Source organism: Corynebacterium sp. MSK044 (assembly GCF_030232825.1).
Classification (GTDB): domain Bacteria; phylum Actinomycetota; class Actinomycetes; order Mycobacteriales; family Mycobacteriaceae; genus Corynebacterium.
In genome coordinates this window covers 56502-114172 of the sequence record NZ_JASPJJ010000006.1, presented here as the reverse complement: position 1 = coordinate 114172, position 57671 = coordinate 56502, and the positions used below count along the sequence as shown (strand labels likewise).

Below are 57671 nucleotides of genomic sequence, written 5' to 3'. Positions count from 1 at the left end.
CGTCCCTGGGCCGAGAACTTCAACGCGATGCCCGGCTTCAGTAAAAACGCGGGCAAGATCCAAGATGTGTGCTTGGACGCCGCCGGGATAATCAAAGGAATACGGGCACACCATGCCAATACGCATCGCGGAATCACCTGCCCCGCCGCTGATGCGGCCACACTGGTTGGAGCGCATGCCAATCCGCCGGGTGTGCTGCGATGTTAGCGGCAAAGAGATCTGCCACCCGTTGCGTTGTCTGCTCGAGGTCCGAGACTTCGAGCGGCCCGGAGCAGCTCAATCCCCACCCCGGCGCGCGGGTGGTTCCGGTGAACCAGGAGTGGGCGACGTGGAGGCTTGCGCCTGTTTCCATGGCCAGCTTCGCCGGCCCTGCGGGAAAGGTTGTGGGTTCCCCGAAGAAGGTGACGGGTACCCCGCGTGGTGTCATGTCGCGTTCTCCCATGAGGCATACGACACCCCCTGCTTGCACGACTTCTTTGAGGCGCTGGAACGGCGGTGTCTCCTCACCCGTTGTTGCGAGAACTTCAAAGCCAAGGGATTCGCGGTAGTCCACGAAGGCATTGAAAAGCACCTCCGGCTTGAGGCGTTCCGCGACAGTGGCGAATCCGCCATACCTGCCCACAAGCCACATTCCCGCCATGTCCCAGTTACCCGAGTGCGGCAGGGTGATCACCATGCCTTTGCCACTGTTCACCGCGGCATCCACGTGTTCGCGTCCGATGAGAGCATCATCCAACGTGGCCATGAGTTCTGGCTTGCCAGCGATAGCTGGCAGCCGGAAAGCCTCCAACCAGTAACGGGCATAGGAGCGCATGGAGGCACGCACTAACTCCTGAGTGACATTCTCCGCCCCCACGACGTGGGTGAGATTCCGCCGAAGCATGTCCGCACCGCGCCCACGGTCGGAGGCGATATCAGCCCCCGTATTGAACAGGGCTGCTGCCATGCCATAAGGCATGTGACGCACGAGTTTCCACCCCGCCATGTAACCGGCGGCGACTAGGGATTCCTTCACGGCTTTACTCGCCTGCATTTGCGGGATCCGGCGCGCCCTTAGGTGGCGCAATCCGCGTGGATGCCTTCGGGTCGCGGGAGGCAAGGACGAGACGCTGCACCACAGTCACGGCAGACCCCACTGCCAGTACCCACAGCGCAACAACTACCGCATTGGGCACACCCACCCCCTGCAGGAACAAACCCACCAAGGCGATAATGATCCGTTCGGCGCGCTCGATGAGCCCACCATTAACCGTCAGCCCACCTGCCTCCGCACGTGCCTTGATGTAACTGATCACCTGCGACAGCACCAGGACAATGAGACACACAACCACCGCTGAAGGATGTGCCTGCTCGGTGTAGATCAACCACACGGCAATTGCCCCGAACAGCGCGCCATCGGTCAACCGATCACAGCTGGCATCCAAGGTCGCACCAAAAGCAGTACCACCCCCGCGCATCCGCGCCATCGTCCCATCGATGAGGTCCATGGCAGCGAACAGCGCGGTAAGTGCCGTCGCCCAGATCAAGTGGCCACTAGGAATAAGCAGAACCAGGGCCGTCATCGTGGCCACTGTGCCGGCCACCGTCACCATATTCGGTGTCAGACCAATCCGGAGCAGTGCTCTCGCCACCGGATCCACCACCACCGCGATGGGGCGGCGAGCCCGCGCGCTAAACATTCGCCTCCTCCTCGACGATCTCCGCCCATGCCTGTGCCAACAATGCGCGCGTGTCCTTCAGCAACTGTGGCAGTACCTTCGTTCCCCCAATCACGGTCATGAAATTGGAATCTCCCGCCCACCGCGGAACCACATGCAGATGCAGGTGGTCCCCAACAGACCCGCCCGAAGCCTTTCCCAGATTCAAACCAACGTTGATGGCCTCCGGCCGGGACACGCGCTTTAAAGTGCGCACGGCGAGTTTGGCAAAGGCCATGAGTTCTGCCGTCTCTTCGTCGTCAAGCAATTCAAGCTCTGCGACCTTGCGGTAGGGCACGACCATGAGATGGCCAGCGTTGTAGGGGTACAAATTGAGCAGCGCGTAGACCGTTTTGCCGCGGGAGATAATCAGCCCATCCTCGTCCGAGAGCTGTGGTGCGGCGAGGAATGGATCCTTGTTGGCCCGCTCCTCCGGTGTCGCCGAAATGTAGTTCGACCGGTACGGCGCCCACAAGCGCACAAGACGATCGGGCTCGCCCACGCCTTGATCAACGTAGTCCTGCCCGTTCGTGCCCTGGGAGGCGTTATCCGCGCCGGGCTGCAATGGCTTCCTCGCTCGGCTGTTCATTGATCTGCTCCTCCACCCAGGCGGTAATCAGATTGATCGCCTCATCCACAGGCACACCATTGACCTGGGTGCCATCGAGGAAGCGGAAGCTCACCGCATTGGCCTCAACATCTCGCGCACCGGCCAGGAGCATGAAGGGCACCTTGCCGGTGGTGTGGGTGCGAATCTTCTTCTGCATGCGGTCATCAGAGTGATCCACTTCCGCGCGCACACCACGCGCCCGCAGCTGGGCAACAACCTCATCCAGGTGGCCAGCAAACTCATCGGCGACAGGAATACCCACGACCTGATGCGGCGCCAACCACGCCGGGAATGCACCGGCATAGTGCTCCAGCAGAACACCGAAGAAACGCTCAATGGAACCAAACAGCGCACGGTGAATCATCACCGGACGCTTCTTCGAACCATCCGGGGCGGTGTACTCCAAGTCGAAGCGCTCCGGCAGGTTGAAATCAAGCTGCACCGTGGACATCTGCCAGGTACGGCCAATCGCATCGCGCGCCTGCACAGAAATCTTCGGACCATAGAACGCAGCACCTGCCGGGTCCGGAACCAGCTCCAGGCCGGACTTGGTAGCCACGGATTCGAGGATGTTGGTGGAACGCTCCCAGATCGCATCATCACCGATGTACTTCTCCGGGTCCTTGGTGGAAAGCTCCAGGTAGAAGTCATCCAGGCCATAGTCCTGCAGGAGGGAGATGATGAACTCCAGCACGTCCGTCAGCTCCTGCTCAAGCTGCTCCTCGGTGCAGTAAATGTGCGCGTCATCCTGCGTGAAACCGCGTGCACGGGTCAGGCCGTGAACCACGCCGGACTTCTCGTAGCGGTACACGGTGCCGAACTCGAACAGGCGCAGCGGCAGTTCACGGTAGGAACGGCCACGGGAATCGAAGATCAGGTTGTGCATCGGGCAGTTCATCGGCTTGGCGTAGTAATCGACCGGCTGCTTCGTGCAATTGCCTTCTTCATCCCACTCACCGTCGAGCTGCATGGGCGGGAACATGCCGTCGGCGTACCAATCCAGGTGGCCAGACTGCTGGAACAGGTCCCCCTTGGTCACGTGCGGGGTGTTCACAAAGGAGTAGCCCGCCTCCAAGTGGCGCTTGCGGGAATGGTTCTCCATTTCCATGCGCACGATGCCACCGTCCGGGTGGAAGACAGGTAGGCCGGAACCAACCTGGTCCGGGAAGGAGAACAGGTCCATCTCCGTGCCCAGGCGGCGGTGGTCTCGCTTCTCCGCCTCCGCCAGCATGTGCTGGTACTCGTCCAGTTTCTCCTTTGATTCCCATGCGGTGCCATAGATGCGCTGCAAGCCAGCGTTGGACTGGTCGCCGCGCCAGTACGCGGCAGACGAACGCGTCAGGGCGAAAGCCGGAATGTACTTGGTGGTAGGCACGTGCGGGCCACGGCACAGGTCGTGCCACACAACCTCATTGGTGCGCGGGTTGACGTTGTCATAGTGTGTCAGATCGCCGGCGCCCACCTCCGTCGCCTCATCCGAGTTGGGGTCCACGGAGCCCTTGTCCTGGATCAGCTCAAGCTTGTACGGCTCATCCTTTAGATCCTCAGCCGCCTCTTCCGCCGAGCTATACACACCGCGGACGAACTTCTGGCCCTGTTTGATGATCTTCTTCATCCGCCGCTCCAGCGACTTCAGATCCTCAGGGGTGAACGGCTCCTTCACGTCGAAGTCGTAGTAGAACCCATCATTGATGGCCGGACCGATGCCCAACTTCGCATCCGGGAACTCTTCCTGCACTGCCTGCGCCAACACGTGCGCGCAGGAGTGGCGGATGACGCTGCGCCCCAGCTCCGTGTTCGCTGCCACCGGAGTGAAGCTGGCGGTTGACTCCGGCACGTGCGAGAGGTCCTTCAAATTACCTTCAGCATCCTGGACGCAAACGATGGCCTCATCGCCCTTGTTAGGCAACTCCAGCTCCCTCATCGCCGCGCCAACAGGCGTGCCTGCCGGGACCTCAAACGGGTCGTGGATCAGTGCAGTTGGGGCAATCCCGGTGGACATAAGCTATTCAGCGCTCCTTTTGCGCTCACGCGTGGGCGGCATACCTGGCCGCGCCCGCTGGTGTGTTCTGGGTGTTGCTCCGCGCGCGCCACATGAGCCCGGCGCGGACACTGCGGGTGATCTTACTCCGGTTATCCCCTTAGTTGTCAGTCACGGTTGGTCTTGCCCTGACCATTGCGCTGACGTTGCCCCAGCAGCGCAATGACGGCTCCGCCGACAAGCACGACACCGAAGAGAATCCACACCCAGATGTAGCCGCCAATGATGTCTTGGGTCTCGTCGGCATTCTGCTGCGCCTTATCCGGCTTCCCTCCGCCCTCATCACTGGCTTCAGCTTCCACAGTCGTCCCGGGGGGCTGGTAAGTAAATTGCGTCATGCCCTTGGTTGCGTGTCCATCAGACGACGTGATTTGAAAGCCGATGCGGTACTGGCCGGGCTCCGGGTCGAGCCCTTCCGGCACGTCAATGCTCACGTTTTGCCGGTCCACTGTGGGTTCCCCACTGAACAGCACTTCATTCGTGTCCATGCGGGACAGGGCGATGGTGTTGAAGCCGTCTCGCGGGATGCCGGAGAAAACCAGCACGAGTTCGGTGGGAAACTCCGTCACTATTGCGTCAACTCCCGGATCAGCATCGATCACGGAGTCATGCGCCAGTGCAGCCGGCGCGCCAGCCACGGAAAGGATCGCTGCCGCCATCGCTGCGGCGAGTTTCTTCTTCACTGTGGTCCAGCTCTCTTTCGCTTATCGACGTCTCACTTGCCACCACGCTAGCCTCCCCGCCACCGCGATTGCACCTCTTGGTGTGACAAATGTCTGCTCAAAAGGGTAGGTTGACCGCGTGAATTCCCCTAAAAATCCGTCAAGCAACACCCCCGCCAGCGCAAACCGCTGGCCCTTTTTCGCCGTTGTATCACTGGGCCTGCTTATGGTCGCCCTGGATAACTCGATCCTGTACACGGCTCTACCCGCGCTTGATGAGCAGTTGGGGGCCTCCGCTACCGAATCCCTGTGGATCATCAACGCTTACCCGCTGGTGATCACCGGCCTACTCCTGGGCACCGGCACCCTGGGCGACCGGATTGGCCACCGGCTGATGTTCATGATCGGCCTGGTCATCTTCGGCTTTGCTTCCCTTGCCGCGGCGTTCTCCCCCACCCCGCTGGCCCTCATCATTGCCCGTGCCTTCTTGGGCGCCGGCGCCGCCACAATGCTGCCCGCCACCCTCGCCCTAGTGAACCAAATCTTTCCTGAAGAACGGGAACGCAACGTGGCTATGAGTATCTGGGTTTCCGCCGCAGTTCTGGGCGCCGCACTTGGCCCCGTGGTCGGTGGTCTTCTTCTGGAGTTCTTCTGGTGGGGTTCCGTCTTCCTCATCAACGTCCCCGTTGTCATCCTCACCTTCCTCCTCACCATCCTCATCGGACCGAAAAACAAGCCGAATCCGGCGAAGAAATGGGACGTTTTCTCCTCCATCTACGCCCTGTTCGCACTGTCCGGCCTCACCATGGTGATCAAGGAAACAGCACGCCTGGACACCAACGTGACCATCCTGGCCATCGCTGTCGCCGTCATGCTGTTCGGCGCCTTCATGTTCGCTCGCCGACAGAAGAAGCTGCCGGAACCGCTTCTCACCTTCGACATCTTTAAAAACCCCATCTTCGCTGGTGGCGCCATCACAGCAGTTGGTGCCATGTTCGTGGTCATCGGCCTAGAGATGACCACCACTCAGCGCCTTCAGCTTGTGGACGGCTTCACCCCCTTCCACGCCGGCCTCACCATCGGCGTCGTCGGTGTGGTTGCCCTGCCCCTCTCCATCGCCGGTGGTGCTATCTTGCACCGCGTTGGCTTCCGCACCATCGTCTGCAGCGGCTTCGCCGCCTGCGTCGTCGGCGCACTCGTGTCCTGGTGGGGCTCGAACCTGGACAGCTTTCCTATCTTCCTCGCTGGTTTCATGATCCTTGGCGCCGGCGCCAACTTCGCCATGTCTGTCTCCTCCATCGCCATCATCGGCGCTGCCCCCGCCGAACGCTCCGGCATGGCGGCCAGCGTGGAAGAAGTGTCCTACGAATTCGGCACCCTCATCACCGTTGCCGTCTCCGGCACAATGCTGACCTCACTCCTCCTCGCCTTCCTCCCCCAGGACATCGCCCACCTAGGCATGGACGCCATGTTCAACCCCGCCACCCGCGACGCCGCCGCCCCTGCCTACGCGCATGCCCACGAAGCCGTCATCGCCTTCCAAGCCCTTGCCGCTGCCGTCCTCTGCGGCATTACCGCGTGGTGCTTCCGCGGAAACCCGAAATCCGCGTTGAACTCTTAGCCCCTTGCAGCCGGAAGGCGCCTTCCCGCGGTGCAAAATATTACATTTCAGCTACAACTACCAGCGGATAGAAACCTTCTGCCAGGGTCTTTACCTGAGGCGATTTTTCGCCATGTAATTTTTCACACCCGCCCATTGAAGGTAGGCGACCAAAGACACTCCAGACGGCCAAACCCGGGGTGGATCAACACGAAAAGTCCGCCGAACATACGGCGGACTTTGATTTGTGGTCCTAGCTGGGATCGAACCAGCGACCTTTCCGGTGTGAACGGAACGCTCTTCCACTGAGCCATAGGACCATTGCGTTTTAAACGCGAGGGATACATTAACACCAGGTTGCCAAAAGGCCATAATCGGGGTGCGGCGAATAACCATGGCCACCAAAGAACAGCTCGCTTTTCTTCTAGTGACCACGAAGAATGTGAGTTACAAGGGGGCGATTTGTCCTTGGGGCGACGGACAGATTAAAGTCTTGAACCGCACAACTTCACAAAGAGCAACACTTTTGAAGTGAGTGTGTGCGGATGTAGCGCAGTTGGTAGCGCATCACCTTGCCAAGGTGAGGGTCGCGAGTTCGAGTCTCGTCATCCGCTCCACGTCCCCCCCCCTAGTGGGGACTTCTGCGCGATTAGCTCAGCGGTAGAGCACTACCTCGACACGGTAGGGGTCACTGGTTCGATCCCAGTATCGCGCACAAGGATCCGTGATGGATCCGCGGAAGGATCACTCCGGTGGTCACTCCATTCGAGCACTAGATGCTCGAATGCGGATGTAGCGCAGTTGGTAGCGCATCACCTTGCCAAGGTGAGGGTCGCGAGTTCGAGTCTCGTCATCCGCTCCAAGTACCTCATTGGTACTGTCAAAGAGGCGGCAATCGCCCGCGGTGGAATGGCCGAGTGGTGAGGCAAAGGTCTGCAAAACCTTGTACACGGGTTCGATTCCCGTTTCCACCTCCATATTCTTAACTGAATAATCCGCGCGATTAGCTCAGCGGTAGAGCACTACCTCGACACGGTAGGGGTCACTGGTTCGATCCCAGTATCGCGCACAAGGATCCGTCACGGATCCACGGATTGATCACCACAGTGATCTCTCCGGATGAGTGTTCAACACTCACACGCGGATGTAGCGCAGTTGGTAGCGCATCACCTTGCCAAGGTGAGGGTCGCGAGTTCGAGTCTCGTCATCCGCTCCACTTCTCCCCCGGGATTGTCTGCCACCAAGACAGCCCGGGGGATTTTCCTATCAGCTGTCGCGACCCAGATCGGTGACAGAATGTCCGCACCGCGTTTTAGGTAATTCCTGTAGCCTTTCCGGATCTAGATAGCACGAAGCTCTCCAAGGAGGTCCAATGAACCACGTGGACACGGTCAACACGATCATCGGTCCAACATCCGCCCAAGAGGAGATCCGGGCGGTTGCGATTACGACGTTGTTCGGCTCCTTCACCACCGGTGGCACGTCAGGCGAGTTGGGCAACGAGACGGATTCGGCGGTGCTCCAGGGGTTACGCGAATGGGCCGATGTGATCCTCGTGGGTTCCGGCACCGTCAAGGCGGAGGATTATGGCCCAGCAGATACACCAATGGCGGTGGTGTCGCGCTCCCTCAACTTCGACACCACCACGAAGTTGTTCAGTGGCACTCCCCCGATCATCGTGACGCCACAGGAGTCGCTGGTTGATCCGGCGCTCGCATCACGCCGGAAAGCACTAGAAACTGCTGGATGTGAGTTGGTGGTAGGCGGTGAGGTGCCGGAAGTCGTCGATAAGCTTCGGGCGAGGGGGTTTGACCGCATCGTGTGCGAAGGCGGACCGTCGTTGTACGCGGAGATATTCAAGCATTCGCTTATCGACGTCCTCCATCTCACCCTCGACCCCCACGCCAACGGAGAGCCCGCTGGGCTGGCAGGCGACATTGATGAACGCTTCGCCTTGGAAGATGCCGTGGCGGATGGGGACTATCTTTTCACGCGTTACCGGCGGGTTCGGAAGACCTCGTAGGCGGCGTTTAGTACGTTAATGGGGTGAGTACCCGCGTTGATGCCCTGAGAACTGTATGGACCGCACCGGCCCTTAACCGGGGCCCGAGGTGGGAAGTGGTGGCTAATGCCGCCTTGTGGCCCGTAGCCATGTTCCTGTTCATCCACCGCATCGTGGCTTTAGCGCTTCCCGGCACCATCACCGACGACTTCACCACTGTGTGGGCCGCAGCCCGCCGGTTCGTGGAGCGCGTGCCGGTCTACTCCGAGAACTACGCCACCGTTGACCCGCACTACCTGTACAACCCTGGCGCGACCTTGTTGTTGTCGCCATTGGGATTGTTCAGTTCGACGGAGACTATCCGCCCGCTGTTCATTCTGGCGAATGCGCTGGCGATCCTCGTGGCTCTTGCGTGGCTCACCCGCTTGTCCGGTTTCACATTGAAGCACCCGATTTTCCCCGGCGCCATTGCACTTGGCTTTGCCACGGAAGCTGTAACCAACACTCTCACCTTCTCCAACATCAATGGCATCTTGCTTTTGGGCCTCGTGGCTTTCCTGGCTTTCCTCTTGCGTGGTCCATCGCTGGCTGCTGGCGTGGTGCTGGGCTTGTGCATCCTGATCAAGCCGATGTTCGCGCCACTGATCCTCCTGCCACTTCTGCGCATGAACTGGGGTGCGGTGATCACGGCGGGTGTGGTGCCGGTGCTCTTCAACGCCATTGCTTGGCCATTGACCCCCGGCGCCCGCGACTACATCGATGTGGTGATCCCCTACCTGGGCATCACGAGGGACTACGCCAACTCGTCGCTGGCCGGTGCGGCTGTGTACTTTGGCATGCCGGCATGGCTCCACGGCGCACTGTTCTTGTTCTTTGCCGCGGCTGTGCTCGTGGCCGTTATCGGTTTGGCGCGCTGGCGCTGGAGCGACGAATGGATGTGGGCAGCCACAACCTCAGCTGTGCTGCTGGCAGGAGTCTGCCTTCTATCCTCCCTGGGACAGGCGTATTACTCCATGATGTTGTTCCCTGCTGTGTTCACGGTGGCGCGTGCTGCCAGTGTCTTCCACACCCCCACCGCCTGGGTGGGAATCATTTTGTGTCTCTCCCCGTTGAGTTGGGTGGTATACGACAATCCTGTTGCCGGTCGCTGGACAAATACGTTCCTACCTACGGCCGGGTGGGCGATCTTCATCATCGCCACTGCAGTGTGGGCAGCTACTTTGGCGCTGCACCGAGTAACGGGTGGTTCGGACAACACGGATGATAAAGAAGACGGAAGGACACCACTCCATGACGCAGCACAACTACAGCGACTGGACTGAACAGCAGTGGCGTGAGCGGCTCACCCCGGAGGAATTCCATGTGCTGCGCCAAGCAGGCACCGAACCTCCAGGGGTGGGCGAATACACCGACACCACCACCGAGGGCGTATACCACTGCCGTGCATGCGGTGAGGAGCTGTTCCGCTCCACTGAGAAATTCCCATCACACTGTGGCTGGCCGTCCTTCTTCTCGCCTGCGGACAGTGACAAGGTCATCGAACGCGAAGACACCTCCCACGGCATGGTGCGCACTGAGGTGTTGTGTGCCACGTGTGGTTCCCACTTGGGCCATGTCTTTGCCGGCGAGGGCTACAACACCCCAACGGATCTGCGCTACTGCATCAACTCGATTGCCATGACGCTGGAAGAAAAGCCGGTGCAGTAGACCTTCGGCTTGACATTTAAGGCAAGACCTCGATGACCTCCGCAATGTCTGCCACTCGTCGGCCGGAGAAGAACGGCAGCTCCTCGCGCACGTGCAGACGCGCTTCGGTGTAGCGCATCTTGTGCATGAGATCGGAAATACGTTCCAGCGTGGGTGCTTCAAAGGCGAGCATCCACTCATAATCACCAAGCGCGAAAGCAGACATCGTGTTCGCCCGAACATCTTCAAAACCAGCCGCGGCACGGCCGTGCTCAATGAGCAGCTGGCGGCGCTTGTCTGGATCCATGATGTACCAGTCGTAGGAACGGGTGAACGGGTAGACCGTGATCCAATCCTGCGGCTTCTCACCCATAATGAAGGCTGGCAAGTGACCACGGTTGAACTCCGCGGGGCGGTGCAAGCCAACACCAACCCAGAACACCTCCAAGCACTCACCGAACGCCGTGGTGCGGCGGAACTCGTTGTAGGCCTTCTGCAAGTCCGTGAACTCCTCGGCGTGCCACCAGATCATCACATCTGCTTCGGCGCGCATCCCGGAGATGTCATAGATACCGCGAACAACGACTTTGCCTTCGGCCTCAAGATCAGCGAAGAAGGCCTTTGCCTCCGCGATAGCCTCTGCACGATCAGCGCCTAGAGCCCCCGGTATCACGCGGAAAGTCGCCCATTGGGCATACCGCTGGGTGCTGTTGAGTTTTTCAAGGTCTGGCTGTGTCATGGGGTGCATCCTTCCTTACCTCACGGGATTATCCATCGAAAGTTCTATCCCTCTCATGTCTAGCACGATACGAGGACTAACGGCGCGCCTCCACAGATTTTTGGCAGTCACTGGATAGCTTGGAACCCGTGACACATTCGGACCAACCCACGCTCGCCGCGGCTCCTGAGCCACAAACCTCCCAAGAATCCGCAAAAATTCCTGCGGAGTTTACCGAGGCAGTCGAATCCATGCATCGCGCACAACTGCGACCGGAAATTAGCCTGGGAACAATCCGCCCGCCCCAGCGCCCAGCACCGTACAGCCATGCCATTGGCCTTGAGGTAGCTGGCATGGATGAGAGTGGCCCCATCCCCACCGATTCACAGGGGGATGCCTTCGGCCGTCTGATCCTGCTGTACTCCCCCTCCAGCGAGGAGACCTGGGAAGGCTCCATGCGTTTGGTCGCCTACATCCAGGCCGACATGGACGATGACGTTGCCTCCGATCCCCTCCTGCCGGACGTGGCATGGCAGTGGCTGGGTGAATCTCTGGAAGAAACCAACGCGGAGTACACCGACCTCGGTGGCACAGTGACGTCCACGGCTTCCGTTCGTTTCGGGGACATTGGTGGCCCACCACGCGCGTACCAGATTGAGATGCGTGCCTCCTGGACTGCCGCCACCACTGACCTATCCCACCACGTTGAGGCCTTTTCTAAGGTTTTGGCTCACGTGGCAGGTCTCCCGCCGGAAGGCGTTGCTGGCCTCGACCGCCGCTAGGTCAACAACGCGCTGCAGTCAGGGGTAACTATCCTGTTGGGTATGTGTGCCCGCTACGAACTCGTCGATACGCCAAACGGCTTTGAACGCGCGGCGAGTGCCCTCTTGGCGGGGCGTGGCCCTTTTGCTATCGATACGGAGCGTGCCTCTGCGTATCGCTATGACGACCGTGCGTTTTTGGTTCAAATCCATCGTCGTGGTGCTGGCACTTATTTGTTCGCTCCGGAAGGACACCGCCCCGAACTCACGCGCGCACTCGCCCCCGTGGTTAATGGTGCTGAGTGGATCGTGCATGCTGCACCCGAAGATCTGCCCAGCCTGGCTGAATTGGGCCTCCACCCCGGACGACTTTTTGATACGGCGCTGGCCGGACGTATTGCTGGCTACAGCAAGCCAAACCTCGGCGCCATGGTCCTGGAATTTTGCGGTGTCGAGCTTGAGAAGGGCCATGGTCGCGAGAATTGGTCTGCTGTCCCGCTGCCTGAAGATTGGCTCGATTATGCCGCCGATGACGTGATCTACCTTGGGGATCTGGCAGATGCACAAGCAGAACTGTTGGGGCTCCAAGGCAAGATAGATGCCGCGGAGCAGGAGTTTTCCCACATCGTTGATGAGTTTGCGCACTGGTCAGCGGAGGAGCGGACGTGGACCATGCTCAAAGGCACATCAGCACTGCGCAGCCCACGTTCACGCGCGGTGGCGCAAGCAGTGTGGACTGCACGCGATGAAGAAGCGTCCCGCCGCGATGTCTCCCCCACGATGATCCTGCCTAACAAAGTCATCATTGCGATTGCGAAGGAGCAGCCCTCACATCCAAGTGAGTTAGGGCGTATCGACGGCTTTCCGCGTCGCCGTCGCGGCGCCACCCGTAAATGGTTCACCGTGGTGGAGGAAGCCTACGCATCCGACCCTGCCACCTGGCCCCAGAAGCAACGTGCGACGGGTGGCTCCCCCGGAAAATCAACGTGGCAGCGCCATCATCCCGAGTCCTGGGAAGCGTTGCAGACGATGCGTGCGGCAATCGCAGAAACCGCCGCTGAAATGAGCATCGCCCCGGAGGTCCTCCTCACCCCGGCCATCCTGCGGGAAGCCGTGTGGGCCCTCACTGAAGGTGACGTGGTGAACCAGACTCATTCAGTGGCTACGCTCCTGGCTGATCTGGGTGCGCGTCCGTGGCAGATTGAGCACACGGCTGCTTTGTTCAATGCGAACGTGGACCTCGACAGCACAGTAAACGCCACAACGGATTAGTCCCGGTCGGCGAGCCCCTGAACCCAGCTACGGATGGATTCACGGGCGGAGGCAGCGTCCAAACCGACATCCTCAAGCAGCTCATCACGTGTCGCGTGTCCCGGGAATACATCCGGGAACGCGAGGTGACGCAACGGGGTGTCCACCTCAGCAGTGGACAGCACCTCACCCAGCGCCGAGCCGACGCCGCCACGGATGATGCCGTCTTCATAGACCACTACCAAGTCTGCTTCCGCAGCCATGTCCACCAGCTCTGGGTTCACGGGGATGATCCATCGAGGGTCCACGACGGTGATGTTGTAGCCGTCCGCGTTAAGGGCTTCTGCTGCCTCCACGGCACGGCCGGCGAATTCACCAATAGCAACCAGCAGGATATCCACGGAAGCATCCTCACCAGTGGCATCAGTCTCAGCGTCGGCCGTCGGCTCAACGAGGATATCCATGCCTCCTGCCGTGCGACGCACCGCTTCAATGCCCGGGCCGACATCGCCCTTCGGGAAACGCACAACCGTTGGGCCGGTGTCCACAGCAATGGCTTCGCGGAATTCCTCACGCAACTGATCAGCGTCACGCGGCGCAGCGACCTGGATTCCCGGAACAATGGAGGTCAACGCCATGTCCCACACGCCGTTGTGGCTCGCACCATCACTGCCAGTGACACCCGCGCGGTCCAACACGAGGGTGACAGGCTGGTTGATCAGCGCAACATCCATGAGCAGCTGATCAAAGGCCCGGTTCAAGAAAGTGGAGTACACAGCCACCACCGGGTGCAGTCCTCCGAGGGCCATACCAGCCGCGGAGGTCACCGCATGCTGCTCTGCGATACCCACATCGAAGAAGCGGGAAGGGAACTTCTCCGCAAACGGGGCAAGACCCGTCGGGCCGGCCATCGCCGCGGTCAAGGCAACAATGTCTGCGCGCTCATGGGCAGCACGAAGAAGCTCTTCGGAAAACACACCGGTCCAACCGGGACGTGACTTACCCAGCGCTTCGCCTGTCACCGGGTCAATCACACCGGTGGAGTGCATCTGATCCGCAATGTCATTAACTGCCGGGGCAAAACCATGTCCCTTCTCCGTAGCCACGTGAAGCAGCAGCGGACCGTCATGTTGCTGGGCATAACGGAAAGCACCAAGCAGCGCACCAATATCGTGCCCATTAATCGGGCCAACATACTTTAGGCCCAAGTCCTGGAACATCTGTGTTGGTACAACCTGGTGCTTGATACCGTCCTTGACGGCCTTGAAAGCACCAAAAGCACGCTCCCCAACCCAGCCCATGGACTTCAAGGTGCGCTTGCCCTGTTCCATCACTTCGTCATAACCGGGCTGAATGCGGATGGAGGCAATCTGGGAGCGGATATTGTCCAGGTTACGGGCAAAACCACCGATGGTCTTGGAGTAGGAACGGCCGTTGTCATTGACCACGATGACAACATTGCGTTCACTTTCAGCAATGTTGTTCAGGGCTTCCCAGCACATGCCACCGGTCAAGGCGCCATCGCCGACAACGGCGACGACGCGGCTATCAGCCTCACCGTGCAGCACCTTCGCTTTGGACAAGCCATCCGCATAAGACAGTGCTGCGGACGCGTGGGAGGATTCCGTCCAATCATGTTCTGATTCCGCCCGGCTGGTGTAGCCCGAGAGGCCGTCTTTCTTACGCAGGGTGTCAAACTGATCTGCGCGTCCAGTGAGGATCTTGTGTACATACGACTGATGCGATGTATCGAAGATGATCGGATCTTTCGGCGAATCAAACACCGCATGCAGAGCAAGCGTCAGCTCAACCACTCCGAGGTTCGGCCCAAGGTGTCCGCCGGTGGCTGAGACTTTCTGGATGAGGAACTCGCGGATGTCATCAGCCAGAAGCTCGAGCTCCTCCACTGACATGTCTTTCACGTCAGCGGGAAGCGATAGATCTTCAAGCTTTTTCACGTATCCTCGCTGCTCCTTCACATCGCTTGGTTTCTGCTTTAGCGGCAGGCTGTTACGGCCACCGCTTGTTCTGCACAACTTTACACGCCACCGAGTTTGCCTCGGCGGAACCCTTGGAAGTTTTTGCAGCCAAACCTATGCGGGCACCAGGCTGCACACAACTTCAAAATGATGGGTCATCGGGAAAGCATCCACCAGTGCCATCCGCTCAACCACATACCCATTGTTTCCCCAGCTAGCAAGGTCTCGCGCAAAGGTAGCTGGATCGCATCCAATATGAATTACGCGCTGCGGGTTGTACTGCGCAATATCTTCAACAACGTGCGCACCTGCACCCGTTCTGGGAGGGTCGAGGACGACAAGGCCTGGATCCGCGAAACCAATAAGTCCTGTTTCAACTGGGTGGCTATGCACCGTAACATCAAAGCCTGACAGGCACTGTTGCTTTTCTTGGGTTGCGGCAACCGAGTAATCAACACTGTCAATATGTGGGTGGCCACCCATCGCTTTGCTTATCGACGGCACAAACACCCCCACCCCGCCATACAAATCCCACCCAATTGGCCGCTCATAATCATCGGCTGCCCAATCGGTGATGTAACGGGAGTACGTTGCCGGCGCGGCACTGTGTGCCTGCCAGAATGCGGTTGGCGGGAAGACAAATTCAAAGTCTTCTACCTGTCCCCCGGCTTCCACGGGCACTACTTCTGTGACGGCCATATCACCTTCAATAACCGTTTCCATCCACTCAATGCGTCGCCCGCGCTGAGCCTTGGCGGTTTCAACAACATGGCGCTGACCGTGGGAATCCATCACCACGACAAGTTCTGCCCCCGGCGTGAAGGTGCGCGCGCCTGGCCCGACGATTCCATCCAAAGCTCCCGGGACCACCTGCGTGCAGGCGACATCCGCAACGATGTCATTGCTACGGGCTTTGCGTACCCCGGCGCGACCATCCTGGCCTACCCCCAAGCGAGTGCGCGTGCGCCAACCGAGTGTTGGTTCAAGCGTTTCTTCCTCAAGATCAATGGCAAGATCAAAGCCCCGAAGCACCAGGCTGGACTCGGTATGGTGAACCAGCTGCCCGATGAGAACCTCACGTTTGAAGCGCTGTTGTGCCGCCGGCGCGATGTGCGAGTAATCGCAGCAGCCCGCGCCCGCAGCGGCAGCTGGGCAGGCATGCTCCACACGGTCTGGGGAAGGTTCAAGAACCTCCACTACATCAGCCCGCGCCCAACGCTTTTTCACCCGATCAAGCGTGACGCTCACAGTGTCACCCGGAATGGCCCCACCAATAAAGACGACGCGACTATCAGGTGCGTACGCAACCGCCTCGCCGCCATGAGCCATCGCATGGGGTCGCAACGTCAGCGTGGCACCACGAGTGAGGTCCCCTGAAGGGTCAGACATTAGTTCTCATTCTCCGGGTGTTGTGCCTGCTGGGCCTGCTGCGCCATTGCCTGCTGCAACTGCGCTGCCAACGGGGCGGGGATTTCCACCGGCAGAGAATTTCCCGCCAGAACCGGGGTGGTGCCACGGTAAATGAACGAGCGGGCGATAACACCGCGCGCCAACTCTGCCAGATCGTCTTCCTTGCCGTGCGGGGCAGCCAGCGTCATGCGGTAGAGCCAACGCGGGCCTTCCACACCGATGATGCGGATAACGCCGTTGTCCCCACTGCCAACAACCTCACGGCCCCACGGACCGGTTTCAAATTCGGCGGGCATGCCTTCACCGCGCATCCCCTCGGCAATCTCGTCGGAGGACTCCTCCCACATCCCGCCAGAGTTCGGTGCGGCGAACGCCACTGGAGTCATCCGGCCAAACTCCGTCACCACATGCAACATGCGTGGGCCGTTCTCCCCCATTTCCACCTGCACCTGGGAGTTCTTTGGCAACGGCAGCGCAATGGAGCCCAAGTTCAACACACCATCAGAGACATCGCTGAAATCGAAGTCATTGATATCCACGTTGTCCCCATCAAATGGGCCGGACTCCCCGCCAATCGCGTCGTGTGGGATGGACACCGGATCCGTACTCGAATCAGCAACACCAACAGAAGGTTCAGTGTCAGTGGTGTCTAGGGCGTCGGTGGACTCCTGTGCGACGTCGATAAGCTCCTTGGCTTCTGCCTGATCCTCATTGGATACTTCTGCTTGCTTCTTCTTGCCAAATGGCCACAGTGCCATGATCTTCCTCGCTTTAGTCGTTGTTGAAAGGGTGTAGGGATGGGGATGTCTTAGGAAAAAGAGTGAACACCAGTGGAGCCGTAGCCGCCCGCACCGCGTTCCGTCTCATCCAAGTCCTCCACCTCGACGAAGTCCGGCAATTCCACGCGCTGAACAACCAGCTGGGCGATGCGCATGCCACGCGTTACCTCAAAAGGCGTGTCCCTGTCCGTGTTCAGTAGGCAGACCTTGATTTCCCCACGGTAATCCGCATCAATCGTGCCCGGGGTGTTCACAATGGTCACGCCATGCTTTGCAGCCAAACCGGAACGCGGATGAACCAAACCGACAGTGCCCAGCGGCAAAGCCAATGCAATACCCGTACCCACGAGCTTGCGCTCTCCCGGGGCAAGGGTCAGGTCTTCCGTTGCATGAAGATCAACCCCCGCATCACCACGATGCGCGCGCTGTGGCAACGGCAAATCAGGGTCAAGCCGCTTCAGCGGAATCGGGCCGATACTGCTAAGTCCAGAAATATTCGTCGTATCTGTCACGCGCCCCACACTACGTCACCCGCTACCTTCTGCGCGCGAGTGCGCCGGGGATCACATGGGCAACGCGGGTACAGAATGTTCAAGCATGAGAAGGATGCCTAACATAGGAGCCGTGAGTGAGAACAACGAGTCAGCCAACGCAACCACTGCACCGACTGTGAACCCGGCCACGAGCACCGTGCTCTATTCCGAACGCCAATGGGTGCCCGTGTGGTGGTGGGTATTGGCCGCTGCTTTTGCTGGACTCATGGGAGCGCAGGTCGGACACAACCGCTCATTGGTGTACTTGATCGCCACATTCCTCATCGTGGGCGCACTCTTGGCGTGGTACCTCACCTACTTGTCCTCAACCGTGGTGAAGGTGGAGCAAGACTCCGATGGAACACGATGGCTCGTGGTCGGCGATGCGAATTTGCCCAACACGGTTGTCTCCCGCTCCCTCGCCGTGCCCAAAACTGCGAAGCAAAATGCGCTCGGCCGGCAGCTCGACCCCGCCGCTTACTTAGTCCACCATGCATGGGTGAAGGAGCTGGCACTACTCGTCCTAGATGACCCAGAGGACCCCACGCCGTACTGGCTCATCTCCACAAAGAACCCCGAAGCACTCCTGCGCGCATTCGTGCCTGACCAAGCCGATGCGGCGGTGGAGCCGCTCAGCCGGTAACCCCCTACTGCCTCCCCTCCGGGGAATTACTCGCAGTCGAGGCAGATCTTGGCGCCGTTGTCGTCCGTGTGGCCGAGGCGGTTGTTCTTCTGCACAAGGAAGCAAGAGGCACAGGTGAACTCATTGTCCTGCTTCGGCACAACGGACACGTTGAGTTCCTCGCCGGTGAGATCCACCGTTGGCGGATCAAATGCGTCCACGACTTCCCCGTCATCATCCATGCTGCTGCCAGCAGCTTCGGCCGCCTTCAGGCCTTCGAGCGAGTCCGTCTCAATCTCGTCATCGAGGCGCCGGCGGGGAGCATCATAATCAGTGGCCACTAAGGGGTCTCCTTCTGATACTTTCTGTGCCCTGCATGACCGTGTTCCGCTGCGCGGAAGCAGTCGATGCAATGACCTTTATTGCGTACTTTCGACGCGATACTAAATCACGATTGCCTAGATGTCATGTTTCCCCCGCGGAGGGTAGTTTCGGCGTGTCGCCACACGGGAGTGAATGTGGCATTCCAGATAGCTCTTCACGCGCTTCCGTGCTGGTCAAAAGACTCCCCTCACTAGAGATCTTGCGCGCCATAATGCTAGTGTTGGTGACACGTCACATAAAGGGAGGGATTGAGGATGCGCATTGGAATCCTGGGCGCGGGCAAACTTGGCACCGTCCTAGGCAGACTCGCCGTCGCAGCAGGGCATGACACAACGTTGGCCAGCTCCGGTGATCCAGCAGCAATCGAGCTCATCGTCAGCGCCCTCGTGCCCGGCGCGCGTACCGCTACGGTCCGAGAGGTCGCGGATACTGCCGATGTTGTGATCCTCGCGCTTCCCCTCCGCAACTTCCGCCAGTTACCCGCACATGCACTAGCCGGAAAGCTCGTAATTGATGCCATGAATTACTGGTGGGAAACGGACGGCCATGACCCCGAACTGGCCGAGGCACATTCTTCACGGCTGGTGCAAGAACATCTGAAGGATTCCCGCGTGGTCAAGGCTTTCAACCACATGGGTTACCACGACCTCGATGAGGGCCCTGGCACTGGCAAAGCCATCGCTGTCGCGGGTGACAGCGCAGAGGACGTCGCCCTCGTGGGCACGCTCGTTCGCGACTTCGGTTTTGAGCCATTGTCGCTAGATTCCCTCGACGCTGGCATCGCTTTACAGCCCGGCTATCCAGCGTTCGGCGCGAATGTGGACGCACTAACACTGCGCACACTGTTGATTGACCATGAGAAGGAGATGCCATGACCACGTTAGATCCCACAGCTATTGAGTTCGGCCTAGATACGTTCGGCGACCTACCGCGTGAGGCGGATGGCTCCCTGTTCACGCACGCGAAGGCTATCCGCGCAACGTTGGAGGAAGCCGTCCTTGCGGATTCCATTGGGGTGGACACCTTCACCGTTGGTGAGCACCACCGGCCGGATTACGCCATCTCTTCCCCACCAACGATGTTGGCTGGAATTGCTACTGCCACGAAGCGCATGAAATTGGCTTCAGGCGTGACTGTGCTCTCCTCCGATGATCCGGTACGCGTGTTTGAGCAGTTTGCCACCCTTGACGCATTGTCCAATGGTCGCGCGGAGGTCATTCTTGGGCGTGGCTCCTTCACGGAATCGTTTCCTCTGTTCGGCTACAAGCTGGAGGACTACAACCGCCTGTTTGAGGAAAAGCTCAATCTGTGGGCGGAGATTGTTAAGGAGGAGCCAGTTACCTGGTCCGGGCACACGCGTCCCGCACTGGAGAACGCGGACTTGTACCCGAAGACGGAACGTGGCCTGACCACGTGGATTGGTGTTGGTGGTTCACCGGAATCTGTGGTGCGCACTGCACGTTATGGTTTCCGCCTCATGCTAGCGATCATCGGCGGGGCACCTGTGCGTTTCAAACCCTACGTAGACCTGTACAAGCAGGCCACCGAGCAACTTGGTACCGCCGCTCATCCCGTGGGCGTGCACTCCCCCGGCTTTGTTGCGGATACTGATGAGGAAGCCAAGGAGATCATCTTCGAGGAGTACGCCGCCGCCCAGCACCGCATCGGTGTCACTCGTGGGTGGCCGCCACTAACCCGTGACCGGTTTGAGGCGGAAATCAACCATGGCGCACTCACCGTGGGATCCCCCGAGACCGTGGCAAAGAAGATCGCCAACACCGTTCGCACCCTCGATCTTGGGCGCTACGACATGGTCTACTCCACCGTTGGACACATTCCGCATTCCGCCCGAATGCGCTCCGTGGAGCTTTACGGCACCAAGGTCATTCCACTCGTGCGCGACATGCTCGCCGAAAGCTAATGCTGGACCCGCGCCGTGGGCCCCGGGTTCCGGCGCGGTTTCAACGTGGCATTGGGGAGCTTCGGCGCCGGCAACCAACTCATTCCGTCACCATTTTTACCGGGGCCACCGAGGCCTACATACCCCTCAACTTCACCGAATCGCTCTGACCTGTCCTGCCACTGGGCGCGTGCTGTTTTGATCTCTTCATAGTCACGGCCGATGAAGTTCCACCACATCACAATCTCTTCCTCAAAGGGCGTACCACCAATGAGTACGGCATAAACCCACTCATCCGTGGTGTTGTGAATACGCATCGCTGTCTCCCCCACGCCCATGTAGCCAATTGCGCGCGCTGGGAGTGGGATGTTTTCCAGGTGGATCCCAGGGACGTCGACAAGCAATCCATGCTCAAAGTCAGGATTGAGCGCCAGTTCAACCTCAGCACCTGGCGCAATGCGAAGTTCAACCCCAAGAAGAGGGCTATGCGTATCGACGGGGCTTCGCTCACCCCCGAATTCCCCCAAGAACACCCGCATCACTCCCGTTGGCTGGGCTGCGGGACCAAGCGTGACCTCCGGTGGCACGTAATGTTCAAATGCTCGTGGAGCGGTACGCCGGGCATCTTCCGGCAGCGCGATCCACAACTGCACACCATGGAGGACGGATGTGTCCGCGGTTGAAGTTTCGGAGTGGCAAATCCCCTCGCCCGCCGTCATGAGATTCACTTCACCGGGATGCACCACACCGCGCCCACCACCGGAATCAATGTGTGCGATCTTCCCCTGAAACAACCAGGACACCGTCTGCAACCCGCAGTGTGGATGTGGGGCGACATCCATCCCACCAGTAACTGCAACGCCATCGGGGCCGTAATGGTCAACGAAGCACCATGCCCCAATCATCGGTCGCTGTCGATGCGGAATCGTGCGGTGCACCTTCATTCCACGTGGACCACCGAGTGGCACATCCCGCGGCAGGATGACCTCCACGGGCCTGAAATCATCCGCTCTAGACTGAGCTGCCAACATGTGCTGTTCATCCTGATTCATACTGTTCCAATCGGCACACTAACGCAGAGGCTCAAACGCCCCCGCCGAAGCCAGCGTCTCACGGAATTCCTCCCACACACCCGGCGCGGCGGCTGCGGTTAGTTCGCCGTCTTTACCGGACGCGCTTAGCCCTGGGTGCTGCACGTACGCACCGGCTTCCGCAGCGATGAGCGCCCCAGCGGCGTAATCCCACGGGTGGATTCCGTGCTCGTAGTAGGCGTTGACGGTGCCTTCCGCTAATGCACACAAGTCAAGCGCAGCCGACCCCATACGCCGAATGTCGCGTACCTGTGGGAGAAGTTCAGTGATGATCGTGGCCTGCTGCGCACGCCATTCGGGGGTGTAGGAAAAACCAGTGGCAACGAGCGCATGGCTGACGCTGTCGGGCTGCTGGGGCGCACAGGTGAGTTGGTGCCATTCTTCATCACTCTCCACGAAGGCCCCCTCCCCTTTGCGCGCGATGAATGTGCGCCCAGTAGCCACGTTGATCACCACAGCAGCAAGCAGGTCATCACCGGCAGCTGCAGCAATAGAAATCGCGTACTGCGGGATTCCGTAGAGGAAATTCACGGTGCCATCGATGGGATCCACGATCCAGCGGACACCGGAGTGGGAATCAAGAGATGTGCCTTCCTCCCCGACGATGCCATCATCAGGCCGCAGCTCCGTGAGAGTGTGCGTGATGTACGCCTCCGACTCTTTATCCACCACCGTCACTGGGTCAACGTCGGAGGATTTTGTTTCGGTTGTGCGTGCCAACGCGCCCGATGTGACGAGTTCCTCGCGTCGGGTGCGCACGAGTTCCGCTGCACCAAGCGCTGCTTCCAAGGCCACGGCTAGCAGTTCAGTCGTGTCATAGTCCATGTGATTTTCTGTGCCAGTCATCGTGCCCAACCTTAGGTGAGATTGATAGGTAAACTCGGCCGGTATGAATAACGGGAATCTCCCCGCAGGTGGGAACTACTGTTGCGGCATCGATATTGGTGGCTCCGGCGTCAAGGGCGCTTTGGTCAACATGGACACCGGTGAGTTTGTTACGGAGCGCATCAAGATTGAAACTCCGCAACCAGCCACTCCTGAGGCGGTTGCAAGGACGGTCGCGGAGATCGTCGACAAGCTGGAGTGGGACGGCCCGGTGGGCATCTGCATGCCAACAGTGGTGAAGGATCAGGTTGCGCGCCTCGCCGCGAATATTGATTCCTCATGGATTGGCACCAACGTCCACGACCTCTTCGAGGAGCACCTGCCTGGCCGCAGCATTGCAGTGCTTAATGACGCGGATGCGGCAGGCCTCGCCGAAGTTGCCTTCGGCGATGAGCTTGCCCGGTCTGGTGCTGTTCTCTTCCTCACCTTCGGCACTGGCATTGGTTCCGCTTTCCTGGTGGATGGCACACTGTTCCCCAACACCGAAATTGGTCACATGATGGTGGGCAAAAAGGAAGCAGAGCACCAGGCGTCATCCGCTGTACGGGACCGCGAAGAACTCAGCTACAAACAGTGGGCAAAGCGCGTGGATAAAGTGCTCAAAGAATACGAGCGGCTGTTTAACCCCAACGCTTTTGTTGTTGGCGGTGGTATCTCCCGCAAGGCCGATAAATGGGTGCCCTACCTCACCGTTGACACACCGGTTGTCCCCGCCCAGCTCCGCAACCGCGCAGGTATTGTCGGTGCAGCAATGGCCGTGACCAAAGATGTCGCACCGTAGCGGATAAACCCCTGAAAGAAAAACCACAAAACAGTGGCGAAGCTCAGCTGTGCGTGCGTATGCTGTACGGTTGTCCTTTAACCACTGGTCGTCTTGCCTATCTCCATGGGATGGCAAAATAGACTTCAGCATGTGAGGTTGTTGGATTCACCCCGCGGGGCTTGACCCCCGTCAACGCAAATGCGCGTACCGTGGGGGCGGACAACATCCATTAGCAGTGATGAGTGCACGAAAGGTCGTACGTGGCAGCTAGCACCCCTTCCAGCAAGAAGAGCCCTGAAACCGCCGACGCGGCAACCCAGGCCCCCGGTGACACCGGGGCGGCTTCTCCTGCGCGCGCAACCGCCAAGAAGGCTGCAAAAAAGACCGCAAAGAAAACCGCCAAGAAGGCAGTGAAGAAAGCCGCACCAAAGACGGCGAAAAAGACTGTGAAAAAGACGGCACGGAAGACCGCGGCGAAGAAGACCACTGCCAAGGCTGCCGCCTCGACCACTGCTGCTGCTGACAATGCGGATGTGGCAGCCGCTGAAGAGTCTACGACGGTCGCGCCGGCGAAAAAGGTGGCGAAGAAGACGGTAAAGAAGGCTGTTAAAAAGACAGCAAAGAAGACCGCTAAGAAAACAGCCCGGAAGACCACGGCGAAGAAGACCGTGCGTAAAACGGCTGCGAAGAAGACAGTGAAGAAGACTGTTGCAGCGCAGGCCACGAAGGCAGACGAGCTGGAGGACGAGCTCGATGCCGATGAGGCAGATGCCGCGGATGACGTGGATGATGCACTGATCGATGATGACATCGACGGCGATGAGCTGGATGATGATTATGATCCGGAGCTCGCTGAGGATGAGGACCTCGATGATGAGGACGAGGTCGTCGACGATGAGGACGAAGAAGAGGATGACTCTGAATTCGTACCTGAGCTCGGCCAGGAAAGCGAGGCCGGTGAGTCCGCACCGGCTGGAGCCGCGGATGAGGATGAGGATGATGCTGGCAACTCGGCACCGTCTGTCTGGGACATCGAAGAGTCCGCTGCACTGCGCCAGGCGCGCAAGGATGCACAGCTCACCGCCTCTGCTGACTCGGTTCGTGCGTACCTGAAGCAGATTGGCAAGGTCGCCCTGCTGGACGCTGAGCAGGAGGTCTCCCTGGCTAAGCGGATCGAGGCTGGGCTCTACGCCCAGTACCGCCTGGATGAGATGCAACGTGCCGCCGATGAGGGCGACAAGGATGCCAAGCTCACCCCTGCCGTGAAGCGTGACCTGCGCGCCGTGGCACGTGATGGCCGTAAGGCAAAGAATCACCTGCTAGAGGCAAACCTGCGCCTGGTGGTCTCTTTGGCTAAGCGCTACACCGGCCGCGGTATGGCTTTCCTGGACCTCATTCAGGAAGGCAACCTGGGCCTCATCCGCGCGGTGGAGAAGTTTGACTACTCCAAGGGCTACAAGTTCTCCACGTATGCAACGTGGTGGATCCGCCAGGCCATTACCCGCGCCATGGCTGACCAGGCACGCACCATTCGTATTCCGGTGCACATGGTCGAGGTCATCAACAAACTTGGCCGCATTCAGCGTGAGCTGCTGCAGGACCTTGGCCGTGAGCCGACCCCGCAGGAGCTGGCGAAGGAAATGGACATCACTGAGGAAAAGGTGCTGGAGATCCAGCAGTATGCTCGTGAGCCCATCTCCTTGGACCAGACCATTGGTGACGAGGGCGATAGTCAGCTCGGTGACTTCATTGAGGATTCCGAGGCAGTCGTTGCCGTTGACGCCGTGTCCTTCACCTTGCTGCAGGATCAGCTCCAGGACGTGCTGCACACGCTTTCTGAGCGTGAAGCTGGCGTTGTGCGTTTGCGCTTCGGACTTACGGACGGTATGCCGCGCACGCTCGACGAGATCGGTCAGGTTTACGGCGTGACGCGTGAGCGTATCCGTCAGATCGAGTCGAAGACGATGTCGAAGCTGCGCCACCCGTCACGTTCGCAGGTGCTGCGCGATTACTTGGACTAGATCCGTCTTCCGTACTCCCCCCCTCCCCGGTGCTGTTCATTTCAGCCCGGGGAGTTACCAATCTCGCAGGTATGCGATGCGCTCACGCAGTTGTTCCGCGGTGCACAGTGCGGTGGGCGGACCACCACATGCTTTACGCACTTCCGTGTGGATAGCGCCATGTGGGCGCCCCGTGCGTGATGCAACAATAGATACGCGTGTGTTGAGCTCTTGCCTCAACGCTGGAATGTCTTCCGATGCGACGCCGCTCGAGGGCCTTTCGGTTATGCGCGTTCCCCCAAGCCCCGACCCACTCTGCTCCGCAGCCTCTTGCGCTGCCTTTTGCTTTTGCTGGGCTTTCTCCTCTGCTTCACGGGCATCAAGCTGATCGGCTTGGCGCTTACGCAGAAGGGTTTTCACTTGTTCTGCATCCAGCAGCCCTGGGAGGCCGAGGAAGTCTTGTTCCTCTTCCGTGCCTGCGAGGGTGGGCGTGCCATACGTGGAGCCATCAAAGATCAGGGAATCAAGCTCAGCGGAAGCACCGATGGACTCGTAGCTCGGTGCCTCATCTGGTTCGGTTTGCTGGCGATTGGCCTGCTCCAGCAATTCATCGGACCAACCCTGTTCGCGGTGAGGCTTGCCCAAGACGTGATCACGGGAGACTTCCATGTCCTCCGCCAAGCGAAGAAGCACCGGAACGGAAGGCAGGAAGATGGATGCGGACTCACCCGGAATGCGGGAACGCACAAAACGGCCAATCGCCTGGGCAAAAAATAGCGGTGTGGATGCTGATGTGGCGTACACACCAACCGCCAGGCGGGGAACGTCCACCCCCTCGGACACCATGCGCACTGCCACCATCCACTCGTCTTGGGAGGCAGAGAATTCGTCGATGCGTTTGGAAGACCCGGGTTCGTCGGAAAGCACCACGGTGACGGGCGTAGAGCTGATCTTTTGCAAGATCTTCGCGTACGCACGCGCGGTGGTTGTATCGGTGGCGATCACGAGCCCACCCGCATCCGGCATGTTCGCACGGATTTTCAGCAGACGAGTATGCGCTGCCTGGAGCACCGCAGCGATCCAATCCCCCTTCGGGTCAAGGGCTGTCTTCCACGCGCGTGCAGTTTGTGCCGCATCGAGTGGCTCCCCCAGCCGAGCTGAATATTCTTCGCCGGCGGAATCTCGCCACTGGGCTTCACCGCTGTAGGCCAGAAAGACTACGGGGCGCACAACGCCATCTTTGAGCGCTTCTGCGTAGCCGTAGGTGTAATCCGCGCGGGAGACAAGATGCCCTTCCCCATCTTCGGTGTAGGTAACAAAGGGGATCTGCGAATCATCAGACCGGAACGGCGTACCGGTGAGCGCTAGACGGTGCTCCACGTCATTGTATGCCTCGCGCACACCGTCACCCCAGCTCTTCGCATCGCCGGCATGGTGGATCTCATCCAAAATCACGAGAGTGCGACGAGCACTTGCTACCGCGTGGTGCTTGAACGGGTGCATGCCCACCTGGGCATAGGTGACCACGACGCCGTCATAGGCCGGGTTCACCGCCGACGAGTTAGTAAACGCCGGATCAAGCGACAAACCGAACCGCGCTGCCGCCTGGGACCACTGCACCTTGAGGTGTTCCGTGGGCACCACCACGATGATGCGCTCCACGGTCTTCTCCGCGTGCAGCATGCTGGCGAGCGTCAACGCAAAGGTGGTCTTTCCGGCACCGGGCGTAGCCACGGCAAGGAAATCCTTGGGCTTGTGCGCAAAGAATTGATCAAGGGCCTCCTGCTGCCAGAGACGAAGAGTCGGCCCCGCGGCGGCGTGGGTCACTTCCTGCGCAGCCCCTTGAAAATCCGCTCACAGTCCGGACAGACGGGCGAACCTGGCTTCGCCTGCTTACGCACAGGGAACGTCTCCCCGCACAGGGCGACAACCATGGCGCCGGAGACAGCGGAGTTGACGATCTGGTCTTTCTTTACGTAGTGGAAAAACTTCGGAGTGTCGTTGTCCTGCGAGGTGTCTTCGCGGACATCGGGCCGTTCGATCGTTTTGGTGGTTGTCTGAGTCACAGACACCATCATGCCTCATTCCCACGGTAAGTCGCATAAGCCGTGGGCACCGGTCTACCCTTGGTGCCTATGAGCACTGCCCACGGCGACAATGACGACAACATCATCGTCGATGCTGCCGTAACGGATTCCACGCAGGCGCAGCCATCAGCGACGTCCAAGCCACACAGGAAACTTCTGCACCGTCGCGCGCAGTTGATCACCAGCGCCCGTCGCTCCCCTTCAGAGAATCGTCGCTCCCGCGAAACCAAGTACTTGATTCTGCAGGGCCTACGTATCCCCTTCGTGCTGCTTTCCATCGCAGCAGTGTTGTGGTGGCACAACTGGTGGCTCGCACTCATCTTCTTCTGCATCTCCATCCCCTTGCCATGGATTTCCGTGGTCATTGCGAATGACAGCAATGAGGTACGGGACAAGCGGACACAGAATGTGTACAAGCCGGCCGCCGCACGCCACCAGATGCTTGTTGCCCACCAACAGGCACAATTGTCCTCTGGGCGCGCGGACAGTGGCGAGCACGATGAGAATCCAGGCACAATCGACCACATCTAGGCATACGTAGAAAGGCGACATCGTGTCCGCAGCTTTTTCGGCAGATATTGCACGGGAGTTAACCCGCGAATTGCGTGAGGCAGGCCTCACCGCGGATTCCATCGCCGCGCACCTGGGCCCAGATGCCACGGATGCGCTTTACCGGGGTGAGCCCGGCGCGGTGCTAGCTGCATGCGATGGGTCGCGCCTGTCTGATTTGATTCGGTTCTTTCTCTTGCGCCAGCCGTTCACGCCCACGGAGCTTGCGGACATACTCTCACCGCGTCTTGCTTTAGCGCTTATCGACGATGGATGGGCCACCACAACCCCCTCCGGTGACGTGACTGTCGCAGTTGATGTGCGCCCGCACGTCATCGCCGGTGAGGACAGATTTGTCTTTTCTGATTGTGATGCTTCGGTGACGCAACACGTTCCGGGGCCTGATCATGTTCTGGGTGTGGGTGCGGCGAGTTTGTCCTTGTTGTCCGCTACCCCGCTGACTCCTGTGGATTCCGTGTTGGATCTTGGCACTGGTTCGGGCGTTCAGGCTTTGGCTCAGTCTGGGTGTGCGCAGCGCGTGGTGGCCACAGATCTGCATGCACGTGCACTGGATTTTGCTCGTGCCACGATGGCCGGTGCCGGTGTGACCAACGTGGACATCCGCGAAGGCTCCTGGTTTGAACCTGTTATCGGGGAGAAATTCGACCGTATCGTTGCCAATCCCCCGTTCGTGGTGGGCCTTCCGGAGGTAGGCCACGTGTACCGGGATTCCGGTTTGAATCTCGATGGCGCCAGCGAGTTGGTGGTGCATACGGTGCCACAGCATCTTGCAGACAATGGCACCGCGTTCATTCTGGGCGCATGGATTCATGCTGATGATGAGCCGTGGGATCGTCGTGTGGCGTCCTGGTTCCCACAAACAGGAGTGTCGGCCTGGGTGTGCCAACGCGACATCGTGGACCCAGCTTTGTATGTATCCACCTGGCTTAAGGATGAATCTGTAGATCCGCGTTCCAAGGACGGGATTGAACGTACTCGTGCATGGCTGCAACACTTCCGCGATGCCGGTGTGCGTGCGGTGGGCTTTGGCTGGATCTTCATTCGGGATATTGGGGATGCGCCGAGTGAACTCACCTTTGAAACATTGGACCAGCCATTCACTGATCCCCTCGGCCCCGAGGTGGAGGAATACTTCATGCGAATGGAGTGGCTGCGCAGCTCGTCCCAAGAGGACATTTTGCAGTCGCGTTATGCTGTGCGACCTGGTGTTGCGCTAGAAGATGTGAGCGTGGCGGATGCGCATAACGGTATGGGCTTTGAGCCGAAGGTGAAGCGCTTGACCCGCACGGATGGGCCACGCTTCACTCACGATATCGATGATGCTGTGGCATCCATTGTCTCTGGACTGAATCCTGATGGCTTACCGTTGAGTGAGATCGTGGCGTTGTGGGCGGCAGCGCAGGGCCTCGATGACGCACAAGAAGAGGCACTGGCTGTGGAGGCCACCGGCATCGTCGTGGATTTGATCCGGCATGGTTTCGTCCTGCCCGCTGACCTGATCCGCCGCCACAGCGCTTAGAAGGAGCTATACCCACATGAAAGCTATTCTGACTCGCGTTACCCAAGCCTCCGTCACCGTTGACGGAGAGGTCGTCGGCGCGATTGACTGCCCCGACACCGGTGGCATCCTCGCCTTGGTGGGTATCGGCCGCAATGACAGCGATGACGCGTGGGAAGTGATGGCCCGAAAGATTGCGGAGCTTCGCATTCTTGAAGGTGAGGTCTCCGTAGAAGATACTGGCGCACCGGTGCTCTTGGTCAGCCAGTTCACTCTCATGGGGCAGACAAAGAAAGGACGCCGTCCTTCTTGGTCTGAGGCGGCACCAGGTGATGTTGCAGAGCCCGTCATCGGAAAGATTGCACGAGCTTTAACGGAGCGTGGCATCCACGTCGAACAGGGCCGCTTCGGAGCAATGATGGATGTTGCTTCCGTGAACTCAGGTCCTTTCACCGTTCTTGTTGAATGTTGAGCGTTTGCTGATAAAGTCCAACAGGTAGGTTTTAAACTCGTTTGCTCCTACATCGGGCCCACATTGAACCCAATGTGAGCAGCAAAAACAGACGTTCTTCAATTCTGGGAACAAAGCTGCCTGGTCCGGCGTTAATAGGTTAGATTCGCGAGACTTAAAGGAGCCCGATCACCATGACCCAACCCAATGTGGATCGTGTCGACAACAACGAGGAAAAGGTTGATCGCGGGAGCCGACGTAATCAGACGAATGACAACCCGTCGGCGGACCTTGTCCGCGTGTACCTCAACGGCATTGGCAAGACTGCTCTACTCAACGCCGAGGAGGAAGTGGAGCTCGCACAGCAGATTGAGGTCGGCCTGTACGCCCAGCATCTCCTCGATGATCCTGAGGTGAAGCTCACCCGCGCGAAGACCCGCGATCTGAAGATTTTGGCAAAGCAAGGCCGCAAGGCCCGCTCCCACCTGCTGGAAGCAAACCTCCGCCTGGTCGTCTCCTTGGCTAAGCGCTACACCGGCCGTGGCATGCCGCTTTTGGATCTCATCCAGGAGGGCAACCTTGGCCTCATCCGTGCGATGGAGAAGTTCGACTACGCAAAGGGCTTTAAGTTCTCCACCTACGCAACGTGGTGGATCCGCCAAGCTATCACTCGTGGCATGGCCGACCAGTCCCGCACGATTCGCCTCCCAGTCCACTTGGTAGAGCAGGTAAATAAGCTCTCCCGCATTCGCCGTGAGATGTACCAGTCCCTCGGCCGTGAACCCACGAATGAGGAGCTCTCGGAGGAATCCGGCATTGAGGAAGCCAAAATTGAGATGCTCCTGCGCCAGTCGCGCGATCCGGTGAGTCTGGACATGCCGGTGGGCGCGGACGAAGAAGCACCGTTGGGCGATTTCATTGAGGATGCAGAAGCGGCGGACGCTGAGGACGCTGTAGTCTCTGTGCTGCGGCACGATGACATCAATGACATCATCGGTGGCCTCGAGCAGCGCGAGCAAGATGTGATTCGTTTACGCTACGGCCTCGATGACGGTGTGCCTCGCACACTCGATCAGATTGGCCGCAAGTTCGGGCTATCACGCGAACGTGTGCGCCAAATCGAGCGCGAAGTGATGAGCAAACTTCGTGCTGGTGAACGCGCGGATCGCCTGCGCGACTACGCCTTCTAAAATACAAGTTTTTTCACCTCACCCGGCTTCCACTCTTTGCCTTGAGTGGACCGGGTGTTTGCCTGTCATACGCCCCGCGGCCACTATTCTCGGCTACCATTGGCCAGAGTTTGTCCTGCGATGAGTCCAAAAGGATATCTACTGTGAGAGATCTGGTTGACACCACCGAGATGTACCTGCGTACGGTCTACGAGCTGGAGGAAGAAGGCATCGTTCCGCTGCGCGCGCGTATCGCCGAACGCCTAGACCAGTCGGGCCCCACGGTGTCTCAGACGGTGGCACGCATGGAGCGTGACGGTCTCATCATTGTGGAGCATGACCGCTCTTTGTCCCTCACCCCGCGTGGCCGTGAGCTTGCAACCTCTGTGATGCGTAAGCACCGCTTGGCGGAGCGCCTCCTCACAGACGTGTTGGGATTGGACCTGAGCAAGGTTCACGCCGAGGCATGCCGTTGGGAGCATGTGATGAGTGAAGAGGTAGAGCGCAAGCTGATTGACGTGTTGGAGGATCCCACCCGCTCCCCCTTTGGCAACCCCATCCCAGCACTGAGTGAATTGGGATACGCGGCGGACAAGGAGTTCGACCTGGGCGTGCGGGTGAATGAGTTGAACCTCAACGAACCAGTCAAAGCTGAGGTCGTGCAGATCAATGAGATTCTTCAGCTTGATTCGGAGCAATACTCCTCTATTTGCCGCTTTGGTATCAATCGTGGCACCAAGGTGACGCTCACAGGCAAACCGCATGGTGCTGTGACTGTCACAACGGAGAATGGCTCGGAGATTGAGCTGACACCGGACCTGGTTCACGCGCTACGCGTGAAGAAGCTGGAGGGTTAAACCGTGGCTCAACTCGTTGTCACTGGTGGTGCCGGATATGTAGGAAGCGTGTGCACCAAGGTGCTCTTGGACGCAGGCCACGATGTCACGGTTGTAGACAACTTCTCCACGGGTAACCGCGATGCGGTTGTGCCCGGCGTGAATCTGGTGGAGGGCGCCATCAACGATGTGATCGATGATGTCCTCTCCGGTGGCAACGTCGACGGTGTGCTCCATTTCGCGGCCCGTTCCCTTGTTGGTGAATCCGTGGAGAAGCCAGATGAGTACTGGTGTGACAATTTTGAAACGTCTCTGAAGCTGCTCAACTCGATGCGTGAGCACGGAGTGAACTCGCTTGTGTTTTCCTCCACTGCTGCCACCTATGGCGAACCAGAGCGTGTGCCCATCACCGAAGATATGCCCACTGCTCCCACGAATCCGTATGGTGCGACGAAGCTTGCTATTGACTACGCCATTACGTCGTATGCTGCCGCCTACGGTTTGGGGGCCACCAGCTTGCGGTACTTCAACGTTGCAGGTGCTTACGGCGGCTACGGCGAAAACCATGCCACGGAGACGCACCTGATCCCACTGGTTCTCCAGGTGGCGCAGGGCAAGCGCGAGAAGATCCTCATCTACGGCGATGATTGGCCTACGACGGATGGCACATGCGTGCGCGACTACATCCATATTCGGGACCTCGCCGATGCACACATGCTCGCGTTGGAGACGAACTCTCCTGGCACCCACCGGATTTTCAACCTTGGATCTGGTGATGGCTACTCAGTGAAGGAAGTCATCGAGGCGTGCCGTCGCGTCACGGGACACCCCATTCCCGCTGAGGTTGCACCGCGTCGTGCCGGTGACCCGGCCACCCTCATCGCTTCTTCCGAGCGCGCGAAAGAAGAGCTTGGGTGGTCCCCCACACGCACTGATCTGGACACCATCGTGGCCGATGCGTGGGAGTACACCCAAGCTCGCGGCTAAGCTGCTTCTTCCCCACCGCTCTCTCGTGCCAGCAACGCAGCACACGCGACCTCACAGCCCTCAAGAATGGTGGTGACCAACTGTTGTTGCTGCCCTGTTGCCATGACCTGCAAGCAAATCGCCGACATGGAATGCTGTGGCATTTCCTCCTGTGCGCAGGCGAGTGCGGTTGATGCCCACGAAGATAGTCCCCGGCTGATAGCCACGAGTGCCCACAAGCTCAACGCATTGGCGCGGATGACGCCACGGAAGTTCCGGGCAACTGTAATCAAAGCTGTGGCTGCTGTTTCAGGGTGATCAATTGCTTGCCCGATGAGGCAGTCTCGCAGTGGTGCCCGCATGAGGGATACAACGAGCGCGCGGAGCTCATCTTCATCTTTAAAGAGCTGTTCGAGCGTGGGGTGCGCATCATCCCCCACGAGTGGCAGTGGTTGCACGCTCCGCAAAGCCTGTCCCGCGGCGCGCACGACCTCTGCAGCACCAGACTCACCACAATCCAGCTTGCGGCAGAGCTCATCACTTTCTTTCCTTGCAGCGACGGTCAAAGCCTGAGCTGTTTTGGCAACCTTCTTGTTCGTACAGCACTCCTGCACGCAGTCAAAGAAGGCAAAGGTGTCTTCACGCGTCAGCGCTGGCAAAGTGCCGTTGTCGCGCATGGCCTGCATCGCTGGGGAAGCAATGACTGATCCAATGATGCCGCGCTCCCATTCGCTGCAGTCTGGGGCGACCTCTGGGCCGAAGACCATTTGGTACGGGGTGCCTTGGGCGATTTCGCTGACAGCCCAGCAGAACCCGATGAGCGGGTGTCCTCCGCCACATTGAATGCTTTCTAGCTCTGCGATGGCGGAGCGTGCACTGTCTGAGTCCGGAATGCGGGTGACAATCAGTGCGAAGTACGTCAAGCAAGCACCGTTGAGGTGCGTGGCTATTGCCTTGCGGACGTGATGAGCATGAACGATGTCAGCGCGCAGAACGGGCCCCAGGACGGGCCTATGCGGGTCCTCATCATCGGGCACAAGACCAATGACAATAACGGATTCTTGGGGGTAATAGCCCAACGTGCCCGGAATCGTGGCAATGATGTTGGATGGACTGTCCACCAACGGGATGTCGGACAGCCATGGGTCGAAGAACGGATCGGATGAATTGTTTTCCCTCTGCGGGTTGTGTGAATGTGTCATATCTTCTTTGACTGCTTCACACCCCCAAACGGTTCCCTTCATTTCAAAAACTGGCCAATTTTTGTGTTCTGCGCCTGTGGAATCTCAGCAAAATTCCACAGGCGCACCGTAGAACCCTCTCTTTTAGGTGCCATTCCAAGGGATGTCGCACACCATGTCGCGGTGGGTCCGTATGGTGGGAATGAAAATATGCGCAGGCATCGTTGTAGAGGATGTGTGCGTTCACCGGTAGAACGTGAGAAGGAGGATGTTTTCAATGGCGTCAGATGACAAGCGTCACATGTATGAGCTGGAATACCCGGCCCCTGCCGTCGACGGCGGCGCGTCCTCCGGCCCCACCTTGATCATCGCAATGCAGGGCTACGCGGATGCGGGCCATGCCGTGGAAGGAGCCGCTGGGCACCTGAAGGCCGCATTGGATTCACGCACGGTGGCCACTTTCAATAACGATGAGTTGATTGATTACCGCTCGCGCCGCCCGATGGTAACCATGAGCGAGCACGAGATCACGGACATGGAGTCCATCGAGTTGGACATGCGTGTTCTGCGCGATTCCAAGGGCACATCGTTCCTGCTCCTGTCCGGCCCGGAACCGGATCTGCGCTGGGAGGCGTTTTCTAAGTCGGTGGCTGATCTGGTGGACCACTTCAATGTGGATAAAACCATCTGCCTGTACGCCGCCCCGATGGGTGCCCCCCACACGCGCCCTTTGGTGGTGTCTGCTCATGGGAATGACCGTGAATTAGTGGGCACAATGTTCACGTATGACGGCATGGTGTCTATGCCTGGTGCTGCCTCGGTGATGATTGAGCGTGAGCTTCATGCCCGCGGGCGCCGCGTTGCCGGTTACACCGCGCATGTTCCGCATTATGTGTCCGCATCGCCCTATCCGCATGCGGTGTTCCAGCTGCTGCAGTCCGTGTCCGACACCTCGCAGCTGCAGTTCCCGCTGCGTGCCATTGAGCAGGATATTGAGCGCGTGAATCTTCAGCTTGCGCAGCAGACCAATGATTCTGAGGAGATCTCGCAGGTCGTGCACCAGCTTGAGCAGCACTATGACCGCGAGATGGAGTCATACCGGAAGAAGAATCCGCAGAAGATGATGCCGGGGGAAGCTCAGGTGCCTAGTGGGGAGGAGATTGGGGAGGCGTTTGAGAACTTCCTCGCGGCGATCGATGACCGGGACCGCACGCGTGGTTTGGGTCCGGCTGCAGAGGACCTGATGTGGGAGCATGACCCGCAGATGGATCTTGGTTCCTCCGAGGATGACGCGGATTCCACGCCTGATAGCCCTGATAACTATGACTCGTCGACGGATGACGGCGAGTAGGCAGGCACATGGAATCAACAGGAGCAGCTGGTACCCCGCTCACACTCGGTGACACGCTGAGTGATCTGGAGGATGTTCCCGCATCGCTTTTCGACGATGCGGTGTGGGACACCTTCATCCGCTGGACCCAATCGCGCGGTATTACCCTCTACCCTGCCCAGGAGGAAGCTTCCTTAGCTTTGCTAGCTGGTGACAATGTCATTCTGGCCACGCCGACGGGCTCTGGTAAGTCCATGGTGGCTAATGCTGCTCACTTCATTGCCATGGCGCGTGGCCAGCGCACTTTTTACACTGCCCCCATCAAAGCCTTGGTGAGTGAGAAATTCTTCGCATTGTGTGAGATTTTCGGCCCAGAGAACGTGGGCATGATGACGGGTGATGCCACCGTCAATGGGCACGCACCCATCATCGCGGCAACGGCAGAAATCGTGGCCAATATCGCGCTGCGTGAGGGCAAGAACTCCGACATCCGCCAGGTGGTCATGGATGAGTTCCACTATTATTCCGACCCGGAGCGTGGCTGGGCATGGCAGGTGCCACTATTGGAACTGCCGCAGGCGCAGTTTCTGCTCATGTCCGCCACTCTTGGTGATACGGCCTGGTTAGAGGAGGATCTCACTCGCCGGACGGGCCGGGAAACCACATTCGTCGGTGGTTCTGAGCGTCCAGTGCCACTAGATTTCCACTACGTATTCACACCGGTGCACGAGACGATTGAGGAGCTGCTCAAAGACGGCAAGGCCCCCATTTACGTCGTGCACTTCTCCCAACGTGAAGCAACGGAACGCGCCCAAGCGTTGACGTCGATTCCGATGGTCTCCCCCGAGGAGAAAGAAGCAATCCGGGAAGCACTCGGGGATTTCCGCTTCACCACCACCTTCGGCAAGACACTGTCAAAACTGCTGCGTCGTGGCATTGGTATCCACCACGCGGGCATGCTGCCCAAGTACCGCCGCTTGGTTGAGCGCCTGGCGCAAGCGGGTCTGCTCAAAGTCATTTGCGGTACGGACACTCTTGGTGTGGGCATTAATGTTCCGATTCGCACGGTGTTGATGACGGGTCTGGCTAAGTATGACGGCACCCGCCAGCGCATTGTGAAATCCCGTGAGTTCCACCAGATTGCTGGCCGTGCCGGCCGTGCGGGCTTTGACACCGAGGGCACGGTCATCGTCGAAGCGCCGGAGCACGAGATTGAGAACGTGAAGCTGCGCCGCAAGGCCGGGGATGACCCGAAGAAGCTGAAGAAGATCCGCAAAAAATCCGCCCGTGATGGGGAGATTTCTTGGTCGGAGAACACCTTCCAGCGTCTCACCCAGGCTGAACCAGAGGAGCTGACCAGCCAATTCCAGGTATCCAATTCGATGCTGCTCAACGTGATTGCGCGTCCGGGTGATGGCTACGAGCATATGAAGAACCTGCTGCGTGGCAACCATGACACACGGGCAAAGCAGAACCAGGACATCCTCACCGCTCTTGATCTTTTCCGCGGCTTGATCGCTGCTGGAGTGGTGGAACGAACCCCTGATTCACCGGCGTTTCGCCCGTACACGCTCACGGCGGAACTTGATCGGGATTTCGCGCTGAACCAGCCGTTGTCCCCTTTCGCATTGGCGTTTTTGACTCTGCTGGATCCGGCGTCCGATACATACGATCTAGATGTCATCTCTGCGTTTGAGGCCATCTTGGATGATCCGCGCCAGTTGCTGCAGGCGCAGCAGACGAAGGAGCGTGGTGAGGAGATTGCGGCTCTCAAGGCCGAGGGCGTGGACTACACCGAGCGCATGGTGCTCATTGAGGACGTGACGTATCCGCAGCCACTCAAGGAGGAGCTGGAGCAAGCATACGAGACGTTTGCGCAGGGCAACCCGTGGGCGAAAGAATTCGAACTGTCCCCCAAGTCCGTTGTGCGTGACATGATCGAGCACGCGATGACCTTCTCCGATGTCATTGCCACCTATGGTCTCGCACGCAGCGAAGGCGTTGTCCTGCGCTACCTCACAGATGCCTGGCGGACACTGTCACACTCCATTCCGGACGCGTATATGACGGAGCGGCTCGATGACATCATCGTGTGGCTCGGGGAGCTCATCCGCCAGGTCGATTCTTCGCTTATCGACGAATGGGCCCACATGAGCGACGAATCCACCCCGATCAGCCGCGATGATCTGGAACGCGAGCTCGCTTTTGGAGTGGAAGATCCCACGGCACTCACGGCGAATCGTCGCGCTTTCACCATCATGGTGCGCAATTACTTCTTCCGCCTCGTGGAGCTGTTTGCCTACGAAAAGGAGAAGGAACTGGCGGAGATGCTGGACTACATGGATGTGGCAGACCAGCCAGATTGGCCGGCACTCATGGATGATTACTTCGACGAATACGACGATGTTGAACTAGACGGTGATGCACGCGGGCCTGAGTACTTCTCTCTCACAGAGACTCAGACGCGTGCTTGGACCGTCACCCAAATCATCAAAGATCCAGCAGGCGATAATGCGTTCCAGTTACATGGCACGGTGGACTTGGATGCGTCTGATGCTGCAGGTGAAGTGCGACTGAGTTCATTGGTCATGCGCCACGTCTAGGTAGTCCACTAGGGCATCACGATCATCGCATTGTGAAATTAAAGAACTATTTTTGCCCAAAAACCTATGACTCGATCTATGGTCATAGGCATGTCCGATAAAGATTTCCTGCCTACGCTGGCCCAATTGCGCATGTTTGTCACACTGGCAGAAAACCGTCACTTTGGTACGGCAGCAGAGAAACTTTCCATCACTCAGCCTTCCCTCTCTCAGGGTCTCTCCACCCTGGAGAAAGGGCTAGAGCTTCAGCTCATTGAGCGTTCCACCCGCAAAGTCATCGTCACTCCTATCGGCCAGAAGCTCGTACCGTACGCCCGCGCCGTACTCGAAGCGGTTGATGTTCTCAAGGGTCAGATCTACGGTGGCCGCGAGTTTCTCACTGGGCAGCTCTCCATCGGTGTCATCCCCACAATCGCGCCGTATCTTCTCCCTGAATTCCTATCGATCATCCAGGAGAAATTCCCCAATCTTGAACCGACGATCATTGAGGAAACAACGCCTGTCCTCATGGACTCCTTGCGCGATGGGAAGATCGATCTCGCCCTCATCGCTTTTCCGTCGAAGGAACAAGGTTTCACAGAAATTGAGCTGTACACAGAACGCTTCATCGTCGCGTTGCCGCAAGGCCATCCCTTCGAAGGGCGCAAGGATTTGACCTTGGAAAGCCTCGATGACGTCAGTCTTCTATTGCTAAATGACGGGCACTGTATGCACGAACACGTCATGGACCTCTGCCGCCTCGCCCAAGTCGACGCTGGATATGGCAGAGATTCCGTCAGCCGCGCAGCGTCGCTCACCACCATCATCCAGCTCATCGCAGCAGGTCAGGGATGCACGTTGTTGCCAGCCTCAGCGGTCGCAGCTGAATGCACGCGGAAAGGTATTTCCTTCGCGCAGTTTGATCCTTCTGTCCCCGCTGAACGGCACGTTGGGATTGTGTTCAGAAAATCCTCTGCCCGAGCAGAGGAATTCGCTGCTCTCGGTGAGGCGGTCAAGGAGTCGTACGAAAAGACCCTTGCTGCGGCGGAGCCATTGGGCCTGCGAATCGAGTAAATACACCGCTGCCGGTAGACTTCCGCGGTGAATATGACGAACTCACAACCCCCACAAGCCCTCACCCGCGGCGACCTCTATTCCCGGCTTGATGAGCTCCCTATCGCCGCTGTTCGCCGCTTTCATCGTCGGCTGAAGAGGGCACGGTCGGCGGAGGCTTTGGCGTCGATAAGCAAAGACATGGACGCTGCAGCGCTCAAAGTCTCCGCGATCAATGAACATGTCCCCGAGATCACCTATCCGGATAACCTCCCGGTTTCCCTGCAGCGCGAAAAGATCATGGACCTTGTCCGCGATAACCAGGTGGTCATCATCGCGGGCGAGACCGGCTCCGGCAAAACCACCCAGATCCCCAAAACGCTGCTTGAACTGGGGCGGGGACGCCGTGGACTGATTGGGCACACTCAACCGCGCCGTATCGCTGCACGCACGGTGGCCGAACGTATTGCAGACGAGCTTGGCCAGAACATCGGTGAATCCGTGGGTTACGCCATTCGCTTTGATGATCGCGTATCCGCCACCACCGCCGTCAAACTCATGACAGACGGCATTCTCCTCGCTGAAATGCAGCGCGACCGATACTTGAATGCCTACGACACGATCATCATCGATGAGGCCCACGAGCGTTCCCTCAACATTGATTTTCTGCTGGGCTACCTGAAGAAATTATTGCCCCACAGGCCTGACCTGAAGGTGATCATCACATCCGCGACAATCGACCCAGAGCGCTTCGCCGCACACTTCGCGGACAAGGACGGTACACCTGCTCCCATCATTGAGGTCTCCGGCCGCACCTATCCGGTAGAGATCCGCTATCGCCCACTGGAAACTGAGGTGACCAACAAAAAGGGCGAAACAAGAGTCGTGGACATCGACATGCTCGACGGGCTCATTGCTGCTCTTAAGGAGCTCATGGCAGAGGGCGACGGGGACATCCTGTGCTTCTTCGCGTCCGAGCGCGATATCCGCGACGCCATGGAAGTCATTGAGAAACAGCATTGGCGCAACGTCGAAGTCACTCCCCTATTCGGCCGCCTGTCCAACGCGGAACAACACCGTGTTTTCAGCCCGCACTCTGGTCGCCGCATCGTCCTGGCCACCAACATCGCAGAAACCTCCCTGACAGTTCCGGGGATCCACTACGTGGTAGACACCGGGTTAGCGCGTATTTCCCGCTACTCCACCCGCACGAAGGTCCAGCGTCTGCCCATTGAGGAGGTCTCACAGGCTAGCGCCAACCAACGTTCCGGACGCTCGGGCCGCATCGCCGATGGCATTGCCATCCGCCTTTACTCCGAAGAGAACTTCAACTCACGCCCTGAGTTCACTGACCCGGAGATTCTGCGCACTAACTTGGCCAGCGTCATCTTGCAGATGATCAACCTCCGCCTCGGTGATATTTCTGAGTTCCCCTTTGTCCAACCCCCAGAGCAGAAAGCCATTCGTGATGGCCTCATGTTGCTGCACGAACTCGGCGCCATCACGGACAAGGAGGACCATGACCTACCGGCGCTCACCTCCATCGGGCGTGAGATTGCGCGGATCCCGGTAGACCCACGCATGGCCCGCATGCTGGTTGAAGCCAACCGTCTGGGTGTGCTCGCCGACGTCACCGTCATTGTGGCTGCCATGACCATCCAGGACGTCCGCGAGCGTCCTCTCGAATTCCAGGCCCAAGCGGATCAAGCGCATGCCCGCTTCAAGGACAAAACTTCAGACTTCCTCGCCTCTTTGAATTTGTGGGATTACATCAAAGATGCCCGCGATGAGTTGTCCGGCAATGCCTTCCGCAAACGCATGAAGAAGGAATACCTCCACTACATGCGTATTCGCGAATGGTTCGATCTTGTTGGCCAGCTGCGGGAGGCTCAGAAGCAGCTCGGCTGGAACAAACTACGCCACGCTGAGGCCGGCGAGCGGGATCCGATGGCTGTCCACCAGTCGCTCCTCACCGGCTTGCTGTCCAACATTGGTGCGCGCGACGGTCATTCCAAGGAATTCAAGGGCGCCCGCGGCACCCGTTTCATGGTGTTCCCTGGTTCCGTGTTGGCCAAGAAGCCACCGGAGTTCATCATGGCTGCGGAACTAGTGGAAACCTCACGCCTGTGGGCACGTGATGTCGCTGCGATCGACCCAGCTTGGGTGGAAAAGGTAGCCGCGAACCTGCTCAAGCACTCCTATTCAGAGCCCTTCTGGTCCACCAAGCGTGCAGCACCCATGGTGCACCAGAAGTCAATGCTCTACGGCGTCACCGTGGTTGCGGACCGGCGTGTGCTCTACCACCACGTGGACATGGACGCCGCTCGCACCATGTTCATCCGCCATGCCCTCATCGAGGGTGAATGGAACGCACACCACGCTTTTCTTAAGCACAACGCTCAACTGTTGGAAGAGGCTAGCGCCATCGAGGAAAAGGTGCGCCGTCGTGGCCTCGTTGTCGACGAAGACGCACTGTTCGATTTTTATGATGCCCGCATTCCCGACAACATTGGCACCGGGCGTCATTTCGACGCCTGGTGGAAGAAGAAGCGCTACCAATCACCAGATTTCCTCGATTTCGATCCGTCAAAGCTTATCGACGATGCTGCGGCCGATTCCTCCGAAGCCGCCTTCCCCGACAAATGGCGCCAGGGCAGCATTAACTATGAGCTCCAGTACAAGTTTGAGCCTGGTGATCCATTCGACGGAGTCACCGTACTTGTTCCTGTCCCCCTGTTGGCCGGACTGGAAGACACGGATTTTGATTGGCTCGTTCCTGGCCTGCGCGCAGAACTTGTGACTGAGCTCATCCGCTCCCTGCCCAAGGCGTTGCGTAAGACGGTGGTCCCAGCGCCCGAATTCGCTGCACGCGCAATGGAGAAGCTCATCCCGTTTGAGGCGCCATTGACGGAGCAGCTCGCGGAAATCCTGCGCTCGTTCGGCGGCCACGGCATCAACGCAACCGACTTCCACCCCGAAGCGTTGCCAGCGCATTTGAAGATGACTTTTGCTTCTGTCGATCGACGTGGCACGATCACCGACCACGACAAGAGCCTGGCGGAACTCAAGAAACGTCGCTCGGGCCAAATCACTTCGTCGGTGGCAAAGGCGACAAAGAAAGCGGAAACGGATGCCGCCAAAGAGTGGACAGCCGACACCCTCGGCGCGGTGCCCGAAACTGTGACCACGGACATTGAAGGCAATAACGTTGATGCTTTCCCTGCCTTGGAAGCAACCAAGGACGGCGTGCGCGTCAAGGTATTCCCCACTAAAGCTGCTGCCGATGCCTCGATGGTCACGGCCACACTGGCCATGCTCATGCGCCAGATCTCCGTATCCCCAACGCAGATGACCAAAGGCCTTCCACTACGCCAACGCGTTGCCGTGGATAAATATCCCCACGGTGGTGCCACTGGGCTCGTCGAAGATGCACGCATCGCCGCCATCCGTGATCTGATGTTTACCCACGGCGGACCGGTGCGCACACCTGAGGAATTCGATGCCTTACTTAACAAGGTGAAACCCGAGGTTCCTGGTGCCGTGCGACGTGCTGTCGTCGGCATCGCAGGCGGTGTCGCCGAATACATCAACATCGCAGCTGAACTGAACAAGTGGAGTGGCCCAGCCATTGATGACATTAAGGCTCAAATGGCCTTCCTGTTACCAAAAAACGCCATCACCATCCACGGCATGGAACATCTGCAGCACCTGCCGCGCTATTTGTCCGCAGTACAGATGCGCCTGGATGAGATGAACCACGATCCTGACAGGGATGCGGACCGCCAAGCCGTGATCGATGACGTCAAGGCGTATCTTGATGCCAAGCTCGCTCGCCTACCCAAGGGGGCAGAAAGATCAAAGCCAGTCAAAGAGATTCTCTGGCGCATCGAGGAACTACGCGTCAGTCTTTTCGCGCAGCGTCTGGGCACATCCAAACCGGTGAGCCCACGGAGGATTGAAAAGATGGTAGATAAGCTCTAAAGCTCATCAATGCCGCGATCGCGGCGACGCATCAGCCGGATCTCCGATTCGAAATCATCGGCACTTTCGAAAGACTTGTATACCGACGCGAAGCGCAGGTAAGCCACCTCATCGAGCGCCCGCAGGGGCTCCAGGATGGCAAGACCAATGTCATTGGAAAGAACTTGTGAGCTGCCTTGTGCACGCACAATCTCTTCCACCTCTTGGGCAAGACGTTTCAGGGCATCATCTGAAACATCACGGCCCTGGCACGCGCGACGCACACCAACAATCAGCTTGTCTCTATCAAAGGGCTCACTGACACCATTTCGTTTGACCACAGTGAGGATGGCTTTTTCAACCGTGGTGAACCGGCCCCCACACGCGGTGCACTCACGTCGACGACGAATAGCAGAACCCGCGTCTACGAGACGTGAGTCCGAGACACGGGAATGATCGTTATGGCAGAAAGGGCAATGCACAGGAGAGGATTCTACTCTCTCCGTGCACGTCATATCTAGCTGCTACGCAGCTGCACCGGCCTAGCGGGCACTTATGCTGGCAACCACATCATTCGTTGCCGCAGCAGCCGGATCGATCTCCCCACCGGAGAAAGCACCCCCGAGTGCAGAGCCAATGAAAAGGCTAAGGCCCAACAGAATGCCCATGGCAATAGTGCCACGCTTTTCACGGCGATCTTCAATGTTTTCGAAAGCCCCCGCAGTGTCAGCAGCAGCCCGGTAGCGGGTTAGACTTTCCTTTCGATCAGACTCTCCCAACGTTCGAACATTGGCAACATGTTGGCGCCGAGCACGGGTGTCGTTGATGTCCCATACATCCGCCGGCTGGACGGTGCGGCGAAGATCGTTACGTACAATATCAGCGCTGTGAGGTCGTGCGATAGAGATTGTCATGATGGTTCCTTTCTGTTCTGCCTACGATTCTACGAACCGGTGAGACATGTTCGATTAACTGCTTCGCTCAACTGTTCGATAGCTTCTATGTTCGATTTATAGCAACTGGAGAAAACTTTGTCCACACGTAGCGGAAAAATATCGAACAAATTTGCTTACTCGTGGTAGAAACGAGAAGTGAGGGAACTCATTAGAAACAAACAAGACTCTTGCAAAGGCACCCATCAAGGAAGGACAACAAGACATGGCCAAGAAAGAAGACAAGAAGCCAGACGTTAAAACTTTGACTGACCGCCAGCGCCGCATCCTGGAAGTTATCCAGGACGCTGTAGTGTTGCGTGGCTATCCGCCAAGCATCCGAGAGATCGGCGATGCTGCAGGACTTCAGTCCACATCGTCTGTGGCCTACCAGCTCAAAGAGCTTGAGAAGAAGGGCTTTTTGCGCCGTGACCCGAACAAGCCTCGTGCAGTGGACCTGCGCCACCTCCCCCACACCGGGCGGAAACCAAACAAGAAGGATACAAACGTTCCGGAAGAGGCAGCCGCACCGCGATACATCCCCGTGGTTGGCCAGATCGCCGCTGGCAATCCCATCCTGGCGGAAGAGAATGTCACAGAGTACTTCCCTCTCCCATCAGAACTCGTCGGCGACGGCGACCTGTACCTGCTTCAAGTCGTAGGCGAGTCCATGCGTGACGCCGGCATCTTGGATGGAGATTGGGTTGCAGTGCGCACTCAGCCAGTCGCGGAGGAAGGCCAATTCGTCGCTGCACTCATCGACGGTGAGGCAACGGTGAAGGAGTTCCACAAGGACTCCACCGGCGTGTGGCTGCTTCCCCACAATGATGCTTTTTCACCCATCAAGGGCGACGAAGCAGAAATCATGGGCTTGGTCGTCTCTGTTTTCCGCAAGCTCTAACCCACCCTCACGGGGGTGAAACGGGCTCAGGCAGAACTAACCGGGCCCCGTTTTCACTTCACGCGTACATAATGAGGATTTGTTAGCATCCCCCGCATTCAAGGAAGTCCCATGTACGCCGAGGAGCGTCGCCGCCAGATCGCATCAATGACCGCAGTTGAAGGCCGCGTGAACGTCACGGAATTGTCTGAGCGTTTTGATGTCACTGCTGAAACTATCCGCCGGGACCTCGCGGCCCTTGACCGCGACGGTGTGGTGCAGCGTGTCCACGGTGGTGCCGTGTCGACCCAGTCCTACCTCACTGCCGAGTTCCCCCTTCAAACCCGCTATCGTTCGGCAGCCACAGCTAAATCCGCCATCGCTCGGGCCGCATTAGATTTTCTGCCCGCGCCTGGCGGTTCGGTTTTCCTTGACTCTGGCACGACGATTAACACACTTGCCGGGTTGATCAAGGACCGGCCTGAAGCACCTTCTTTGTCATTCGTTACCAACTCACTGCCGATCGCTCTCGACCTGTCGAGCCTGGGCACCCTTGATGTCCAACTGCTTGGCGGGACTGTTCGTACGATTACACAGGCTGTCGTCGGTGATACTGCTTTGCGCACTTTGGCTCTTTTGCGCGCGGACGTAGCTTTCATTGGTACTAATGCGTTAACGGTAGACCACGGCCTTTCCACCGCGGACGCACAAGAAGCGGCGGTGAAATCCGCGATGGTCACTAACACCCGTAAGGTCGTGGTGTTGTGCGACTCCTCAAAGCTGGGCACGGATTACCTTGTGAGCTTCGCGCCCCTTGATTCCATCGATGTGGTGATCACCGACTCTGATGCACCGGCGTCCTACGTGGATGAGCTAACAGAACGTGGCATCAACGTCATCCAAGCAGGTTAAGGCGGACCAGAAACAACTAGCCCGTCCGTCGCATGGGTTTAACCCCGGTTCTAGCACGCCGTAGATACGGCATCGGGCATACTCGGGCAGAGGAGTTTTCTCGCTCCACCCCACCTACGACTTTGAGGGGTCAGCCGCCCGTGATTTTTACTTTCACGCCGAATCCAAGCGTTGATGTCACCTTCACCGTGGACAACTTCACCGCCGGTGAAGTCATCCGCGTGCGCGCCCGTTCCCGTGAACCCGGTGGCAAAGGAATCAATGTTGCCCACACGGTTCTAAAAGCTGGAGAATCCACGCTGGCATTGGCTCCAGCACATGAAACTGATCCTTTTGTTGCCCTTGCCCATAAGGCAGCGATCCCTCTTCACACCATTGCGGTGGAGGGACATGTGCGCGCAAACTCGACGATTACTGACGCTGCTGGGGTAACCACCAAGCTCAATGAACAAGGCGCACGCTTAACACCGGCAACCATCGCTGCTCTCGAAGAAGCGGTAGCAACCCATGCACCTAAGGCAAACGCGGTCGTCCTCGCTGGTTCTTTACCGCCAGGCGCTCCTCGCGATTGGTACTCCACGTTGGTAGCTATCGTGCGCAGAGCTAATCCGGATGCGCTCATCGCGGTGGATACCTCGGATGAACCATTGATTGCATTGGGTGAAGGTCTGGAGGACTCCACGCCGGACATTATTAAGCCAAACGGTTACGAGTTGGGGCAGCTCGCAGGTGTTGATGGGCAAACACTCGAAGACGCAGCGGCGCGAGGGGATCTAGCCGCCGTCGTGGAGGTCGCCCAGTCCGTCGTGTCCCGTGGCGTGCCCGAACTCCTCGTCACCTTTGGTGGTGCGGGTGCATGCTTGGTCACATCTCGTGGCGCGTGGGTTGCCACTCCCCCGCCAGCACACGTTCGTTCCACGGTGGGCGCGGGTGATAGCGCGTTGGCTGGCTACGTTCTTGCACGGATGCGCGGGCAAGATTATCCGGAAGCACTCCGCCATTCCGTGGCTTATGGCACCGCTGCTGCCTCTAACCCAGGCACTGCCATCCCCACCCCGGATGACTTGGATCTGGCACGAACTGTTGTGTCAGTCTTCCCCAGCCACGATGGGAAGTAATCCACGATGAGCAGCTCTACTATCTCGACTGAACTGGTGGCGCTGGATGCGGATTTCGGCAGCACACCGGCGGACGTTATTGGTCACCTAACCGAGATCGTTGCCACTGCCGGCCGCACCGATAAACCGGACGTTTTGGCCAATGCCGCCATCACCCGCGAAACACGAGCGGGCACCGGTGTAAACGGCCGAGTAGCTATTCCCCATTGCCGCACTGCTGCTGTCACGGAACCTACACTCGCCTTTGCCCGTCTTTCGCACCCCGTGGACTTCGCTGGGCCTGACGGTGACGCGGACCTCGTCTTTCTCATTGTCGCCCCAGAAGGCGGTAACAAAGCTCACCTGCAGATTCTGTCCAAGCTAGCTCGGGCACTTGTTCGTGGGGAGTTCACTGAAACACTCCGTCATGCGCAAACCCGCGAGGACGTTGTAAACGTTGTCAATGAGGTACTCAGCGCAGAGGTGAAGAAGGCAGGGATGCGCGGAGCTGCTGCTAAACCTAGAAAGCGCATCGTTGCTGTGACCTCGTGCGCGACAGGCATTGCGCACACGTACATGGCGGCGGATGCACTCGAACACGCTGCACGTGGCCGCGATGATGTGGAGCTGCGCGTTGAAGCACAAGGGTCTTCGGGCAGGAGACCTGTCACCCCAGAGTTCATTGCCAATGCGGACGCCGTGATTTTTGCCCACGATGTTGCCATCCACGAGCCCGAACGCTTCGCCGAAAAACCACTAGTCAATGTCTCAGTCAAGCGCGGTATCAATGACCCGAACGCCTTGATCGATGAGGCAATCGCGGCGGCAAGTAACCCACATGCACCTCGAGTGTCAGCTACCAACACTCACACTGCACCAGCCGGAACGGGTTGGCTCAAACGCATCCAGCAAGCCATCCTGACTGGTGTTTCCTACATGGTGCCCTTCGTTGCGGCCGGAGGTCTCTTACTCGCACTCGGCTTCCTCATCGGTGGCTACGATGTAGCCCACGGCTGGCACGTCATTCCGGTCACTTACTCACCCACAAACTTGCCGGGCCATGAAGTGCTTATCGACGGCAACCTCACCGCCTTCACCCACTCCGGCTGGGCCCTCTACCTCGGCGCGATTTTCTTCGCCATTGGACAAATGGGCATGCAATTCGTCGTGGCTGCTTTATCCGGCTACATCGCTTACGGGCTCGCGGGCCGCCCCGGTATCGCACCTGGTTTTATCGGCGGGGCGATCTCCATCATGCTGGGTGCTGGCTTCATCGGCGGGTTGGTCACTGGTGTCTTAGCTGGTGCTCTTGCTCACTGGATCGGCTCATGGACAGTACCTCGCTGGCTCGCATCACTCATGCCGGTGGCAGTCATTCCGCTGCTGGCTTCCCTTGGTGTTGGCTTGGTGATGTTCCTGCTCCTCGGCCGCCCTTTGGGCGACATCATGGCAGCTTTGCAAGGCTGGCTGAATTCCATGACGGGATCATCCGCGATTTTGCTGGGCATCATCATCGGTCTCATGATGTGCTTCGACCTCGGTGGTCCAGTAAACAAGGCGGCGTATCTCTTTGGCACCGCTGGCCTCTCCGCGGGCACAGATGCCGCCTTTGAAATCATGGCCGCGGTGATGATCTCCGGGATGGTGCCACCGATCGCTCTATCTGTTGCGACGTTCCTGCGTGCACAGCTCTTCACTTCAGCAGAACAACAAACAGGCAAATCTGCATGGCTTCTAGGGCTGTCCTTTGTGTCGGAAGGTGCGATTCCTTTTGCCGCTGCAGATCCGTTGCGCGTGATTCCGTCGATGATGCTCGGCGGTGCTGCCGCAGGAGCCACTTCCATGGCGCTCGGTGTTGGTGCGCGTGCACCACACGGCGGCATTTTTGTCATCTTCGCTTATGAGCCGTGGTGGGGCATGTTCATCGCGCTTGCCGTGGGCGTTGCTGTGGGTGCCGTCGCGGTGCTCGCCACAAAAGGGCTGTGGCACAGAAAACCAGCTGCCTGAACCCAAAGTTTCTCTACGATGGGGAAACTGAACCCCTACCTCATCTTCGAAAGGACAACCACATGGCATCCAAAACCGTGACTGTTGGTTCCACAGTTGGCCTGCATGCTCGCCCCGCAACCTTGATTGCCGAAGCAGCTGGCGGGTATGAGGAGGAGATCATTCTCACTTTGGTGGGTGGGGATGAAGGGGATGAAACCGATGCGGCATCCGCCCTCATGATCATGGCCATGGGAGCCGAACACGGCGATGATGTCACGGTCACATCCGATAATGCGGCAGCCGTGGAACAGATCGCCGTGCTGATCGCCTCAAATCTTGACGAGGACTAGGCGCACCACAGTTTCCTACCTAAGCGACCTGCAGGGGGCCTAGGTGCGCGGAACCTCAAGCTCCTGTGGTTCTTCCTCCGGCAGCAGGTGGCCTTCACCGAAGGTGCGGTAGGCCCACTGCATGACTGGGTAGAGCACGATGATGCCAATGGAGCCCAGCGCAATGCCTTCGAGGGTGACGTTGCCCACCTCGAAGGTGAGGTTGCCAATACCCACGATGAGCGCCACTGCAGCTGTGGTGAGGTTGATCGGGTTGGAGAAGTCAACCTTGTTGTCCTGCCAGATACGCACGCCAAGCATGCCGATGAGTCCATACAGCACCAGGCAGGCGCCACCCAGGACACCGGCGGGAATGGTGAAGATGAGCGCACCGAATTTCGGGATGAACGCGAGCAGGATGGCAAAGCCAGCAGCAACCCAGTAGGCGGCGGTGGAGTACACGCGGGTAGCGGCCATCACACCGATGTTCTCCGCATAGGTGGTGGTACCAGAACCACCGAATCCACCAGCCAGGGTGGTGGCCAGACCGTCACCGATCAAGGCGGGGCCGGCAAGGTCGTCGAGATCACGCTGGGTCATCTCCGCAACCGCCTTCACGTGGCCCACGTTCTCAGCGATGAGTACAACCAGCACCGGCAGGGTGACCAAAATGGCGGACAGGTGGAGTTCCGGGGTGTGGAACTGCGGTAGGCCAATCCAAGGTGCAGCAGCGATGGTCGCACCGGCGTCCTCTGCGAGATTGCCGGTTACAGCAGCAAAAACCCAGCCGGTAACAACACCAAAGAGGATGGACAAACGCGCAGCCATGCCACGGAAGCAGGCGGTTGCTATCAGAATGGCAAACAACGTAACCAAACCAACTACCGGTTGGGTCTGGGTATTCGCCACCGCGGTGGGCGCCAGGTTGAGGCCGATTAAGGCCACGATTGCACCGGTGACTACCGGTGGCATGACAGCATCGATGACGCGCTTGCCTGCCCAGGAGACAATCACACCCACAGCCACCAGCGCGAGACCAGTAACAAAGATGCCACCGAGCTGCGCACCGATGCCGTGCTGCTGCGAAGCAGTCAACGGCGCGATGAACGCAAAGGAGGAACCGAGGTAGCTAGGCAGACGATTCCGCGTGAGAAGCAAGAAGATGATGGTGCCCAGACCCGAAAACAGCAGGGTCGTGTTCACCGGGAAACCTGTCAACGTGGGGACCAGCAAGGTGGCACCAAACATGGCCACCACATGCTGCATGCCAATACCAACAGTGCGCGACCAACTCAGTCGCTCATCGGGGGCCACAACGCCACCCGGCTTAATGTGTTTACCGTCGCCGTGGAGGGACCACGACACACTTTTCAGAAATGAGCTCACTCGCTAGAAACTAGCACCGGTGCTGTCCACAGCGAATTCGGCGTACTGCTGGGCGAGGATGCGGGGCAAGCGGACGTCGATAAGCGTGCCCTGCTCTTCATATTCTTCGGAGAGCACCGTGCCCTCCTCATGCACCCGCGACACGATGTCACCGCGTGTGTACGGGACGAGCAGCTTCACGTGCGCGTCAAGAGTGTTGAGGAACATCTCAATGCGGCCCTCAAGCTCACTGATCCCTTCACCGGTGTGCGCGGACACAAACACGACCTGGTGCTTCGAATCCGCAAAAGCATGGCGTAGCTCAGCCAAAATCACCGGATCCGCCTGATCAATCTTGTTCACCACAATGATTTCTGGCGGGATGTCCTCCCCTGTTTCCCGGGTGATCTCCGCGAGCACCTCATTGACAGCCTTGATCTGTTTCAACGGGAAGGGGTCAGAACCGTCGACCACGTGCAGCATCAGGTCCGCACCGGCAACTTCCTCAAGCGTGGACTTGAACGCCTCAACCAACTGCGTAGGCAGGTGACGCACGAAGCCCACCGTGTCAGTGAGCACCACTGTGCGACCATCCGCAAGTTCCGCACGACGGGTGGACGGATCCAGGGTGGCAAACAAGGCGTCTTCCACCAGCACACCCGCATTCGTCATTGCGTTGATCAACGAGGACTTACCAGCGTTGGTGTAACCGGCAATAGCAATCTTGGGAATCGTCGACCGCTGCCGTTGCGCACGTTTCACGTCGCGGGCCGTTTTCATCCCCGCGAGCTCCCGGCGCAGTTTGGCCATCTCCGTGCGCAGGCGGCGACGATCCGCCTCAATCCGGGTCTCACCCGGACCACGCAGACCCACACCACCATTGGAGCCCGCACGTCCGCCGGCCTGGCGCGACAGGTTGCCACCCCAACCACGGGTGCGGGTGTACAGGTACTCCATCTGCGCGAGACTGACCTGCGCCTTGCCCTCCTTCGACTTCGCGTGCTGCGCGAAAATATCCAGGATGAGCATGGTCCGGTCAATCACCTTGACCTTGAGCGCTTCCTCCAGCGCCACCATCTGACCTGGGGAAAGTTCACCATCACACACAACGGTGTCCGCGCCGGTCGCATGCACGATATCGCGCAGCTCGCTCACCTTGCCCGAGCCGATATATGTTCCCGGATCCGGTTTGTCGCGCTTCTGGTAGAGCATCTCCACAACCTCCGCGCCTGCTGTTTCAGCGAGTGCGGCCAATTCATTCATGTTCGCTTCAACCTCAGCTGTGGTCCCCTCCGTCCACATGCCTACCAGGATGACCTGCTCCAGCCGGAGCTTGCGGTACTCAACCTCGTAGATGTCCTCGTGGTCCTCCGAGCGGATCTCCGTGTCCCGGATAACGCGACGGAAAGAGTTACGTTCAGCCAAATCGAGCGAGCCGACGGTGGGGGTGCCGAAAGCTTCGTCGATAAGAGCATCCGCCTCCGCATTACGCGTAGAGGGCGTGGTGTCGCGAAACGCCTCCGCCAACAAATCATCATGGCTCGTCTGCTGCCCATCAGCAGATGAGGAAGCGGAAGAGGAAGAGGAAGAGGAGTTCGAAGAAGAAAAAGGTTGTGTCATTGAGTCCTTATTGTTTCATGGTGGTCACAGGCAACCAAACGTGTCACCGGATTGTTCCCCAACCCCACCGCGACGCTAAAGTCGGGCGTATGAGCGACACGATCACGAAAGATCTTTCCAGCATTGGCATGAACTTCACGCGTTGGCAGGACGCGGTGGAGGCCGCGATTGCGTCAAACCAGCTTGAAGTGACGGGTGAGGTCCGGGGCGGACAGTTGATTCAGTTCGCCGATCCTTCGGGCGCACAGCTGAACATCCTGGCTGTGGAACCTTTTGCCACTTTCGCTGGCTTTGCCTCCACTACACGCTCGTATGCGCACGTGAGCATGGTCAATGATGTTGTCGGGTTCTGCGAGATCGTCGATCCAATGGGCAATGTGATCACGTCAGTCACCGCGAACATCGCGCAGGGCCCCCTGCTTGTCGACGAATCCACGCTCCAATGGCAAGAAATGGGCTTCACCGCCCTCGGCGTTGATGTGCAGCACTACGCAAGCGTGGACGATTATCTTTCCGCTACCGGTGAGATACTCGGCACGATCGTGTCCGAGGGTGCTGAGATCGTCTCCGGTGGCAAGCCCGCCACCCCGGATGCTGCAGCGCGTTTCTCTGCCCGCGTGCTGGAAGCGGAGCACCGCACCAATGCGTTGACGGGTGAGCGTTTCATCCACCTGTCTGTCGATGGTGCCTTCCCCTTCGACGTTGTCGTGCCCGCTGATGCCTTTGGTGGCGAGCTGCCGGAGCGTAACTCCGTTGTCGCTGGCACTGCGGTCCTTGCCGCATCGGTGATGATGGCAGCTGGCTGCGGCGGCGGTGGCGGCTGCGGTGGCGGTGGCGGCAGCTGTGGCTGTGGTGGCCACTAGAACCACTAGGAGCACCCCATGCCTAGGAGCAACCGCAACCGAGAGGCAGCTATTTGGCTGACTCTCGCGATGGTGGTTGCCATTTTGCTGGTGGCCCGTTTGGGATTCCTGGGCCTGGTCCTGGGTGTAGGTCTCGCCGCGATCGCGTTCATCGGTTTCCGCAATTCCACCGTTGACCCGGAGATTGAAGCCCTCAAAGCTTCCCTGCGCGTTGCGCGCGATGACATCGCGGAGATCATCGACTGGTACGACGAATTCACCTCAGGCACGGACCTCGAAGCCCTCACGCAACGAACCCTCACTTACCGCGCACTCGCGGTGCCCAACAGCGACATCCCGGAGGTAGAGGATTTTCAGCTGCGTCTGGACTCATCCCGTCGCTTCCTCGCCCGCGTGGATACGCACTTGCTGCAAAGCGACCTCTCCCGCCACGAACTAGAAAAGCTCATTACCATCGCCGATCAGCGCGCTAGTGAGTTAGCGTGTTCCTGGTCTGATGCCCGACGCGCTGCCCGCAACGCCGATTAATTCAGCCTCCCCGCGGGCGACGATGACGGACGGACCCGTCATTGTGGCGTTGTCATCGGTGAGCGCAACAGTGACTGCCCCGCCCGGCACGTTCACTGTGACAGTCCCGTTTTCAATTCCCGCGTCTGCCAGTGCTGCGCGGGCAGCAGCCACGGTGCCCGTACCACAGGAGCGTGTCTCCCCTACACCGCGTTCCCACACCCGCATGGACACCTCACCGTCGTGCATTTCCGTGAGGATCTCCACGTTGACGCCGTCAGGGAAAAATTCGGTGTCATACATCGGCTGTGTGAAGTCCATACCAGCGAGCTGTTTCGATGTCATTCCCGGAATGACACATGCCAGATGCGGGTTCCCCACGTCCACGCCCAGGCCAGCGAAGGAGAACTCCCCCATGCCTGCCGTGGAAACACCGGTGACCGCAACGCGCCCCATGTCCACTTCGATGACAGCATGCGTCGGACTGATCTCGTGGACGGCGACGTGCTTGATCCCGGCGCGAGTATCCACGTCAAAGTGTGCGCGCTCCTCCAAGCCGAGTGCAGCTAGCACGTGGGCAAAGACGCGGATGCCGTTGCCGCACATTTCGGCAATGGAGCCGTCCGCGTTGCGGTAGTCCATGAACCAGCCATTCTCCGCACGAACAACACGCAGGAAACCATCCGCACCGATTCCGGTGCGCCGATCGCACAATGCCGCAACAAGGTTGGCGGTGAGCACGCCACGCTTTTCAAGTTCGTCATCCACATCAATGACAACAACGAAATCGTTTTCCGTCCCGTGCGCTTTGATGAAGGCAAGGGTGGCGGCATGCTCGGTGTTATTACTCACCTGAGCGATTCTAGTGCTGCTTGAAGCAGCGCTTCCGGCTCTCCATCCGCCAGAGTGGCATCGAGCCAGCTGATGCGCTTGTCCCGGTTGAACCAGGAGCGTTGGCGGCGCACGTAGCGGCGGGTGCCCATGATGATCGATTCAATCGCTTCATCAAGGGTGCACTCCCCCGCCATGTAGGCGAGCACCTGGGCATAACCAATGGCGCGCCCCGCAGTGGAATCCGCAACAAGGCCATCCGCAACCAGGCTTTGAACCTCCTCAACAAAGCCACGCTCGAACATCTGGTGTGTGCGTAGTTCAATGCGTGGGTTGAGCCACTCCGCTGTCGTGCGCAGACCCAGGATCTGCGTTCCCCACCGCGGTGGGGCGTCCTTCGGCGGTTGGGAGGCCTGGAAGGGTTTGCCGGTGAGCTCAATCACTTCAAGCGCACGCACTGTCCGGCGCGGATCATTGTCCTCAATGATGCTCGCGGCCTGTGGATCAATCTCGGCCAGTTCCGCGTGGAGGGCCTGCACACCGATCTCCTCTAGTCGTTGTTCGTACTTAGCGCGAACAAAGGGGTCGGTGGGTGGGAACTGCCAGGCGTCGATAAGCGATTGCACGTACATCATGGATCCGCCGACGAGGATGGGAACCTTGCCGCGCGCGGCGATGTCCTCGACTGTCTCAATCGCGCGCGCCTGATACTCAGCGACGGACGCTGTGCGCGTGACATCCCAGATATCCAGCAAATGATGTGGCACGCCCTCGCGTTCGGCGGGTGTGAGCTTCGCGGTGCCGATATCCATGCCGCGGTAGAGCTGCATCGAGTCGATATTGACCACTTCACCATCAAGCTCGTGTGCCAGAGCAATGCTTAAGAGCGACTTCCCCGACGCCGTCGGCCCCACCACTGCAATGGGTGTCTTATCCATGATCAACCTCCCATGTGGCAACAAACCTGCCCACCCCCAACGAGGAATCCGTGGCAATGAGCTGCTTGTTCCTCGCGGGCTGGGCAGCAAGCTGTTCCCACAGCGCAGGTTCGATCACGCCGTACTCCGCGAGGTCCTGCGGCAACGTTGCTGTGCCATCCAAGAACCGTGCCATCTGCTCATGCGTGGCTTCTGCCCCTTCGATGAGCGCGAGTGGCGCGCGCGGGGTGAGACCCGCTGAACCGTCGAGGACGACAACGGTGAGCACGTCTGGGTCAAGTGACTGCAGAGTCCCACGCGAATCCGTCACGCGCGCCGATGCGGGCCCAAGGCAATACCGTGCAACGAGCTCCGCGGCGTAATTACCGCCGCCCACGTTCACCTGCGGAGCACCCCACGCCGCGAACGACCCAGTGTGACGCGTGTACCACCGCTCATCGCGCGAGCCCACGATGTGAATGGGGCGGGTGTCGTGGGCGATCAACGTGCGGATCGCGGCTGTGAGCTCCCGGCCAGCACCATCACGGGGTGCAAGCTCCACAACAAGCGCCGGAGACCCCGGAATGATGAGCACATTGAACTGATTCACGCCTAGTAGCCTATCCCTCCGTGGGCAACGTCTGACACCGCAGCACCGGTGACGGTAAAGTTGCAAACCATTACGGCAGCCGTGTCGCGCGGCACACAGATGAAAGTGAAAGGATGCCTCACCATGACGCAGCCACCCATTGAAGGCAAGACCCCGACTCCCAACCCCGGCGCCATGCCCTCCCGGACCCCCAAGCCGGGCCCACGCCCTGGCGCTGGTGTCGCCGCCACCCCAGCACCAGCCCCCGTCGCACCGACTACACCGTCGGTGGATGCTTCCGAGGCTGCGAAGTTTGGTCGCGTTGATGCTGAAGGCACCGTGTACGTCACCCGCGGTGGCGTCGAGCGCGCTGTCGGCTCCTGGCAGGCCGGCACCCCGGAGGAAGGCCTTGAGCACTACGCCCAGCGCTTCGTGGACTTGTCCACTGAGGTTGCTCTCTTGGACAATCGCCTGGCAACCCGCCCGGAAGACGCTTCGTCTGTGCGCACACAGGCCCAGCAACTCATTGATTCCCTGGACGAACAGGCTGTTGTCGGTGACCTGGACTCCCTGGAAACCCAGCTCAAGGCAGTGCTAGAGCACGCTGATGTGGCTGGTGAAAAGGCCAAGGAAGCAAAGGAAACCCGCCGCGCCGAAGCAATCTCCCGCAAGGAAGCCCTAGCTGCTGAAGCTGAAGATTTGGCGGCGAACTCCACCGAGTGGAAGGCCGCCGGTGACCGCATCCGCGCCATCCTTGACGAGTGGAAGACCATCCGTGGCATTGACCGTAAGACCGATGACGCGTTGTGGAAGCGCTACTCCAAGGCACGCGATTCCTTCAACCGCCGTCGCGGTGCCCACTTCGCTGAGCTAGACCGTGGCCGTGCCGCCGCGAAGGCCACCAAGGAAGACATCATCGAGCGCGCCGAGAAGATCAAGGACTCCACCGACTGGGGTGACACCGCCCGCGCGTTCCGCGACCTCATGACGGAGTGGAAGGCCGCCGGCCGCGCCCCGCGCGATGTGGATGACAAACTGTGGAAGCGCTTCCGCGCCGCCCAAGACCACTTCTTCGCTGCACGCAACGCCGTCAACGACGAACGCGACCGTGAGTTCGAGGCCAACGCAAAGGCCAAGGATGAACTCATCGCAGAGTACGGCCCGCTGATCGACCCAGAGAAGGGGCTCGGCACAGCCAAGGCCAAGCTGCGTGAACTGCAGGACAAGTGGGATGAAATCGGCTACGTCCCGCGCAACAAGGTCCGCGAGTACGAAGACAAGATTGGCGAGATCGAACAGCGCGTTGCCGCCGCCGAAGAGAAGCAGTGGCGCAAGTCCAACCCGGTCCAGCAGGATAAGGCCAACCAGTTCCAGGTCAAGGCCGATGACTTCCGCGCCAAGGCTGAAGCCGCCGAAGCCAAGGGCGATGCCAAGGCTGCTGCTGAGCTGCGCGCCCAGGCGGAGCAGTGGCAGGAATTCGCTGACGTTGCCGCCAAGGCCATCGATAGCTAGCCTTGCACGCCCTTCTGCTCAATCCACGTAGCGTCGACGCCGATGAGGTTGTCGGCGCCTACGCTTTTTCCGCCACACTGGCCATCCAGGACATCACCGGCGATGCCCACTCCGGCGTCACCGCCACCCACCTGGCTAAACGGCTTGAAGGGTCTGCCGAATCCCAGGCGCTCCTCTTCGCACTCACCGATGTTGCGGCACCCCGCCCACTCGGTGCACACGGCTATCCGGAGCTCCATGCATCTGACCTCGCGGACATCTCTGCCTGGGT

General features: G+C 59.1%; 54 protein-coding genes and 7 tRNA genes (2 of these 61 cut by a window edge). 36 read left to right on the top strand and 25 right to left on the bottom strand.

Annotated elements, in window-relative coordinates; genetic code table 11:
• The 6 genes from QP994_RS05670 to QP994_RS05645 all read right to left on the bottom strand — a co-directional run.
• A protein-coding gene (locus QP994_RS05670; protein WP_284865682.1) for a glycosyltransferase family 4 protein crosses the window boundary here: on the bottom strand, positions 1 to 126 show its 5' portion. Its footprint begins 963 nt before the window's first position; the window shows 126 of its 1089 coding nt (coding positions 1-126); the start codon lies at positions 124 to 126; its stop codon lies off the left edge, out of view.
• Between the two features lie 7 nt (positions 127 to 133).
• Positions 134 to 1033 carry a phosphatidylinositol mannoside acyltransferase gene (locus tag QP994_RS05665; RefSeq protein WP_284865672.1) on the bottom strand — a complete coding sequence of 300 codons (900 nt, stop codon included), beginning with the start codon at positions 1031 to 1033 and terminating at the stop codon, positions 134 to 136.
• The gene (gene pgsA, locus QP994_RS05660; RefSeq protein ID WP_284865671.1) at positions 1020 to 1679 is read right to left on the bottom strand and encodes a phosphatidylinositol phosphate synthase; all 660 of its coding nucleotides are present in this window, start codon (positions 1677 to 1679) and stop codon (positions 1020 to 1022) included. Before pgsA ends, QP994_RS05665 begins: the two co-directional genes overlap by 14 nt.
• Positions 1672 to 2286, bottom strand: a complete 615-nt coding sequence (locus tag QP994_RS05655; protein ID WP_284865670.1) for an ATP adenylyltransferase — start codon at positions 2284 to 2286, stop codon at positions 1672 to 1674. The genes pgsA and QP994_RS05655 overlap by 8 nt, the downstream gene beginning before the upstream one ends.
• On the bottom strand, positions 2243 to 4309 hold the full coding sequence (thrS, locus tag QP994_RS05650; protein WP_284865669.1) for a threonine--tRNA ligase: 2067 nt from the start codon (positions 4307 to 4309) through the stop codon (positions 2243 to 2245). Before thrS ends, QP994_RS05655 begins: the two co-directional genes overlap by 44 nt.
• Before the next feature lie 146 nt (positions 4310 to 4455).
• On the bottom strand, positions 4456 to 5031 hold the full coding sequence (locus QP994_RS05645; RefSeq protein WP_284865668.1) for a copper resistance CopC family protein: 576 nt from the start codon (positions 5029 to 5031) through the stop codon (positions 4456 to 4458).
• A 118-nt stretch (positions 5032 to 5149) separates the two neighbouring features.
• Here QP994_RS05645 and QP994_RS05640 point away from each other — a divergent pair, with 118 nt between their 5' ends.
• The gene (locus QP994_RS05640) at positions 5150 to 6631 is read left to right on the top strand and encodes an MFS transporter (protein WP_284865667.1); all 1482 of its coding nucleotides are present in this window, start codon (positions 5150 to 5152) and stop codon (positions 6629 to 6631) included.
• A 227-nt stretch (positions 6632 to 6858) separates the two neighbouring features.
• Here QP994_RS05640 and QP994_RS05635 read toward each other — a convergent pair.
• Positions 6859 to 6930, bottom strand: a tRNA-Val gene (locus QP994_RS05635).
• 221 nt (positions 6931 to 7151) lie between these two features.
• Here QP994_RS05635 and QP994_RS05630 point away from each other — a divergent pair.
• The 9 genes from QP994_RS05630 to msrB all read left to right on the top strand — a co-directional run bounded on the left by QP994_RS05630 (position 7152) and on the right by msrB (position 10319).
• A tRNA-Gly gene (locus QP994_RS05630) sits at positions 7152 to 7227 on the top strand.
• 26 nt (positions 7228 to 7253) lie between these two features.
• Positions 7254 to 7325 (top strand) — tRNA-Val (locus QP994_RS05625).
• Between the two features lie 71 nt (positions 7326 to 7396).
• Positions 7397 to 7472 (top strand) — tRNA-Gly (locus QP994_RS05620).
• A 41-nt stretch (positions 7473 to 7513) separates the two neighbouring features.
• Positions 7514 to 7587, top strand: a tRNA-Cys gene (locus tag QP994_RS05615).
• Positions 7588 to 7607: 20 nt separating this feature from the next.
• Positions 7608 to 7679: transfer RNA gene (locus QP994_RS05610), tRNA-Val, on the top strand.
• A 71-nt stretch (positions 7680 to 7750) separates the two neighbouring features.
• Positions 7751 to 7826 (top strand) — tRNA-Gly (locus QP994_RS05605).
• A 156-nt stretch (positions 7827 to 7982) separates the two neighbouring features.
• On the top strand, positions 7983 to 8633 hold the full coding sequence (locus QP994_RS05600; RefSeq protein WP_284865666.1) for a dihydrofolate reductase family protein: 651 nt from the start codon (positions 7983 to 7985) through the stop codon (positions 8631 to 8633).
• Between the two features lie 98 nt (positions 8634 to 8731).
• On the top strand, positions 8732 to 9934 hold the full coding sequence (locus tag QP994_RS05595) for a glycosyltransferase family 87 protein (RefSeq protein WP_284854800.1): 1203 nt from the start codon (positions 8732 to 8734) through the stop codon (positions 9932 to 9934).
• Positions 9903 to 10319 carry a peptide-methionine (R)-S-oxide reductase MsrB gene (msrB, locus tag QP994_RS05590; RefSeq protein ID WP_284854799.1) on the top strand — a complete coding sequence of 139 codons (417 nt, stop codon included), beginning with the start codon at positions 9903 to 9905 and terminating at the stop codon, positions 10317 to 10319. Before QP994_RS05595 ends, msrB begins: the two co-directional genes overlap by 32 nt.
• A gap of 16 nt (positions 10320 to 10335) precedes the next feature.
• Here msrB and hemQ read toward each other — a convergent pair whose 3' ends face one another.
• A complete protein-coding gene (hemQ, locus tag QP994_RS05585; RefSeq protein ID WP_284865665.1) occupies positions 10336 to 11037 on the bottom strand; it encodes a hydrogen peroxide-dependent heme synthase in 702 nt (233 codons plus the stop codon).
• A gap of 197 nt (positions 11038 to 11234) precedes the next feature.
• Between hemQ and QP994_RS05580 the strand changes: the two genes are divergently transcribed.
• Both QP994_RS05580 and QP994_RS05575 read left to right on the top strand, forming a co-directional pair.
• The gene (locus QP994_RS05580) at positions 11235 to 11798 is read left to right on the top strand and encodes a DUF3000 domain-containing protein (RefSeq protein WP_502870014.1); all 564 of its coding nucleotides are present in this window, start codon (positions 11235 to 11237) and stop codon (positions 11796 to 11798) included.
• Between the two features lie 42 nt (positions 11799 to 11840).
• The gene (locus tag QP994_RS05575; protein ID WP_284865664.1) at positions 11841 to 13049 is read left to right on the top strand and encodes an HRDC domain-containing protein; all 1209 of its coding nucleotides are present in this window, start codon (positions 11841 to 11843) and stop codon (positions 13047 to 13049) included.
• Here QP994_RS05575 and dxs read toward each other — a convergent pair.
• From dxs to dut, 4 genes are all read right to left on the bottom strand, one after another.
• Complete coding sequence (gene dxs / locus QP994_RS05570) at positions 13046 to 14986, bottom strand: 1-deoxy-D-xylulose-5-phosphate synthase (RefSeq protein ID WP_284865663.1); 1941 nt, start codon at positions 14984 to 14986, stop codon at positions 13046 to 13048. The genes QP994_RS05575 and dxs overlap by 4 nt on opposite strands.
• 135 nt (positions 14987 to 15121) lie before the next feature.
• Positions 15122 to 16396, bottom strand: coding sequence for a class I SAM-dependent RNA methyltransferase (locus tag QP994_RS05565; RefSeq protein ID WP_284865662.1), 1275 nt, complete (start codon positions 16394 to 16396; stop codon positions 15122 to 15124).
• The gene (locus tag QP994_RS05560) at positions 16396 to 17175 is read right to left on the bottom strand and encodes a DUF3710 domain-containing protein (protein ID WP_284854793.1); all 780 of its coding nucleotides are present in this window, start codon (positions 17173 to 17175) and stop codon (positions 16396 to 16398) included. The genes QP994_RS05565 and QP994_RS05560 overlap by 1 nt, the downstream gene beginning before the upstream one ends.
• Before the next feature lie 50 nt (positions 17176 to 17225).
• A complete protein-coding gene (gene dut, locus QP994_RS05555) occupies positions 17226 to 17708 on the bottom strand; it encodes a dUTP diphosphatase (protein ID WP_284854792.1) in 483 nt (160 codons plus the stop codon).
• A gap of 112 nt (positions 17709 to 17820) precedes the next feature.
• Between dut and QP994_RS05550 the strand changes: the two genes are divergently transcribed.
• Entirely contained in the window at positions 17821 to 18372 is a 552-nt protein-coding gene (locus QP994_RS05550; protein WP_284865661.1) for a DUF3093 domain-containing protein, read from the top strand.
• Positions 18373 to 18398: 26 nt separating this feature from the next.
• Here the strand turns inward: QP994_RS05550 and QP994_RS05545 are convergent, their stop codons facing one another.
• Positions 18399 to 18692: a DUF4193 domain-containing protein gene (locus QP994_RS05545; protein WP_284854790.1), complete on the bottom strand. Its 294-nt coding sequence runs from the start codon at positions 18690 to 18692 to the stop codon at positions 18399 to 18401.
• Between the two features lie 297 nt (positions 18693 to 18989).
• Here QP994_RS05545 and QP994_RS05540 point away from each other — a divergent pair, with 297 nt between their 5' ends.
• A complete protein-coding gene (locus QP994_RS05540; protein WP_284854789.1) occupies positions 18990 to 19610 on the top strand; it encodes an NADPH-dependent F420 reductase in 621 nt (206 codons plus the stop codon).
• A complete protein-coding gene (locus QP994_RS05535; RefSeq protein ID WP_284865660.1) occupies positions 19607 to 20656 on the top strand; it encodes an LLM class flavin-dependent oxidoreductase in 1050 nt (349 codons plus the stop codon). The genes QP994_RS05540 and QP994_RS05535 overlap by 4 nt, the downstream gene beginning before the upstream one ends.
• On the opposite strand, the gene QP994_RS05530 is transcribed toward QP994_RS05535, so the two are convergent.
• On the bottom strand, positions 20653 to 21687 hold the full coding sequence (locus tag QP994_RS05530; protein ID WP_284865659.1) for a pirin family protein: 1035 nt from the start codon (positions 21685 to 21687) through the stop codon (positions 20653 to 20655). The genes QP994_RS05535 and QP994_RS05530 overlap by 4 nt on opposite strands.
• A gap of 18 nt (positions 21688 to 21705) precedes the next feature.
• Entirely contained in the window at positions 21706 to 22572 is an 867-nt protein-coding gene (locus QP994_RS05525) for an inositol monophosphatase family protein (protein ID WP_284865658.1), read from the bottom strand.
• A gap of 43 nt (positions 22573 to 22615) precedes the next feature.
• Here QP994_RS05525 and ppgK point away from each other — a divergent pair, with 43 nt between their 5' ends.
• Together ppgK and QP994_RS05515 are read left to right on the top strand one after the other, a co-directional pair.
• Positions 22616 to 23392, top strand: coding sequence for a polyphosphate--glucose phosphotransferase (ppgK, locus tag QP994_RS05520; protein ID WP_284865657.1), 777 nt, complete (start codon positions 22616 to 22618; stop codon positions 23390 to 23392).
• A 242-nt stretch (positions 23393 to 23634) separates the two neighbouring features.
• Positions 23635 to 25395: an RNA polymerase sigma factor gene (locus tag QP994_RS05515; RefSeq protein WP_502870012.1), complete on the top strand. Its 1761-nt coding sequence runs from the start codon at positions 23635 to 23637 to the stop codon at positions 25393 to 25395.
• 54 nt (positions 25396 to 25449) lie between these two features.
• Here the strand turns inward: QP994_RS05515 and QP994_RS05510 are convergent, their stop codons facing one another.
• Together QP994_RS05510 and QP994_RS05505 are read right to left on the bottom strand one after the other, a co-directional pair.
• Positions 25450 to 27201: a DEAD/DEAH box helicase gene (locus tag QP994_RS05510; RefSeq protein WP_284865656.1), complete on the bottom strand. Its 1752-nt coding sequence runs from the start codon at positions 27199 to 27201 to the stop codon at positions 25450 to 25452.
• The gene (locus QP994_RS05505) at positions 27198 to 27452 is read right to left on the bottom strand and encodes a DUF3039 domain-containing protein (RefSeq protein ID WP_420840183.1); all 255 of its coding nucleotides are present in this window, start codon (positions 27450 to 27452) and stop codon (positions 27198 to 27200) included. The genes QP994_RS05510 and QP994_RS05505 overlap by 4 nt, the downstream gene beginning before the upstream one ends.
• Before the next feature lie 57 nt (positions 27453 to 27509).
• Between QP994_RS05505 and QP994_RS05500 the strand changes: the two genes are divergently transcribed.
• The 6 genes from QP994_RS05500 to galE all read left to right on the top strand — a co-directional run bounded on the left by QP994_RS05500 (position 27510) and on the right by galE (position 32972).
• Entirely contained in the window at positions 27510 to 27992 is a 483-nt protein-coding gene (locus tag QP994_RS05500; protein WP_284854782.1) for a DUF3099 domain-containing protein, read from the top strand.
• Positions 27993 to 28014: 22 nt separating this feature from the next.
• Entirely contained in the window at positions 28015 to 29550 is a 1536-nt protein-coding gene (locus QP994_RS05495; RefSeq protein WP_284865655.1) for a DUF7782 domain-containing protein, read from the top strand.
• A gap of 16 nt (positions 29551 to 29566) precedes the next feature.
• A complete protein-coding gene (dtd, locus tag QP994_RS05490) occupies positions 29567 to 30001 on the top strand; it encodes a D-aminoacyl-tRNA deacylase (RefSeq protein ID WP_284854780.1) in 435 nt (144 codons plus the stop codon).
• A gap of 173 nt (positions 30002 to 30174) precedes the next feature.
• Positions 30175 to 31170, top strand: coding sequence for a sigma-70 family RNA polymerase sigma factor (locus QP994_RS05485; protein ID WP_284854779.1), 996 nt, complete (start codon positions 30175 to 30177; stop codon positions 31168 to 31170).
• 143 nt (positions 31171 to 31313) lie between these two features.
• Positions 31314 to 32006, top strand: a complete 693-nt coding sequence (locus tag QP994_RS05480; protein ID WP_284854778.1) for an iron-dependent transcriptional repressor DtxR — start codon at positions 31314 to 31316, stop codon at positions 32004 to 32006.
• 3 nt (positions 32007 to 32009) lie between these two features.
• Positions 32010 to 32972 carry a UDP-glucose 4-epimerase GalE gene (galE, locus tag QP994_RS05475; RefSeq protein ID WP_284854777.1) on the top strand — a complete coding sequence of 321 codons (963 nt, stop codon included), beginning with the start codon at positions 32010 to 32012 and terminating at the stop codon, positions 32970 to 32972.
• On the opposite strand, the gene QP994_RS05470 is transcribed toward galE, so the two are convergent.
• Positions 32969 to 34153, bottom strand: a complete 1185-nt coding sequence (locus QP994_RS05470; RefSeq protein ID WP_284865654.1) for a DUF4192 domain-containing protein — start codon at positions 34151 to 34153, stop codon at positions 32969 to 32971. The two genes, galE and QP994_RS05470, sit on opposite strands and share 4 nt — an antisense overlap.
• Positions 34154 to 34409: 256 nt before the next feature.
• Here QP994_RS05470 and QP994_RS05465 point away from each other — a divergent pair, with 256 nt between their 5' ends.
• From QP994_RS05465 to hrpA, 4 genes are all read left to right on the top strand, one after another.
• A complete protein-coding gene (locus tag QP994_RS05465) occupies positions 34410 to 35483 on the top strand; it encodes a PAC2 family protein (protein WP_284854775.1) in 1074 nt (357 codons plus the stop codon).
• A gap of 8 nt (positions 35484 to 35491) precedes the next feature.
• Positions 35492 to 38065, top strand: a complete 2574-nt coding sequence (locus QP994_RS05460) for a DEAD/DEAH box helicase (RefSeq protein WP_284865653.1) — start codon at positions 35492 to 35494, stop codon at positions 38063 to 38065.
• Positions 38066 to 38155: 90 nt separating this feature from the next.
• The gene (locus QP994_RS05455) at positions 38156 to 39118 is read left to right on the top strand and encodes a hydrogen peroxide-inducible genes activator (RefSeq protein ID WP_284854773.1); all 963 of its coding nucleotides are present in this window, start codon (positions 38156 to 38158) and stop codon (positions 39116 to 39118) included.
• A 33-nt stretch (positions 39119 to 39151) separates the two neighbouring features.
• Positions 39152 to 43078: an ATP-dependent RNA helicase HrpA gene (gene hrpA, locus QP994_RS05450; protein ID WP_284865652.1), complete on the top strand. Its 3927-nt coding sequence runs from the start codon at positions 39152 to 39154 to the stop codon at positions 43076 to 43078.
• Here hrpA and nrdR read toward each other — a convergent pair.
• Together nrdR and QP994_RS05440 are read right to left on the bottom strand one after the other, a co-directional pair.
• The gene (gene nrdR, locus QP994_RS05445) at positions 43075 to 43539 is read right to left on the bottom strand and encodes a transcriptional regulator NrdR (protein ID WP_034661433.1); all 465 of its coding nucleotides are present in this window, start codon (positions 43537 to 43539) and stop codon (positions 43075 to 43077) included. The genes hrpA and nrdR overlap by 4 nt on opposite strands.
• Positions 43540 to 43599: 60 nt before the next feature.
• Positions 43600 to 43971, bottom strand: coding sequence for a hypothetical protein (locus tag QP994_RS05440; RefSeq protein ID WP_284865651.1), 372 nt, complete (start codon positions 43969 to 43971; stop codon positions 43600 to 43602).
• A 244-nt stretch (positions 43972 to 44215) separates the two neighbouring features.
• On the opposite strand from QP994_RS05440, the gene lexA reads away from it, so the two are divergent.
• From lexA to QP994_RS05415, 5 genes are all read left to right on the top strand, one after another.
• Positions 44216 to 44890 (top strand): transcriptional repressor LexA, encoded by a 675-nt coding sequence (gene lexA / locus QP994_RS05435; protein WP_284854770.1) that lies wholly within the window; start codon positions 44216 to 44218, stop codon positions 44888 to 44890.
• Positions 44891 to 45001: 111 nt separating this feature from the next.
• Entirely contained in the window at positions 45002 to 45781 is a 780-nt protein-coding gene (gene sugR, locus QP994_RS05430) for a transcriptional regulator SugR (protein WP_284865650.1), read from the top strand.
• 140 nt (positions 45782 to 45921) lie between these two features.
• The gene (locus QP994_RS05425) at positions 45922 to 46899 is read left to right on the top strand and encodes a 1-phosphofructokinase family hexose kinase (RefSeq protein WP_284854768.1); all 978 of its coding nucleotides are present in this window, start codon (positions 45922 to 45924) and stop codon (positions 46897 to 46899) included.
• A gap of 6 nt (positions 46900 to 46905) precedes the next feature.
• Complete coding sequence (locus QP994_RS05420; protein WP_284865649.1) at positions 46906 to 48885, top strand: PTS fructose transporter subunit IIABC; 1980 nt, start codon at positions 46906 to 46908, stop codon at positions 48883 to 48885.
• Between the two features lie 62 nt (positions 48886 to 48947).
• Positions 48948 to 49217 carry an HPr family phosphocarrier protein gene (locus QP994_RS05415; protein WP_284865648.1) on the top strand — a complete coding sequence of 90 codons (270 nt, stop codon included), beginning with the start codon at positions 48948 to 48950 and terminating at the stop codon, positions 49215 to 49217.
• 39 nt (positions 49218 to 49256) lie between these two features.
• Here the strand turns inward: QP994_RS05415 and QP994_RS05410 are convergent, their stop codons facing one another.
• Both QP994_RS05410 and hflX read right to left on the bottom strand, forming a co-directional pair.
• Positions 49257 to 50570 carry a uracil-xanthine permease family protein gene (locus QP994_RS05410; RefSeq protein WP_284865680.1) on the bottom strand — a complete coding sequence of 438 codons (1314 nt, stop codon included), beginning with the start codon at positions 50568 to 50570 and terminating at the stop codon, positions 49257 to 49259.
• Positions 50571 to 50585: 15 nt separating this feature from the next.
• Entirely contained in the window at positions 50586 to 52181 is a 1596-nt protein-coding gene (gene hflX, locus QP994_RS05405; RefSeq protein ID WP_284865647.1) for a GTPase HflX, read from the bottom strand.
• A 101-nt stretch (positions 52182 to 52282) separates the two neighbouring features.
• Between hflX and QP994_RS05400 the strand changes: the two genes are divergently transcribed.
• Positions 52283 to 53044 carry a hypothetical protein gene (locus tag QP994_RS05400; protein ID WP_284865679.1) on the top strand — a complete coding sequence of 254 codons (762 nt, stop codon included), beginning with the start codon at positions 52283 to 52285 and terminating at the stop codon, positions 53042 to 53044.
• A gap of 18 nt (positions 53045 to 53062) precedes the next feature.
• Complete coding sequence (locus QP994_RS05395; protein WP_284865646.1) at positions 53063 to 53572, top strand: hypothetical protein; 510 nt, start codon at positions 53063 to 53065, stop codon at positions 53570 to 53572.
• Here the strand turns inward: QP994_RS05395 and dapF are convergent.
• The 3 genes from dapF to QP994_RS05380 are packed head-to-tail and all read right to left on the bottom strand — an operon-like array spanning position 53522 to position 55909.
• On the bottom strand, positions 53522 to 54403 hold the full coding sequence (dapF, locus tag QP994_RS05390) for a diaminopimelate epimerase (protein ID WP_284865645.1): 882 nt from the start codon (positions 54401 to 54403) through the stop codon (positions 53522 to 53524). The genes QP994_RS05395 and dapF overlap by 51 nt on opposite strands.
• Positions 54400 to 55320: a tRNA (adenosine(37)-N6)-dimethylallyltransferase MiaA gene (miaA, locus tag QP994_RS05385; RefSeq protein WP_284865644.1), complete on the bottom strand. Its 921-nt coding sequence runs from the start codon at positions 55318 to 55320 to the stop codon at positions 54400 to 54402. Before miaA ends, dapF begins: the two co-directional genes overlap by 4 nt.
• Positions 55313 to 55909: a hypothetical protein gene (locus QP994_RS05380; protein WP_284854760.1), complete on the bottom strand. Its 597-nt coding sequence runs from the start codon at positions 55907 to 55909 to the stop codon at positions 55313 to 55315. The genes miaA and QP994_RS05380 overlap by 8 nt, the downstream gene beginning before the upstream one ends.
• Positions 55910 to 56032: 123 nt before the next feature.
• Between QP994_RS05380 and QP994_RS05375 the strand changes: the two genes are divergently transcribed.
• Both QP994_RS05375 and QP994_RS05370 read left to right on the top strand, forming a co-directional pair.
• On the top strand, positions 56033 to 57400 hold the full coding sequence (locus tag QP994_RS05375; RefSeq protein WP_284854759.1) for a DUF349 domain-containing protein: 1368 nt from the start codon (positions 56033 to 56035) through the stop codon (positions 57398 to 57400).
• 2 nt (positions 57401 to 57402) lie between these two features.
• On the top strand, positions 57403 to 57671 hold the beginning of the coding sequence (locus QP994_RS05370; RefSeq protein WP_284865643.1) for a GNAT family N-acetyltransferase. The gene runs 784 nt beyond the window's last position; the window shows 269 of its 1053 coding nt (coding positions 1-269); it begins with the start codon at positions 57403 to 57405; its stop codon lies beyond the right edge, outside the window.

Coding starts and splice junctions, on each gene's coding strand:
- QP994_RS05665 (WP_284865672.1), bottom strand. CDS start 1,033: ATGCAGGCGAGTAAAGCCGTGAAGGAATCCCTAGTCGCCGCCGGTTAC.
- pgsA (WP_284865671.1), bottom strand. CDS start 1,679: ATGTTTAGCGCGCGGGCTCGCCGCCCCATCGCGGTGGTGGTGGATCCG.
- QP994_RS05655 (WP_284865670.1), bottom strand. CDS start 2,286: ATGAACAGCCGAGCGAGGAAGCCATTGCAGCCCGGCGCGGATAACGCC.
- thrS (WP_284865669.1), bottom strand. CDS start 4,309: ATGTCCACCGGGATTGCCCCAACTGCACTGATCCACGACCCGTTTGAG.
- QP994_RS05600 (WP_284865666.1), top strand. CDS start 7,983: ATGAACCACGTGGACACGGTCAACACGATCATCGGTCCAACATCCGCC.
- msrB (WP_284854799.1), top strand. CDS start 9,903: ATGACGCAGCACAACTACAGCGACTGGACTGAACAGCAGTGGCGTGAG.
- hemQ (WP_284865665.1), bottom strand. CDS start 11,037: ATGACACAGCCAGACCTTGAAAAACTCAACAGCACCCAGCGGTATGCC.
- QP994_RS05575 (WP_284865664.1), top strand. CDS start 11,841: ATGTGTGCCCGCTACGAACTCGTCGATACGCCAAACGGCTTTGAACGC.
- QP994_RS05565 (WP_284865662.1), bottom strand. CDS start 16,396: ATGTCTGACCCTTCAGGGGACCTCACTCGTGGTGCCACGCTGACGTTG.
- QP994_RS05560 (WP_284854793.1), bottom strand. CDS start 17,175: ATGGCACTGTGGCCATTTGGCAAGAAGAAGCAAGCAGAAGTATCCAAT.
- QP994_RS05540 (WP_284854789.1), top strand. CDS start 18,990: ATGCGCATTGGAATCCTGGGCGCGGGCAAACTTGGCACCGTCCTAGGC.
- QP994_RS05535 (WP_284865660.1), top strand. CDS start 19,607: ATGACCACGTTAGATCCCACAGCTATTGAGTTCGGCCTAGATACGTTC.
- QP994_RS05530 (WP_284865659.1), bottom strand. CDS start 21,687: ATGAATCAGGATGAACAGCACATGTTGGCAGCTCAGTCTAGAGCGGAT.
- QP994_RS05525 (WP_284865658.1), bottom strand. CDS start 22,572: ATGACTGGCACAGAAAATCACATGGACTATGACACGACTGAACTGCTA.
- ppgK (WP_284865657.1), top strand. CDS start 22,616: ATGAATAACGGGAATCTCCCCGCAGGTGGGAACTACTGTTGCGGCATC.
- QP994_RS05505 (WP_420840183.1), bottom strand. CDS start 27,452: ATGATGGTGTCTGTGACTCAGACAACCACCAAAACGATCGAACGGCCC.
- QP994_RS05500 (WP_284854782.1), top strand. CDS start 27,510: ATGAGCACTGCCCACGGCGACAATGACGACAACATCATCGTCGATGCT.
- dtd (WP_284854780.1), top strand. CDS start 29,567: ATGAAAGCTATTCTGACTCGCGTTACCCAAGCCTCCGTCACCGTTGAC.
- QP994_RS05485 (WP_284854779.1), top strand. CDS start 30,175: ATGACCCAACCCAATGTGGATCGTGTCGACAACAACGAGGAAAAGGTT.
- QP994_RS05470 (WP_284865654.1), bottom strand. CDS start 34,153: ATGACACATTCACACAACCCGCAGAGGGAAAACAATTCATCCGATCCG.
- QP994_RS05465 (WP_284854775.1), top strand. CDS start 34,410: ATGGCGTCAGATGACAAGCGTCACATGTATGAGCTGGAATACCCGGCC.
- QP994_RS05460 (WP_284865653.1), top strand. CDS start 35,492: ATGGAATCAACAGGAGCAGCTGGTACCCCGCTCACACTCGGTGACACG.
- QP994_RS05455 (WP_284854773.1), top strand. CDS start 38,156: ATGTCCGATAAAGATTTCCTGCCTACGCTGGCCCAATTGCGCATGTTT.
- hrpA (WP_284865652.1), top strand. CDS start 39,152: ATGACGAACTCACAACCCCCACAAGCCCTCACCCGCGGCGACCTCTAT.
- QP994_RS05440 (WP_284865651.1), bottom strand. CDS start 43,971: ATGACAATCTCTATCGCACGACCTCACAGCGCTGATATTGTACGTAAC.
- lexA (WP_284854770.1), top strand. CDS start 44,216: ATGGCCAAGAAAGAAGACAAGAAGCCAGACGTTAAAACTTTGACTGAC.
- sugR (WP_284865650.1), top strand. CDS start 45,002: ATGTACGCCGAGGAGCGTCGCCGCCAGATCGCATCAATGACCGCAGTT.
- QP994_RS05420 (WP_284865649.1), top strand. CDS start 46,906: ATGAGCAGCTCTACTATCTCGACTGAACTGGTGGCGCTGGATGCGGAT.
- QP994_RS05415 (WP_284865648.1), top strand. CDS start 48,948: ATGGCATCCAAAACCGTGACTGTTGGTTCCACAGTTGGCCTGCATGCT.
- hflX (WP_284865647.1), bottom strand. CDS start 52,181: ATGACACAACCTTTTTCTTCTTCGAACTCCTCTTCCTCTTCCTCTTCC.
- QP994_RS05395 (WP_284865646.1), top strand. CDS start 53,063: ATGCCTAGGAGCAACCGCAACCGAGAGGCAGCTATTTGGCTGACTCTC.
- miaA (WP_284865644.1), bottom strand. CDS start 55,320: ATGGATAAGACACCCATTGCAGTGGTGGGGCCGACGGCGTCGGGGAAG.
- QP994_RS05375 (WP_284854759.1), top strand. CDS start 56,033: ATGACGCAGCCACCCATTGAAGGCAAGACCCCGACTCCCAACCCCGGC.